The 52,869-nt window shown below is 49.7% G+C and carries 45 protein-coding genes and 1 riboswitch (1 of these 46 running past the window's edge); of the genes, 41 read left to right on the top strand and 4 right to left on the bottom strand.

Going from position 1 to position 52,869, the window contains the following annotated elements:
- The 5 genes from ACTQZS_RS05220 to ACTQZS_RS05200 all read left to right on the top strand — a co-directional run.
- Positions 1 to 387: zinc ribbon domain-containing protein (locus ACTQZS_RS05220; RefSeq protein WP_441474888.1), on the top strand; the 387-nt coding region annotated here is incomplete at its 5' end.
- A 360-nt stretch (positions 388 to 747) separates the two neighbouring features.
- Positions 748 to 945 carry a DUF6465 family protein gene (locus ACTQZS_RS05215; protein ID WP_441474887.1) on the top strand — a complete coding sequence of 66 codons (198 nt, stop codon included), beginning with the start codon at positions 748 to 750 and terminating at the stop codon, positions 943 to 945.
- Between the two features lie 290 nt (positions 946 to 1,235).
- Positions 1,236 to 2,876 carry a C69 family dipeptidase gene (locus ACTQZS_RS05210; RefSeq protein WP_441474886.1) on the top strand — a complete coding sequence of 547 codons (1,641 nt, stop codon included), beginning with the start codon at positions 1,236 to 1,238 and terminating at the stop codon, positions 2,874 to 2,876.
- Between the two features lie 857 nt (positions 2,877 to 3,733).
- Entirely contained in the window at positions 3,734 to 3,973 is a 240-nt protein-coding gene (locus tag ACTQZS_RS05205; protein WP_441474885.1) for a hypothetical protein, read from the top strand.
- A gap of 135 nt (positions 3,974 to 4,108) precedes the next feature.
- A complete protein-coding gene (locus tag ACTQZS_RS05200) occupies positions 4,109 to 5,503 on the top strand; it encodes a replication initiation protein (RefSeq protein ID WP_441474884.1) in 1,395 nt (464 codons plus the stop codon).
- A 47-nt stretch (positions 5,504 to 5,550) separates the two neighbouring features.
- Here ACTQZS_RS05200 and ACTQZS_RS05195 read toward each other — a convergent pair whose 3' ends face one another.
- Both ACTQZS_RS05195 and ACTQZS_RS05190 read right to left on the bottom strand, forming a co-directional pair.
- The gene (locus tag ACTQZS_RS05195) at positions 5,551 to 7,131 is read right to left on the bottom strand and encodes a response regulator (protein ID WP_441474883.1); all 1,581 of its coding nucleotides are present in this window, start codon (positions 7,129 to 7,131) and stop codon (positions 5,551 to 5,553) included.
- Positions 7,132 to 7,175: 44 nt separating this feature from the next.
- A complete protein-coding gene (locus ACTQZS_RS05190) occupies positions 7,176 to 8,990 on the bottom strand; it encodes a cache domain-containing sensor histidine kinase (protein WP_441474882.1) in 1,815 nt (604 codons plus the stop codon).
- A 147-nt stretch (positions 8,991 to 9,137) separates the two neighbouring features.
- Between ACTQZS_RS05190 and ACTQZS_RS05185 the strand changes: the two genes are divergently transcribed.
- The 23 genes from ACTQZS_RS05185 to ACTQZS_RS05075 all read left to right on the top strand — a co-directional run bounded on the left by ACTQZS_RS05185 (position 9,138) and on the right by ACTQZS_RS05075 (position 34,203).
- The gene (locus ACTQZS_RS05185) at positions 9,138 to 10,532 is read left to right on the top strand and encodes an ABC transporter substrate-binding protein (protein ID WP_441474881.1); all 1,395 of its coding nucleotides are present in this window, start codon (positions 9,138 to 9,140) and stop codon (positions 10,530 to 10,532) included.
- Positions 10,533 to 10,645: 113 nt separating this feature from the next.
- Positions 10,646 to 11,557, top strand: coding sequence for a carbohydrate ABC transporter permease (locus ACTQZS_RS05180; protein WP_441474880.1), 912 nt, complete (start codon positions 10,646 to 10,648; stop codon positions 11,555 to 11,557).
- Positions 11,557 to 12,426 (top strand): carbohydrate ABC transporter permease, encoded by an 870-nt coding sequence (locus ACTQZS_RS05175; protein WP_441474879.1) that lies wholly within the window; start codon positions 11,557 to 11,559, stop codon positions 12,424 to 12,426. Before ACTQZS_RS05180 ends, ACTQZS_RS05175 begins: the two co-directional genes overlap by 1 nt.
- A 21-nt stretch (positions 12,427 to 12,447) precedes the next feature.
- Positions 12,448 to 13,080: a hypothetical protein gene (locus ACTQZS_RS05170; protein ID WP_441474878.1), complete on the top strand. Its 633-nt coding sequence runs from the start codon at positions 12,448 to 12,450 to the stop codon at positions 13,078 to 13,080.
- A gap of 49 nt (positions 13,081 to 13,129) precedes the next feature.
- A complete protein-coding gene (locus tag ACTQZS_RS05165; RefSeq protein WP_441474877.1) occupies positions 13,130 to 13,756 on the top strand; it encodes a YesL family protein in 627 nt (208 codons plus the stop codon).
- Positions 13,753 to 15,987, top strand: coding sequence for a glycosyl hydrolase (locus tag ACTQZS_RS05160; protein ID WP_441474876.1), 2,235 nt, complete (start codon positions 13,753 to 13,755; stop codon positions 15,985 to 15,987). Before ACTQZS_RS05165 ends, ACTQZS_RS05160 begins: the two co-directional genes overlap by 4 nt.
- A 104-nt stretch (positions 15,988 to 16,091) precedes the next feature.
- Positions 16,092 to 18,647 (top strand): glycoside hydrolase family 3 protein, encoded by a 2,556-nt coding sequence (locus ACTQZS_RS05155; RefSeq protein ID WP_441474875.1) that lies wholly within the window; start codon positions 16,092 to 16,094, stop codon positions 18,645 to 18,647.
- A 342-nt stretch (positions 18,648 to 18,989) separates the two neighbouring features.
- A complete protein-coding gene (locus ACTQZS_RS05150) occupies positions 18,990 to 20,735 on the top strand; it encodes a MalY/PatB family protein (RefSeq protein ID WP_441474874.1) in 1,746 nt (581 codons plus the stop codon).
- Between the two features lie 50 nt (positions 20,736 to 20,785).
- Positions 20,786 to 22,225, top strand: a complete 1,440-nt coding sequence (locus ACTQZS_RS05145; RefSeq protein ID WP_441474873.1) for an MATE family efflux transporter — start codon at positions 20,786 to 20,788, stop codon at positions 22,223 to 22,225.
- Between the two features lie 219 nt (positions 22,226 to 22,444).
- The gene (locus tag ACTQZS_RS05140) at positions 22,445 to 22,963 is read left to right on the top strand and encodes an AmiS/UreI family transporter (RefSeq protein ID WP_441100927.1); all 519 of its coding nucleotides are present in this window, start codon (positions 22,445 to 22,447) and stop codon (positions 22,961 to 22,963) included.
- A gap of 177 nt (positions 22,964 to 23,140) precedes the next feature.
- Positions 23,141 to 23,443 (top strand): urease subunit gamma, encoded by a 303-nt coding sequence (locus ACTQZS_RS05135; RefSeq protein ID WP_279201379.1) that lies wholly within the window; start codon positions 23,141 to 23,143, stop codon positions 23,441 to 23,443.
- A gap of 117 nt (positions 23,444 to 23,560) precedes the next feature.
- On the top strand, positions 23,561 to 23,917 hold the full coding sequence (locus ACTQZS_RS05130) for an urease subunit beta (protein WP_441100926.1): 357 nt from the start codon (positions 23,561 to 23,563) through the stop codon (positions 23,915 to 23,917).
- Positions 23,914 to 25,635 (top strand): urease subunit alpha, encoded by a 1,722-nt coding sequence (gene ureC, locus ACTQZS_RS05125; RefSeq protein ID WP_441474872.1) that lies wholly within the window; start codon positions 23,914 to 23,916, stop codon positions 25,633 to 25,635. Before ACTQZS_RS05130 ends, ureC begins: the two co-directional genes overlap by 4 nt.
- 255 nt (positions 25,636 to 25,890) lie before the next feature.
- Entirely contained in the window at positions 25,891 to 26,406 is a 516-nt protein-coding gene (locus ACTQZS_RS05120; RefSeq protein ID WP_441474871.1) for an urease accessory protein UreE, read from the top strand.
- Positions 26,407 to 26,516: 110 nt separating this feature from the next.
- The gene (locus ACTQZS_RS05115; RefSeq protein ID WP_441474870.1) at positions 26,517 to 27,209 is read left to right on the top strand and encodes an urease accessory protein UreF; all 693 of its coding nucleotides are present in this window, start codon (positions 26,517 to 26,519) and stop codon (positions 27,207 to 27,209) included.
- A 114-nt stretch (positions 27,210 to 27,323) separates the two neighbouring features.
- Positions 27,324 to 27,941, top strand: coding sequence for an urease accessory protein UreG (gene ureG, locus ACTQZS_RS05110; RefSeq protein ID WP_441100922.1), 618 nt, complete (start codon positions 27,324 to 27,326; stop codon positions 27,939 to 27,941).
- A complete protein-coding gene (locus tag ACTQZS_RS05105; protein ID WP_441474869.1) occupies positions 27,938 to 28,777 on the top strand; it encodes an urease accessory protein UreD in 840 nt (279 codons plus the stop codon). Before ureG ends, ACTQZS_RS05105 begins: the two co-directional genes overlap by 4 nt.
- 52 nt (positions 28,778 to 28,829) lie before the next feature.
- On the top strand, positions 28,830 to 29,042 hold the full coding sequence (locus ACTQZS_RS05100; RefSeq protein WP_441474868.1) for a hypothetical protein: 213 nt from the start codon (positions 28,830 to 28,832) through the stop codon (positions 29,040 to 29,042).
- Positions 29,014 to 29,116, top strand: a riboswitch (TPP riboswitch). Its footprint overlaps the gene before it by 29 nt.
- Positions 29,117 to 29,325: 209 nt before the next feature.
- Complete coding sequence (gene thiC / locus ACTQZS_RS05095; protein WP_441474867.1) at positions 29,326 to 30,636, top strand: phosphomethylpyrimidine synthase ThiC; 1,311 nt, start codon at positions 29,326 to 29,328, stop codon at positions 30,634 to 30,636.
- A 306-nt stretch (positions 30,637 to 30,942) separates the two neighbouring features.
- The gene (locus ACTQZS_RS05090) at positions 30,943 to 31,752 is read left to right on the top strand and encodes a DUF975 family protein (RefSeq protein WP_441474866.1); all 810 of its coding nucleotides are present in this window, start codon (positions 30,943 to 30,945) and stop codon (positions 31,750 to 31,752) included.
- A gap of 93 nt (positions 31,753 to 31,845) precedes the next feature.
- Positions 31,846 to 32,139: a Dabb family protein gene (locus tag ACTQZS_RS05085; RefSeq protein WP_441474865.1), complete on the top strand. Its 294-nt coding sequence runs from the start codon at positions 31,846 to 31,848 to the stop codon at positions 32,137 to 32,139.
- A 263-nt stretch (positions 32,140 to 32,402) separates the two neighbouring features.
- Entirely contained in the window at positions 32,403 to 32,624 is a 222-nt protein-coding gene (locus tag ACTQZS_RS05080) for an HPr family phosphocarrier protein (RefSeq protein ID WP_441474864.1), read from the top strand.
- Positions 32,625 to 33,012: 388 nt separating this feature from the next.
- The gene (locus ACTQZS_RS05075; RefSeq protein WP_441474863.1) at positions 33,013 to 34,203 is read left to right on the top strand and encodes an alanyl-tRNA editing protein; all 1,191 of its coding nucleotides are present in this window, start codon (positions 33,013 to 33,015) and stop codon (positions 34,201 to 34,203) included.
- A 176-nt stretch (positions 34,204 to 34,379) separates the two neighbouring features.
- Here the strand turns inward: ACTQZS_RS05075 and ACTQZS_RS05070 are convergent, their stop codons facing one another.
- On the bottom strand, positions 34,380 to 34,796 hold the full coding sequence (locus tag ACTQZS_RS05070) for a hypothetical protein (protein ID WP_441474862.1): 417 nt from the start codon (positions 34,794 to 34,796) through the stop codon (positions 34,380 to 34,382).
- 412 nt (positions 34,797 to 35,208) lie between these two features.
- On the opposite strand from ACTQZS_RS05070, the gene ACTQZS_RS05065 reads away from it, so the two are divergent.
- The 5 genes from ACTQZS_RS05065 to ACTQZS_RS05045 all read left to right on the top strand — a co-directional run bounded on the left by ACTQZS_RS05065 (position 35,209) and on the right by ACTQZS_RS05045 (position 41,016).
- Positions 35,209 to 36,366: a DNA/RNA non-specific endonuclease gene (locus ACTQZS_RS05065; RefSeq protein ID WP_441474861.1), complete on the top strand. Its 1,158-nt coding sequence runs from the start codon at positions 35,209 to 35,211 to the stop codon at positions 36,364 to 36,366.
- Between the two features lie 56 nt (positions 36,367 to 36,422).
- Positions 36,423 to 37,430, top strand: a complete 1,008-nt coding sequence (locus ACTQZS_RS05060; RefSeq protein WP_441100914.1) for an alpha/beta hydrolase — start codon at positions 36,423 to 36,425, stop codon at positions 37,428 to 37,430.
- Positions 37,427 to 38,350 (top strand): AAA family ATPase, encoded by a 924-nt coding sequence (locus tag ACTQZS_RS05055; RefSeq protein WP_441474860.1) that lies wholly within the window; start codon positions 37,427 to 37,429, stop codon positions 38,348 to 38,350. The genes ACTQZS_RS05060 and ACTQZS_RS05055 overlap by 4 nt, the downstream gene beginning before the upstream one ends.
- The gene (locus tag ACTQZS_RS05050) at positions 38,347 to 40,128 is read left to right on the top strand and encodes a cobaltochelatase CobT-related protein (RefSeq protein ID WP_441474859.1); all 1,782 of its coding nucleotides are present in this window, start codon (positions 38,347 to 38,349) and stop codon (positions 40,126 to 40,128) included. Before ACTQZS_RS05055 ends, ACTQZS_RS05050 begins: the two co-directional genes overlap by 4 nt.
- A gap of 93 nt (positions 40,129 to 40,221) precedes the next feature.
- A complete protein-coding gene (locus tag ACTQZS_RS05045) occupies positions 40,222 to 41,016 on the top strand; it encodes a lysozyme family protein (protein ID WP_441474858.1) in 795 nt (264 codons plus the stop codon).
- 154 nt (positions 41,017 to 41,170) lie between these two features.
- Here the strand turns inward: ACTQZS_RS05045 and ACTQZS_RS05040 are convergent, their stop codons facing one another.
- Positions 41,171 to 41,413, bottom strand: a complete 243-nt coding sequence (locus ACTQZS_RS05040; RefSeq protein WP_441100910.1) for a polya polymerase — start codon at positions 41,411 to 41,413, stop codon at positions 41,171 to 41,173.
- A 430-nt stretch (positions 41,414 to 41,843) separates the two neighbouring features.
- Between ACTQZS_RS05040 and ACTQZS_RS05035 the strand changes: the two genes are divergently transcribed.
- The 8 genes from ACTQZS_RS05035 to ACTQZS_RS05000 form a co-directional block, all read left to right on the top strand.
- Positions 41,844 to 42,743 carry a YitT family protein gene (locus tag ACTQZS_RS05035; protein WP_441474857.1) on the top strand — a complete coding sequence of 300 codons (900 nt, stop codon included), beginning with the start codon at positions 41,844 to 41,846 and terminating at the stop codon, positions 42,741 to 42,743.
- Positions 42,744 to 42,924: 181 nt separating this feature from the next.
- Complete coding sequence (locus ACTQZS_RS05030; protein WP_441474856.1) at positions 42,925 to 44,205, top strand: glutamate-5-semialdehyde dehydrogenase; 1,281 nt, start codon at positions 42,925 to 42,927, stop codon at positions 44,203 to 44,205.
- Positions 44,202 to 44,366, top strand: a complete 165-nt coding sequence (locus ACTQZS_RS05025) for a hypothetical protein (protein ID WP_441474855.1) — start codon at positions 44,202 to 44,204, stop codon at positions 44,364 to 44,366. Before ACTQZS_RS05030 ends, ACTQZS_RS05025 begins: the two co-directional genes overlap by 4 nt.
- A 212-nt stretch (positions 44,367 to 44,578) precedes the next feature.
- On the top strand, positions 44,579 to 45,619 hold the full coding sequence (locus ACTQZS_RS05020) for a helix-turn-helix transcriptional regulator (protein ID WP_441474854.1): 1,041 nt from the start codon (positions 44,579 to 44,581) through the stop codon (positions 45,617 to 45,619).
- Positions 45,616 to 46,767: an exonuclease SbcCD subunit D gene (locus ACTQZS_RS05015; protein WP_441474853.1), complete on the top strand. Its 1,152-nt coding sequence runs from the start codon at positions 45,616 to 45,618 to the stop codon at positions 46,765 to 46,767. The genes ACTQZS_RS05020 and ACTQZS_RS05015 overlap by 4 nt, the downstream gene beginning before the upstream one ends.
- Positions 46,764 to 49,961, top strand: coding sequence for an AAA family ATPase (locus ACTQZS_RS05010; protein WP_441474852.1), 3,198 nt, complete (start codon positions 46,764 to 46,766; stop codon positions 49,959 to 49,961). The genes ACTQZS_RS05015 and ACTQZS_RS05010 overlap by 4 nt, the downstream gene beginning before the upstream one ends.
- Before the next feature lie 153 nt (positions 49,962 to 50,114).
- Complete coding sequence (feoB, locus tag ACTQZS_RS05005; protein WP_441474851.1) at positions 50,115 to 52,523, top strand: ferrous iron transport protein B; 2,409 nt, start codon at positions 50,115 to 50,117, stop codon at positions 52,521 to 52,523.
- 179 nt (positions 52,524 to 52,702) lie between these two features.
- Positions 52,703 to 52,869, top strand: partial view of a hypothetical protein gene (locus ACTQZS_RS05000; RefSeq protein WP_441474850.1) — the 5' end (the start) only. It continues 352 nt past the right edge of the window; only the first 167 of its 519 coding nucleotides appear in the window; it begins with the start codon at positions 52,703 to 52,705; its stop codon lies off the right edge, out of view.

The following is a 52,869-nucleotide window of genomic DNA, read 5'->3' as shown; positions in this document are numbered from 1 at the left end:
AAGGCACTCGTTGAATCCAATCCAAAGCATACTCTTTTCGTACTTGAAGATTTGACAGGTGTTCGTAATGCCACAGAACGTGTGAAAACAAAAAATCGCTATGTTTCTGTAACGTGGGCGTTTTATGACCTCGAACAAAAATTAATTTACAAAGCAAAACAGAATCAATCTTCTGCAATAAAAGTTGACCCTCGTTACACAAGTCAGTGCTGTCCTATCTGTGGACATACTGAAAAGGCTAACCGTAACAAGAAGATACATTTGTTTGCTTGCAAGAACTGCGGCTATCAATCAAATGATGACCGTATTGGAGCTATGAATCTGTATCGTATGGGAATAAACTATCTTGCTGATAGTCAAGTACGTGATACAGTTGCAGCAGAGTAAACTTTGCTGCAAGGGGTGCTGTCAACCACCCCATGATGTAACGCCACTTTAGATAGCAGTATCTATTGAGGTTAAAGGTCGGAGACGTAAGTCGTTAGTACGACTGGGCAGTTACAAGCCCATGACCTTTAGGTCGTGGGTAGTTGACCCACTCATTCCACAAGCTCTCTGACATTTGTTCAGTGTGCACATAGTATCCTGCAAAATTCGGGAAAATAATGTATACATTACGAACATATTTGTGTTACACTTTCCAATGTAATGGTCTACTAAAGTTATATATACCATATCATTTAAGATATTCTGCATATGATATGGCATCAACTGTAAACCGAAAATAAGTGAAAGAGGTAAATGGAAATGGCAGTTAGAAAAAGCACAGTTAAGGCAGATGTAATTCTTCAGTACAGCGGCAGACAGTATACCGAGAAGGATATCATCGACAGAGTAAAGGCAGCCGCTCCCAAGGCAAAGGATCTCACCATCTATGTAAAGCCCGAGGAAAACCGCGCTTACTACGTTGCGGACGGAGATGCCGATAACTTTGTGGAACTTTGATCGGACATATCAACGTCCCGGATTTTTCACAGAAGATCCCGAAGGCAGCCGGATCCCTTACAGGGGTGCGGCTTTCTTTTTTGCCGACGCGCCGCATCAAATTGTGATAAAATACACATCAGATCATAGATAAGAAAGAAGGTTATACAATGAGTAAGCTTGGTGGAAAGAACAAAGACAGCAAGAAGGCAGCAGAGAAGAAGATGAAGCAGCAGCTTGCAGCTCTGGCGCGCAAAAACGCGAAGAAGAAGAAATAATGATCCCTGAAGCAGACAGAAAGGAATAATAAGATGTCCTGTACTACTATACTGGTCGGCCGGAAGGCCACCTATGACGGTTCTACCTTTATTGCACGAAATGATGACTCTCCCTCCGGGAAATACACCCCGAAGAAATTCACGGTCGTCCATCCCGAGGAACAGCCGCGCAAATATCGCTCGGTTCTTTCTCATGTAGAAATTGACCTTCCCGACAATCCGATGCGCTACACCGCGGTGCCGAATGCACTGGAAGGCGAAGGAATCTGGGCTGCCAGCGGGGTGAATGAAGCCAATGTGGCCATGACCGCCACGGAGACCATCACAACCAACGAACGCGTACTCGGCGCAGATCCGCTTGTCGAATTTGTTCCGTCAACGGACGGAAGGCCGGAAGTTCCAGGAGGAATCGGCGAGGAGGACCTCGTGGTTCTCACCCTTCCCTATATCCACACCGCACGCGAGGGAGTAACCCGTATGGGAAGTCTTCTCGAGAAGTACGGTACCTATGAATCCAATGGAATGGCTTTTCAGGACAAGGACGAAATCTGGTGGCTCGAAAGCATCGGCGGTCATCACTGGATTGCCCGAAGAGTACCGGACGACCGGTACGTCATCATGCCGAATCAGCTGGGAATCGATGAGTTCGACATGGATGATGCCTTCGGCGAGCAGAAGAATTACATGTGCTCCGCGGATCTTCGTGAATTTATTACCTGGAATCATCTGGATCTAACCGTGAAGGACGAGGCTCAGGATTTCGAAGTCGGATTCAGCAAATCATCCGGAGATTCTACGTCACAGCCAGACACTGCTTCCAGTTCCGGAACTCACGCGGCAAAGCACTGGACCTTCAATCCCAGAGATGCATTCGGAAGTCACGATGATGCAGATCATGTATACAATACACCGCGCGGATGGTATATGGCCCGTTACCTGAACCCCCATTTTGCTTCCTGGGACGGCCCTCACGCGGACTATCGCCCGGATTCGGATGATATTCCATGGAGCCTGACTCCGGAGCGGAAGGTTACGCCCGAGGACGTGAAATATCTCCTCTCCTCCCATTATCAGGGCACTCCGTACGATCCCTACGCCTCATATGGAGACAGCAGCAGAAGAGGAGCATACCGCTCCATCGGTATTAACCGCAACGATTTCCTCGCTCTGATTCAGATCCGTCCGTACCAGCCGGAGGAGTTCCGGACCATCGAATGGCTCGCATTCGCTTCGAATGCGTTCAATACCTGGGCTCCGATGTACGCCAATGTCACCAGAACCCCGGCGTATCTTTCCAACACCGGAAAGCACGCCTCCACAGATAACTTCTACTGGACAAGCCGTATGATCGCCGCGATGACAGATGCCTCCTATGGAAAGAGCCTCTTCCACATTGAGCGATATCAGCTTGCGGTCGGAGCAAAAGGCCATGAGCTTATCCGTAAATATGACGCTAAGATGATGGACGCACTCGGTGATCCAGTAACTACAATCACCGCTACGGATTCCTCCTCAGACAGATCTGAAAGGGATGATCGTATTCATGCGCTTGCCGAGCAGGCAAACCAGGAAATGGCAGACGCATTGAAGGAGGCAGCTGCGGATACACTCGATAAAGTTCTTTATGAACTGAGCAATCAGATGAAGAATTCCTATTCCAGATCTGACACCTGATCCAAACAGCAGATAACGAAAAAAGTACCTGATAGATCAGGTACTTTTTTCGTTATCTGAAACTTATCCGAAACAATTCCTGCGATGATTCTCTGCTGAAGTGGGCTTTTGTAACCGGCTATCCGGAAGTTCTGCTTTTTTATTCATCAAAAATCATTGTTCTTGCATAATCCTTTCAGATGTCTTGCTAAAGGTTATCATTTTGCTGCTGATTTTTCTCGTCGATCATCAGATCTAAATGGAAAACAGATTGCCGAACATAGAAAAATACAGCACCCAGTCTTCCCTTTCGTTTTCTATTCAGTTGTTGTAAGTATATTTTTCGCTATCTATCTTAAGTCAGATAAGCGATCCGGCCGTTTTATATTATATATAACAACATTTATATTTCTTTTATTTTAGAGAGCCGGAAAGCCCTGCAAATAAAGGATTCTGCGGGTTCAGAAAACGAAAAAGCTACTGCTGTCGAACATCAAATTGACTGACAGATAACATTCCGAATAAGTCAGAAGGCGAAAAAACGGAGAGTGGAGGCAACGATTGGGGGAATGCAGATACAGACGGCCGGATTCAGCCGCTAAGTCAGATGACGAAAAGAATACTTCAGAAAGCGATGCCGGTACAGATGACGAAAAAAATACCGGACGGTCCCGATAAGTATCTGAGTCGTTATGATCAGGAGTGATGATGTCAGACAACGAAAAAAATACCTCATCCAGAAAGCGAAAAAATTACTTTTCAGACCGGATTCAGAAGGCAGACCGGGTGAAAGAAAACGAAAAAATTACTGACTGATGACGAATAAAGTACTGAAATCAGGAAGCAAAGGCAGATCGACAGGAAAGGCAATTATTCAGATGACGACATTTGTACTGAATCATCATAGAGCGCGAAGGCTTCCTGATGACGAAAAATATACTGAATTCAGCGGCTGTTTCCTTCGTAAGGGCTGTTTTTCCAGGGAAAACAGGCATTGCATGGAACCAGAAGACGAAAAAAATACTGTTAACGAGAGGAGATCAGAAGACGAAGAATCGACTTATGTAAATTTGGCAAGTAGTTTTTTCGTCATGCAGGAGAGATTGAAAAAGAGATGACGAAAAAACTACTGAAATTTAATGAAAAGTTAATCAGTATCTTTTTCGTTATCTGAGAGACAAATGGGAAAGAATAGGTTATTATCCTGTTAAAGTATTTTTGTCGCTTTCTGACAAAACAAAGGGGATATTGAAATGACAAGTACCAGTGTACGGAACGACCTGATCGAGGGCGTTGTCGTCCGGAAGAGTAATTCGCTGATCAATGCGAAATATAAAACCTCGATTCTCGGGAACAAAATCATCGCTGTTTCTCTCACAAAGCTGCAGCAGGAGCCGGGATCGAAGCAGGTAATGGCAACGCTTTATCCGAGTGAGATCAAACGTATCCTTGGTAATGAGACAGATACCAATATTTATAAGAAGCTGAAGAGCGTCAGCAAGCAGCTTGCCGGGAATATCATCACGATTGAAGACGGTCTCGGAAATTTCCATACCTTTACGATGATTACCAACGTATCCTATAAAGACCAGAAGCTGGAGATCATCTATAACCGGGAAATGACACCGCATATCACGAGTCTTCAGAAGAGTTATACTTCCATGGAGCTTGCGACGCTTGTCTCCTTCGAGAAGAACAGTTCCTTCCGTCTCTATGAGCTTCTGAAGAAGGAAGCATACAAGATTGATACGACGAAATCAAAGTTTGTCACGAAGGTTTACAGTGTGGATGAACTACGTTGTACGCTCGGACTCGTGAATCTGGATGCCTCCTATCTTCAGAGAGCGGTTTCCGATGGCGCGACGTGGTCGGAGCTGGTTCGTCTGGCAAAGAAGGAGGACAAGCAATATGAGCGGTTTACGGATTTCCGCACAAAGGTGCTTGACGAAGCAAAGATCGAGATGGACGAGAAGGCAGACATCACGTTCGAGTACACCGTGGAGAGAGGAAACAGAGGCAGAGCGACTGACATCATGTTTATGATTTCCTGGAATATTCCGGAGGCAAATCTCGAGACGATTCACAAGAACAAGGTGAAGATCGAGCAGCTGAGTCCTGAGTATGTGAAGGTTGCTGAACCGGATCCGTTTGAAAAGGTCGCCGCTGAGGACAAGAAGAGCGGAGCGAAGAAGCTGCGGGAATATTCGGATATACTGACGTATCTGAAGAAGAGCGGAATCCGCGCTACGAGCGGATTTACGATGGAGTATTACGATCGACTGCTTCAGGATGCCAATGGAGATACTGACGAGATCAAGAGAGAGATCGACTACGCGAAGACCGGAGGAATGACGATTCGGAATTATTTCGGATGGCTGAGAGAGGCCGTGCGGAACCGTTATGCGGACAATGTTGTGGAAGCCGTGGAGGGAAGCACTGAGGAGGCGGAGACCGCCAGGGAACTCCACAGAGAATCTCATTCGAACAGAACCAAGGAGCTTGTATGGGAGAGATACAAGCAGAAGGACAATTTCCAGGATTTTGTGGAAAGCACGGGCGTACCGCTCGAGGCTATGGAGCTTGCCTTTGACATCGATGAGCGAATCAAGATGTATATGGATTTTACAGTCGAGAATATGCACGCATGAGCGTTAGAACGAGAAGCCGGTCATCGGAAAAGGATGCCGGCTTCTCGTTAATTCTTTCCGGATAATTGTTTCCGGTATTGATCAGGAGTCATCCCTGTCCGCTTTCGGAAAATACGAAAAAAATATTTTTCATTATCATAGCCCACAGCTTTTGCGACCTGATACATTTTCTGTCCTGGTTTCTGAAGAAGTTCCTCTGCGTGCTCCAGACGAACATCATTCAGATAATCTACGAATTTTTCACCGGTTTTTTTGCGAAACTGGGAGCTGAGATAGCTGCGATTCATGTAAAAAAGAGATGCGATATAATCCTGAGTCAGGTCCTTCTGGTAATTTCTCTGCATGTAGGTTTTTACATTTTCAATGACGTCATCACTGTTATATACGGAATATGGTTTGAGCATGAAAGCCACATTCATAAAAAACTGACGGTAATATGCCTCAAGGTCAGTAATGTGGAAAAAATGGCTCGATACACGTTCCATAGAACCTGATCCTTCTGCAGTATCAGAGGCAGGCGAGTTGATATACTCAGTGATCAGCTGTTGACAGCTCCCGGCCAGTTTTCTACAATGTGCCTTTACATCTATCAGACGGCATCCGGGAATAGATTCATAATACTGAAAAAGGTCATTAGATAATTCAGAGACGGCGTCTGTCATCCCGGCTTCTATTCGGAAAAGAAACTCGCCGGTGTGTTCCCAGTTGATCGTAATGGGATGCAGTTCCGACTGATAGAAACAAACGCTGTTTTTTGGGGCGGCGAGTGGCCGCTGATCCAGAGCAAGGGCGCACTCTCTGTATGCAGTATTCAAATCAGATAAGGAATGATGAATGCTGCTGAAGCCGACAACCGGTTTCAGTTCCAGTGAAAGAAGGTATGTTCGGAAGGAACGAAAAATCTGTTTTGCCAGGTCCTTCTGAAGTTTCGGATCCTGCTGGGGAAGGAAGAGAATGAGAAATCCCTGTGGCTGCTGCACATCACGCCCGGAAATATACAGAGCCATATCCCCGAATCCGTTTTCTTCCAGCCACAGTGAAAATTTTGAGTCGTCGGCATTTTCGTAATACCCGAAGGTGAGCAGGATCAGATTGTGAGTCGTGTTGATATAGTTCAGACGATGAGACGTCAGAATCGGATCCAGGGTACGGTAACCAAAGATCAGATTATGTATGAGGGAAATATCATAATCATAGCGGACCTGTTCGGTCTGTTCTTCGGTGAGTTTTAGCTGCTGACGAATTTCTGATCTTTGCTGAAGCTGATTAAGAACTTTTTTTACACAGTCTTGAATCATGTCGGCACTGAAGGGTTTCAGCAGATATTCCACTGCCCGTGCGGAGATTGCCTGTTTGATATAATCAAAGTTTTTGTAACCACTGATTACAATGAGCGGCATGGATTCATAATGTGAGGCCAGGTATGGAAGGAGTTCCATGCCGTTCATGACAGGCATCTGCATATCAAGAATAACAAAGTCAGGTTTTGTTTCTGCGATCAGCTTGATTCCATCCTGTCCGTTATCGGCCTCGCCGATGCAGGTGATTTCTTCGTGCATTGGCTCCAGTTTTTTCAGGGTTCCCTTTCTTATCAAGATTTCATCATCGATAATAATATAAGTAAACATATCGCGCATCCTTTCTTACTCTGACCCGTCAGGTGCTGCCGCTTTCAGTACATCTGATGATTCTGACTTTCGGGCTGCTCTCCGCGATTTTTGCGGACTTCTTCGGACTGTATTTTAGGGGAATTCCCTGTGATCGGGATGGTTATCGTTATCCGTGTGCCAATGTTCTCGGTACTTGCGATGGAAAGACCATATTGTTTTCCGTAGTAGAGCTGAATCCGTGCATGGATATTTCCAAGTCCGATGCTTTGCCCGGAGTGATGTCCGATTTCTGAGAAGGAATTCTGATTCATCAGGGTGCTTCGGAGCATCGCAAGGGTTTCGGGGTTCATTCCCACACCGTTGTCAGAGACAGAAATATGAAGAAGAAGATTTTCCTGGACGGCGGAAATCGTGATGAGATCACCGGTTGTACAATAGTTCAGCCCGTGAAACAGAGCATTTTCAACCAGTGGCTGCAGAATCAGCTTCAGGACAGGGCAGGATAGGAGGGCAGGCGGAATATTCTTCTCCAGGCGAAACTTTCCGTTGAATCGGATCAGCTGAATGGAAGCATAATCATCCACATGCTTCAGTTCATCTGTCAGGGTTACGATCTCTCCGGGCGTTTTAATCGCATAGCGAAACATGTCTCCGAGAGCCAGACTCATCGTCGCAATTTCTTTATTGTCTGCCAGTTCAGCCATGCTGTTGATGGATTCCAGTGTGTTGAACAGAAAATGGGAATTAATCCGTGCTTCCAGAGCTTTCATCTGAGCATCAAGGACGATCAGACGATTCTGATAATCTCTTTGTATGCCTTCATTTATCTCATCGAGCATGTGAGAATATTCATTGTATAAAGTGCCTATTTCATCTGTGCGCCCCATATAAGGACTTACAAATTTCAGTCCGTTTTTCCTCTGATGCTTCATAACCCGGCTCAGACGCTCGAGCGGGAAGGTGATCTTTCCGGTAATCAGGTACAAAGAAATAAGAACGCCGGCAGCAAATACAAAGATCATCAGCAGAATTACCATCCGCATTGGATTGTACTGTGCATACAGGGTATCGTAATGAAAGCTTATGGACAGTTCAAGCGGTTCAAGGTTCAATTCAATTTTTTGCATGTCATCGGTATACTGGGTATCGTTTGTTTTCAGAGAATCTACATTTGAATAAAGAGTTTCACCTGTCTTTGTATTTTCAATAAAAAGAAGCGCAAGGTTTGGAATGGCAGTCAAACTGTCCAGGTTCAGGATTTCGGGGTTCAAATCCAGCAGTATAACACCTAAAAATTTATGGGAGTAAACATCATAAATGCTTCGGGAAAGATAGATCGAGGGATTTTCATCCGTGAACAGATCGTCGCTGGTGATTGTGCTGATGTAATGCTGTCCGTTCAGGGACAGTGTTTCCTGATACCAGTAATCACTGCGACAGTCATGATTCGGATTTATTGAGCTGGTCTGATCATTGGAGGTGCCGAGTATCAGACTGTCAGGCGTAATGAGATAAATGCCACGAATACTGCTGTTTGCGTACATCAGGTTGCCGAAGATCGAATTGGTTCTTTTTCCCGCCTGAAGGATGTCGTAACTGGAATAGTTGACTGGACCGTCGGCGAATTCTGAGAGAATCTCAATGATGGATGATTCGCTGTCATCTGAGTAGTAGGTCATAAAATCCAGTGTACGGTTAATACGATCCAGAGTATTATTGCTCTGTTCTACGGCATTATGGATAACCGTTGATGAATAGGTACGAATCTGCTCGGAGACAGAAGTCTGCCAGCGAGAATAGGAATAATAACCGATGGCAAGGATCGGTATGATTGCGACGACAGAATATACCAGAAACATTTTCGTGCGAAGTTTCAACTTGATCAGGTCTCCTTATTTCTTATTGGTCAGAAATCCAACAAAAGTATACCATTATCGCCAACAAAAGTACACTCATCCCTGTGCTATTATAAATCCAACGGAAAAATAAAAACTTTTCATGAATAAGAAAGGAAGGACTTATCAATGAAGGGAAAGAAAGTAACTGCGATACTTTGTGCCGGTATGATGGCTGCCGGTATGCTCGCCGGCTGCGGAGGAGCATCTGGAACAGACGCGGCAGCTTCATCTGGAGATGCTGTTACAGGAGGGAGCGTTCAGACAGGAAGTCAGGCTTCCGGAGACAAGTATGATCACCAGGCAATCGAGAACACCAAGGATAACATCACAATCACAATGATGGTATCTGGTGTTGCACAGGGCACAGACTTTGAGACACAGACGCTTCCGGAACTGGTACATAAGAAATGGCCGAACGTGACACTGGAGGTCACCAAACTTCCGGATGATAATTATTACACCTCATTAAAGACAAAACTGGCATCCGGTGAGTGCCCGGATATGATTCTCACGCAGCCGATGTACGCAGGGTCTAACTCCTGCTATGCTTTAGCGGATGCCGGATATCTTGCGTCTCTGAATGATCTGGACTATCTGTCCAACATGCCTGACTTGTCTGCTGTCACATATGATGGAAATGTGGTCACGGCGACCACGGGCGTATCAATTCTGGGAACCTATTACAATAAGGATCTGTTTCAAAAGGCGGGAATCTCGGAAGAGCCCAAGACATGGGATGAATTCCTGGAGGACTGTAAAAAACTGAAGGACGCCGGGATTCAGCCGATTGTCATGGGAGACAAGGACCAGTATGTAATGCAGTTCGGACTTTATCAGATTGCGGCAAATGAAATTTATTCAAAGAATCCGAAATACGATGATGAGCTGAGAACCGGGGACACTTCTTTCACAGACAAGGATACCTGGGATAAGGTTCTTACGATGTACAAGCAGCTGTATGATGAGGGATATATTGATGCAAGCCAGTCTCTCGGCTATGGCGCATCCCAGGCTATTCAGGACTTCATCGATGGAAAGGCTGCAATGACGTTTGATGGTTCCTTCAACGCTGCGGCGCTTACTGCTACCGGAGCAGCAGGTGATTTTGAGAGAGGATATTTCCCGATTCCTTCCGAGTCAGGCGAGCAGTATACCGCGACCTGTCTGTCTGCCGGGTATTCAATTTATGCGAAATCAAAGTATATAGACCAGTGCAAGGAAATCTTAGATTACTGGATGAATGGAGATAACGAAATCTGGGACGCATATCTTGCAACCGGCCGCATTATCCCGCTGTATGGAAAGGGCGCGGATTCAATCCCGAACTATGATCTGTTCAAACCATTTATTGAGCTGACAAATGAAGGAAAGGGATTCCATTGGTGCAATCAGGCGTGGCCGGCAGGTACTGAGACGACAATGGAGGAGATGTTCTCAGAGATGATCGGAGGGCAGGGAACTACTGTGGATGACATCACGCAGGGAATGCAGGATAAGTTTGAAGACCTTCTGGATGACTAATCATCGCTGCAGGGTTCTGACGTGAAATAAAAATGACAAATGGCTGTTCAGAGGCTGTGCCGGGGGTGACAGCTTTTGGACAGCCTCTTTTATGGCATGGAGGATTAATGATGATGGCAAGAAGGAAAAAAAGATCTGGAGCCAATACATCGCTGACATTTAACAACAAAATGTTCGCCTTTATGATTCCGGCACTTGCGATGTTTCTGATTTTCTGGATATATCCGTTATTGCAGTTGTTTTATTACAGCGTGACGAATTTTAACGGGATCAATTATAATTACGAATATGTTGGACTGAAAAATTTCATTAAAATCTTCGATAATGGTACTATCCTTAACTCGATTGGCATTACCCTGGTTTATGCGGCAGTTACGGTGGTTTTAAGCAATATTCTCGGACTCGCGCTTGCGATTATTTTGAATACAAAGATAAGATTCAAGGGCTTTTTCCGGACGGCCAGTTATTTTCCGGCGCTGTTCAGCGCTATCGTAGTAGGATTCATATGGTCGTATGTATATATGCCTTCAAATGGAATGATTGCCAGCATCATCAATCTGTTAGGCGGGAATGGAGCCTCCTTTAATCCACTTGGAAATTTCCACACTGCGTTGTTTGCCATTGCTTTAGTGGAAGTCTGGAAGGGCTTCGGTACAACCATGATTATCTACCTGGCCGGTTTGCAGACAGTAGACGAGAGCGTGCTGGAGGCGGGAAGAATAGATGGATGCAATGAATGGCAGCTTACACGGCTGGTGAAGCTTCCGATGATTTCCTCAACTATCACGATTAATGTTGTTCTGTCGGTCATCAACGGACTGAAAGCCTTCGACTATTCGTTTATTATGACAAATGGAGGACCGGGAAAATCGACGAAAACGTTGATGTTTCAGATTTATGAGATTGCATTTACGGATCAGAAAATGGGAAGGGCAAGTGCCTTTTCAGTTGTGTCCTTTGCGGTAATCATCGCTATAACCATTGTGATGCTGATCTTTATGAATAAAAGGGAGGTCGAAGTGTAATGGCACGGAAGAAAAAAGCAGACCGGGAAAAAGAACAATACATGAAGATGTCTCCAAAAGTACTGGCTCTCTATATCGTAATAATTGCATTCTGTATTCTTGTAATAGCGCCTCTGGTCATTGTGTTTTCAAGCTCGCTTCGGAGTCCTGATAATCAGGCATCTCCTCTCCGCCTGTTCATTGAATTTTCAGGAGCAAGCTATATACGAGCGTGGACGCAGATGAATTTCCCGGTAGAGCTGCTTAATTCCTTTATGACTACAGGTATTGCGGTTCTGGTTATTGTATTCTTTTCCACCATGGCAGCCTGGCCGATCGGGAGAATAAAGACAAAGACTGCGAGATTCTTTTATTACTTCTTTATTTCGGGACTTATTATTCCTTCACAAATGGTCATTGTTCCGATTGCGCAGACCTTTAACCGTTTTAATATTCCAAATACCCGATTTACTCCGGTCATTATGTTTATTACATGCTCGCTTCCATTTTCGGTATTCCTTTTCTCCGGGTTCATGAAAAGCGTACCGGCAGAAATCGAGGAGTCGGCTTACATGGACGGGGCCTCTCTATGGAAAAGATTTTCGACTGTTGTTTTTCCGCTTCTTAAGCCGGCAACGGTTTCAGTGGTGATCACACAGGGAATGTGGATTTGGAACGATTATTTCTATCCGATGGTGTTCATTTCAAAGCAGGGGCAGTACTCCCTGCCGGTTGGAATGCTGCAGTTCCTTGGAGACAAGGAAAATCCTGCGCAGTGGAATGTTTTATTTGCAGCCTGTGTTCTCTGCGCGCTTCCGCTCATCGTTATTTTCATGCTGCTTCAGAAGCAGTTTATCAACGGAATTGCCGCAGGTGCAGTGAAAGGTTAATGTCAGATAAGGAGTAAGCTGATGGCAGCAGCAGAGGATCAAAAAAAGAAGACAAGGAAGGACAGGTTGGAGTATTTCTGGATGTTCTATAAGATTCCGGCGATTCTTGTTGTGATTAGTATTATTGCTGCCGTCAGTTTTATTCACGCCTGGATTACGAATAAACCTTCCGTTCTGGATGCTATGCTACTGGATATCCATTCGGATGTCACGGAAGAAAATATGGAGCAGGATTTTGTAGAAGCAGCCGGAATCAATCCAGACCGGAACTGTGTTACAATATCTACATCGCAGCTTCTCGGCGATGGGAGCAGGGATTACCAGATGGCATCCCTGGCGAAGTTGTATTCGCAGATCGGAACCGGGACTCTGGATGTTGTTTCGATGAGAGAGTCTGATTTTGTGAAGTATGTTGACGCGGGAACATTTCTGGATCTGCGGGATCTGTTTACAGACAAGGAGTTATCCGCCTTCGGGCATGTCTACAGGGATGAGGATGGAAAAATTCTTGGAATATACTGTGAAGGTATGGCGAAAATGAAGGAGATCGGCGGATATTCAAGTGGAGAGAATGGGATAATCGGAATTCTGTATAATTCCGAACATGTTGAAATGGCCGGAAAATTTCTTCAATATCTGAATGAATCTGAATGACATGTAATCTTGACAGACAGATTTTAATTATTACTATCAGGAGGGAATCATGAGCGGAATATTGTCGCCGGAAGGCAGAGTGAGCAGCGTTTTAAATACAATCGGGGATCTGATTATCCTCAATCTTCTCACGCTCGTATGTAGTATTCCTGTTTTTACAATTGGTGCGGCATTTAGCTCGATGTATCAGATTTTGATCAAAATAGCAAGAAAAGAAGAAGGGCATATTGTCGGCCCTTATTTTAAGGCATTTCGGGAGAATTTCAGAAAATCGACGATCATCTGGTTTATCGGAGGAGGAATTTCTCTTTTCCTTGCTTTTGATATTTTTCTCCTTTCAAAATTTCCATTTTTTTATTCCCGGATTTATCAGATTATCCTCTGTATTTTTTTCTTTCTGACGGTTATGTTCACGCTCTTTGCTCTTGTTACAGAAGCTCACTTCGAGAACACAATTAAAAATACCATCGTCAATGGAATGAAATTCAGCGTAATTCATATTTTTTTATCTGTACTTGTGACGGCACTTACAATCGCGCCCTTTCTAATGCTTCATCTGACTCTTCGTCTGATTCCGCTGTTCCTTCTTCTGGGTTACTCGGGCCCGGGATATGTATGCGGATTGTATTTTTCAGACCTGTTTTCGAGATACGAAAAGGAGAATGCTGAACAATGAACAAAGAAATTTGGAAACACCCGAAACAGGAGAGCAGCCTTGATGAGGCGGAAGTGCCTCTGTGGTTCTGGAATGCGAAACTTGAGAAGGGGGAGCTGTTCCGGCAGCTGGAACTTCAGACGGAGGTCGGTGTGAAGGCGACAAATCCGCATGCACGCACGGAGAATGGCGCTGGCTACAGTGGCGGGTATCTGGATGAAGAATGGTTTTCGCATATGAAGACAGTGCTTGATTACAAAAAAAAGCATGGCGAAAAAATGTGGCTGTATGATGAGATCGACTGGCCGGCCGGGACGTGCAACAAAACGATCACAGAAAACGAAAAGTACCGGGAGCAGTACATTACGATCGATAAAATTCCGGTACCGGCTGGTGTGCCGTTCCGGTTGCAGCTGCGTACCTTCGAAGGAGCCGGAATGTTTGGCATGACTCCGGAGACCGATTACTCCGCAATTCCGCTGAATATTCATATTCTTGACAAGGAGACAGGAAAGCCTTTTCCGCTCTCGGATTCTTTTTTATATGGCATTTTCGGTCCGGAACTGGAATTCAAATCGAATCGGGATGCGGAAGCATATGTAACTCATATCCATGTCGATGCCTATGAGTATGGGGGAGATGAGTCGGTTAATTATCTGGACAAAAATGCAACTGATGCTTTTCTGAGATCCACTTACGAAAAATATTATGAGCAAATGGGTCAGGATTTCGGAAGTACAGTGACGACGGTGTTTAATGATGAAACACGTATGTGCAATGCCATTCCATGGTGTCGCGAATTTCCGGAAGTATTCCGGAAAAGACATGGTTATGATATCCGTCAGGAGCTGTATCGGATTATTCTTCCGGGCACAGAGAACGGAAGAATTCGTGTGGATTATTACGATACTGTGGCGTACCTTTATCAGACCCGATATTTCAAGCGAATTCATTCGTGGTGCGAAAAACATAACCTTAAGTTTTTTGCTCATCTTCTGGCGGAGGAAACGTTATTTGGGCATGTGAGATACAGCGGTGACTATATGCGACAGAACCGGTACCAGGACATCGTCGGTGCTGACTACCTGGGGAAGGGAATTGGAAGTCTTAATCTGAAATTTACTTCAGCGGCTGCACATTCGTATGGAAAGAAAATGACGGCGGTTGAGATCTTTGCCGGATGTGGTTGGGATCTTACATTCGATGAATACACGCGAATGATCACATTTGCGTTTCAGCAGGGCATGCAGACGATTATAAATCACGGATTTTTTTACTCGACGGAAGGTGAACGCGCGAATGATTGGCCGCCGTCTGAGTTCTTTCAGTGGAAATACTGGAACCGTCAGAGCGATGGAAATAATATGATCCGCCGCCTTCAGTATGCGATGTCGGGAGGAATCAATGAAGCTGATGTGATCGCCTATCTTCCGACTGAGACCTTGCAGATGCATTGTATTCCGGATCAGAACTTTACGCATGCATTTTCTCATGGACCATTTTTGAGAGATGACCGGGCAGTTCATGTCGATCGGGAGATTCAATTGTTGTTTCAGTCCATGCTTTCCGCAAATATAGATTTCGAACTTCTTCACAGGGATGCTATCGGAAATTTTGCCGTCAGAGACGGGAAGATTACAAATATCACGAACGGACAGCGATTCTCTGTTCTGCTGCTCCCCATGTGCGAAGTACTTCCTCTCGGTATGGCTAAGCTTGCGGAAGCGTTTGCGGCTGAAGGAGGAAGGATCGTGCTGGTGGACGATATCCCGTCTCTGGGAACAGATAAGAGTGAAGACAAAGAAATCTGCCGGATAATGGGTGATCTGTCGGATACTGGAAGTATTTTTGTCTGTTCCTCAGAGGATAAGAATCAAATTCTGAAGATTCTGAATGATTCGATTCCCCATCCGGTTGTAATTACCCGGGGAGTCTCGGGGACGGTGAATCAGCACCCGTCATACCCCGCGTATCTGATCGATCCTTATATGCACACTGGTGAGGATTTGACAGGCGTTCAGTTCGTGAGATATCTTAAAGATGGCATGAGGAATACTTTATTTATGAATTATGGAAGCAATCCGGAAACCATCGAGGTTAGGGTGCAGACGAAGGGGGAAATACCGGAGATCTGGGACACACTGACCGGAGAGGCCAGGAAGGCGGAGGTTGTGACAAGAGAAGAATATGCATATGTAATCCGGATGCAGCTTCCATGCAATCATGGAGTGTTTATTGTCAGCAGCTGCTGATGCAGAATCTTGTCTGCACATTTTTTCCGACCGAAGAGCAGATAAACCGCATCTATGGTGACAGAATGATTCATGCTGTGATACAAAAACAGGAGGACGTCGAAATGGAGAGAAAAATGATACAGCGCGGATTTTCCGGGACACGCGAACCCGAAGAGACCGCAGAGGAGCGCATCGGACGCGCGGTGGCCAGGAAGGCTGCCGCGGCCGGCATGGTTCTTTTGAAAAATGAAAATCACATACTCCCGCTTCGAAAGGGCAGCGGTGTCGCGCTGTACGGTGTCGGGGCATCCCATACCATCAAGGGTGGAACGGGTTCAGGTGATGTGAATGAGCGTTCCAGTGTCAGCATCTGTGAAGGAATGAGAAACGCCGGATTTGTGATCACGAATGAAGCGTGGATCCGTGATTTTGAAAAAACCTATACGGAGGCAAGGCTTCACTGGAGAGATGATCTGCTCGGCAGGAAGAATGCAAACGGGGGAGAATATGATTTCTTCAGCGATTATTCGGAGAATCCGTTCCACATGCCTGCGGGACGGCCGATTGATCCTTCGAGGGATATTGCAGAAGACAGGAATACGGCGTTCTATATTCTCAGCCGGGTGTGCGGAGAGGGAGCGGATCGTTTCTGTGAAAAGGGCGACTATTATCTGACGGATGAGGAGCATCGTATGCTGCAGGATATCTGCGGGATTTATAAGGATGTGATTGTGGTGCTCAACGCGGGAGGACAGGTGGATCTGTCATTCCTGGACGAATTTGCGAACATCCGGGGGCTGATCCAGATGGCGCAGCCGGGAATGGAGGGAGGAAACGCCTTCGCGGATCTGGTCTCCGGAAGAATCAATCCATCGGGAAAGCTGGCGGACAGCTATGCTTTTCGCTATGAAGACTACCCGAATGAACAGAATTATTCCCACAACAACGGTAATACCGACACAGAGGAGTATAACGAGGGCATCTATGTCGGATATCGCTATTTTGACAGCTATGAAATTCCGGTTCGCTACGGGTTTGGCTGCGGGCTTTCATACACCTCCTTTTCCATCCGTGCCGGAGAGATCTGTAAGGCGGAAGGCGGGGACACACAGGAAATCAGTGTGACGGCGACGGTCAGAAATACGGGAGAAACTGCGGGTCGCGAGGTCGTTCAGGTGTATGCGTCACTTCCGTATGGAAAACTGGAGAAGGAGTATCGACGCCTGGTTGGTTTTATTAAAACCGATGAGCTGAAGCCGGGGGAAGAGCAGGAGGTTATGGTTGAAATTCCGCTGAAGGCTCTGGCATCCTACGACGAGGAATGTGCTGCGTGGATTATGGAGGAGGGCGATTACGGAATCTGGGTCGGAAACAGCCTGGAAGGATCCCGGCTCGTCGGAGCCGTCCGGCTGGATGAGACCGCTGTACTTGAGAAGGTCAGAAACATCTGTCCGCTGAAGACAGATCTGGAGGAATTTCACAGAGATCCGGAGCTGATGAAGAGACAGTATCAGGGATGGAGGAATGAGGCGGCCGAGAAGAGGCTTCCTGTTGTTCTTCTGCATGCGTCTGAAATCCGGAGAAAGACCGTTACATACCGCAGCAACGCGGAGCTTGTCGAAACGGAGGCGCGCTCCTTTACGGATACGCTGACAAGAGAGCAGCTGATTCGTCTGTCGGCGGGAGATCCCGGTCAGGCGCAGGGAAGCAGCAGCCTTGGTTCCGCCGGTTTTACGGTTCCGGGATCTGCGGCGCAGACAAGCCGTGCCGCAGAGGATCGGAATCTTGCGAGCATCGTGCTTGCTGACGGACCTGCAGGACTGCGTTTGATGCGCTATTACTTTGTCCGGGACGGAAAGGTCGTTCCCATGCCCTTTGAATTCAGTCTGGAGGGCGGATTCTTCGCGCCGGAAACGGAGGAGATGAAGGGCGATAAATATTATCAGTACTGCACGGCAATCCCGACGGGGACTGTACTGGCGCAGACCTGGGATACGGATCTGGTTTCCGAGGTGGGTGAGATCATCGGAAAAGAGCTGCTCAGGTTCGGGGTGACGCTCTGGCTGGCTCCCGGTATGTGCATTCACAGAAATCCGCTTTGCGGCAGGAATTTTGAATATTATTCGGAAGATCCGGTGCTGACCGGAGAAATTGCCGCGGCGATGACGAACGGGGTGCAGAGGAATCCGGGCGTCGGAACAACCATCAAGCATTTTGCGTGCAATAATCAGGAAGATAACCGAATGAGATCGGATTCGGTCCTTTCGGAAAGAACGCTTCGGGAGATCTATCTTCGAGGATTCGAGATCGCGGTGAAAAAATCACAGCCGATGTCGCTCATGACCAGCTATAATCTGGTGAACGGTGTGCATGCTGCCAACTGCCGTGATCTGATCACAGATGTTCTGCGGAATGAATGGGGATTCCGGGGAGCGGTCATGACAGACTGGACAACGACGATGCAGCTCCAGGATCCGAAGGGAGCGACTGCGGACGGATGCATGCGTGCCGGCAATGATATGATCATGCCGGGAGCAGCGTCGGATTATGAGGAGATCGGGAAAGCACTGGATAACGGGACGCTTTCACCGGAAGATCTGAAGGCTTGCGTGAGCAGAACGGTGTCGATAATCTGGCAGTCCGCCATGTATGAGGGAGCGGTGCCGTACAGAAAATAGCATTTTAGAAATAATGTTAATAATGTTAAAAGCAAAAAACAGGCCTGATTCAATGCAAGAATCCAGCCTGTTTTTTTATCTCGTTTTATTCAGAAATATTGGTATCTCATCTGTTTCATAAAAGAAATAAGTGAGTTTTTATGCGAAGATATCATAAGAGTGCATGTAGCTGACATGGATGAAAATGACCATATTTCAGAATCTTTCCGGATATGATACAATGGCAAAGGTAATGTCCCGCATTGTGGGAGAAACATCATTTTATGAATGATATATGGAAAAAAGTGCTGCTGCGGTGTGCAGCGGAGGAAGAACCGGATTCTGTATGGAGATGGAGAAAGAATGAAGTACGATTTTACGTCGATTATTGACAGGCGGGGACAGGACGCCACTGCGGTAGACGCCGCCGGAAAGCGGGTCTGGGGATTTGAGCCAGGAGTGCCGATGAAGGGATTCGATTTTATCCCGATGTGGGTGGCAGATATGAATTTCAAAACCTGCCCGGCGATTACAGACGCGATCATCAGGCGTGCGCAGCATCCGTTGTTTGGATATTTTGTGCCAAAGGACAGTTACTATGACTCGATTATCCGCTGGCAGGAAGAACGCAATCATGTGACAGGGCTCTCGCGGGAGCATATCGGATATGAAAATGGTGTGCACGGATTTATCTCGAGTGTGATTGATGTGCTGACACAGCCCGGAGACCGGATTTTTCTTCATCGGCCATATTATGTAGGTTTTATCGGAGATATTATCGACAAGGGACGGCGTCCGGTGTTCAGCGATCTCAAGAAGGATGAGAGTGGGATCTGGCGGATGGACTATGAGGACATGGAGCGTCAGATCCGTAAGAATCAGGTCCGGCTTGCAATTTTCTGTTCTCCGCATAATCCGTGCGGGAGAGTCTGGACAGCTGAGGAAATCGAAAAGGCAATGGAGGTCTTCCGCAGAAATGACTGCCTTGTGATCAGTGATGAGATCTGGTCGGATCTTACCTATACCGGGCATTCCCATGTGCCGGCTCAGATGGTCAGTGAATGGGCCCGTGAGCATGTCCTGGCGGCGTATGCGCCGAGCAAGACCTTCAATCTGGCGGGGCTTGTCGGAAGCTACCATATCATATATAATCAGAATCTTAATCAGAGAATTACTGACTTTTCGGCAAATACCCATTACAATGAAATGAATGTTTTCAGTGAGCATGCACTGATCGCGGCATACAGCCGCGAGGGAGCGGAGTGGACCGATGAGCTCAGAAGTGTTCTCGAGGATAACTGCCGCACGGCGGTTGATTTCATTCAGGAAAATTTCGAGGGCGTGGATGTTTCAATGCCGGAGGGCACGTATATGCTGTTTCTGGACTGCACCGGATTCTGCAGAAGAACCGGAAGAACGATTGATGAGGTTCTCAGAGCGGGCTGGAATGCAGGCATCGGCTGGCAGACGGGCCATGCATTTGGCGGTAACTGTCATATACGCGTCAATCTGGCACTGCCGAAGACAAAACTTATGGAAGCGCTTGGCCGGATGCGGGATTATGTTTTCACCGATACGGATACGGAGGCTTATTTGTGGATCAATAAGTCTGATAAAGATCAGACAGACGTTGAGGGAGCGGGCCCCGGTGACAGCGGCATGCAGGAAGCAGATAAATCTGAAGTCTGTCGGGATACGGACAGATTAAATCGGCAAGACGAAATGCACCGGAGAGAAGAGAAGGTAGCACGTTGTGCCACAAAGAGAAGGAGCATGGAGAAGGATGACGGTGGAGAAAGCGGGGATCCTGAAGAAAGCGGCGATTCGGAGGATTTTTCTGCCGGGTGGATATACAATGATGACGGCCTTCTGACCGTTTCCGATGACAGAAACCGGGATATGACGGTGCGTGCCGTGAAGAGGCTTCTGGGAAATTATCCTGTAGAGGAGTGTCATCTGGCGGGATTTGTAAATGGAAATATCGTTGGGAACAAGGATATGGAGGAAGCGCAGAATTATTGCCGGATCCTGCAAAACGGAGGGTTGAAGATTGCGGAGCTCTTCACGGAGGAGGAATGTGTGAAGCTGAGGCAGATCGGTATTTTTTGACAGAGGCTTCGCGGCAGGCGCCCTGTCTGTGTTCCCGAAGGACTTATACTATGAGAAATTTAAGTAAATCAAAAACAATTGAAAGAGAAAATGAGGAGAAACAGTATCGGAGGATGACGGAGACACCGGTCTCGAAGCTGATTCTGCAGCTGGCGGTTCCGACGATCATCAGTATGCTGATCACGAACATCTATAACACCGGTGACACATATTTCGTCAGCCGGATCGGAACATCGGCGTCCGGGGCGGTCGGAATTGTATTTGCGCTGATGGCGATTTTTCAGGCGCTTGGGTTCATGTTCGGTCATGGTGCCGGAAGCATCATATCCAGACATCTGGGCGCAGAGGATCCGGATGCCGCAGTAAAGTTCGCGTCTACGTCCTTTTTCGTCAGCTTCGGCGTCGGTATTCTTGCCGCGCTGTTCTGTATGATTTTCATGAATCCGATTCTCCGTCTTCTGGGAGCGACGGATACGATTCTTCCGTTCGCGAGAGAATACGCGTTCTGGATTTTTCTGTCCGGGCCATTTCTGGCGACAAGCTGCGTACTGAACAACATCCTCCGCTATGAGGGACGGGCATTTTATGCGATGATAGGTCTTACGACGGGAGGCATCCTGAATCTGATCGGCGACCCGATTCTGATGTTCGGCTTCCATCTGGGGGTCAGCGGCGCAGGAATATCGACGGCTGTATCTCAGATTATCAGTTTCCTGATTCTTCTTCATATGTTCTACAGCGGAAAAACCGTGACCTATTTCTCACTCCGAACGGTCGGGAGGGCGGCTTCCGGACTGTTCCGATGGAGAGTTCTCGGAAGAGACACTTCGGATATTGTGAAGACAGGATTTGCAAGCTTTGTGCGCCAGACGCTGAATAGCGTATCGACGGGATTTCTGACGTCTCAGTCATCTGCCTACGGAGATGCGGCGATCGCCGGGATGAGCATCGTGGGAAGAGTGGTCTTTCTGATGGCATCCGTTGCAATCGGCATCGGACAGGGACTTCAGCCGGTAGCAGCGTTTAATTACGGCGCGGGGAAGTATCGGAGAGTGAAACGCGGCTACGGATTTACCGTGGCGGCGGGGACGGTTGTTCTGGGAGTCATCGCCCTTGTCATGGCCGTTTTTGCTGCGCCTGTGATTGCCTGGTTCCGGCCTGATGCGGATGTGGTGAAGATCGGAGCGCCGGCACTTCGCTGGCAGTGTGCGACCTGTCTGCTGCAGGCATGGATCATCAGCTCCAACATGCTTTTTCAGAGCATTGGAAAGAGTTTCCGGGCGTCATTTCTTGCGGGTCTGAAAAGCGGCTTCTGCTTTATTCCGCTGGTATGTATTCTTCCGAGGCTCTGGGGAATTAACGGAATTATTCTGGCACAGCCGCTCGCGGATGTAATTACGGCAGCGGTCACGGTACCGTTCATTGTTCCGTTCATGCATGAGCTAAGTAAATCAGAGCGCAAGACCGTAAGCGAATCCGGAAAGGTTTAGGTCTGGTGCTCATGCTGAAAAATAAGTATTTACGATATTGGATCCGGCAGGGTATAGTACTCATTGAAAAGTAAATGGATCAGTCATTTCGAGGGGGAAATAGGTGAGCGTCAGAAGGCTCCTGTTTCTCCCTTATGTATTTTCAGACGGTGTTCACAGCACTGCCTATACGCAGAAATGACATCCGGCATATGTACAGCAGAAAGGAAGGAACGAATCATGCTAGGTACCATTTTACTTTATGTGGGAATTGTTCTGATCAGCAATGGCCTGGCCGGGGTTCTTGAGGTGAAGGATAAGTCCATGGTTGTCATGAACATTTTCACCGGCGGGCTCAGTCTGGTACTGAACATCATTGCACTTGGATACGGTGTAGTAAGCAATCAGGGCATGCTCTGGTTTTACGGAAGCGCAACGGGTCTTCTGTTCGCATTCACCTATCTTTACTCCGCAATCAATACGATCTTCGGATTTGATCAGCGTCTGTATGGATGGTTCAGTCTGTTTGTAGCCATCAACGCGATTCCGGCTGGAGCGCTCTGCTTTGTCGGATACGGCGGGAACTGGATCTACGGACTGATCTGGTGGGCATGGGGACTTCTGTGGTTCACAGGATTCCTGACCTGCGGTTTGAAGAAGAATCTTGGAAAATTCCCGGCATGGCTGGGCGTGATTGAGGGCGTGGTTACAGCCTGGATTCCCGGCTTCCTGATGCTTGTGAATATGTGGCCGTCATAAGCGGTTTCAGCAGATTCCGGCGCAGATTTTATGAATTGCCTGTTCTGATCGGCGGCAGATATCCCGCCGCCGGTTTTCAACAGAGGTATCCGGTAACGGATATAGAGATAGAGCAGCAGAGTTTTCATCCTGAGAAGCCGGTGAATCGACAGCCGGCTGTGAGAAAAGGAGGTATTTATGCAACTGACAGAGCGTGAGCGCGAAAAAATGATGATCAGTCTGGCAGCAATGATCGCGCAGAAGCGGAAGGACAGAGGAGTAAAGCTGAATCATCCGGAAAGCGTTGCAATTATTACCAGTTATATTCTGGAGGGTGCCAGAGACGGAAAGACCGTGGCGGAACTCATGGATGAGGGAGCACGGATTCTGACCAGAGATGATGTGATGGAAGGCGTGCCGGAGATGATCCCGATGATTCAGGTTGAGGCGACCTTTGTGGACGGCACAAAGCTTGTCACGATACATGACCCGATCCGCTGACCGGAGAATTCTCCTTTGGGAAAGCGGCACGCAGACAGTGACGCGGGGACATATACATTTCGATGTCCCGGATACGGGGCTAGCAGAATTACAGAGCACAGCAGAAAGGAGCAGTCTATGATTCCAGGAGAGGTTCATTTTGCGACAGATAAACCGGTTCCCTACAATGAAGGCTATGATGCCATCGAGCTGGAAGTAAAGAATGTAGGAGACAGAGCGGTTCAGGTCGGATCGGAGTATCATTTTTATGAGGCAAACGAGCAGGGACTGAAGTTTGACCGCGCGAAGGCATATGGAAAGCGTCTTGATATCGCTGCGGGAACGGCAATACGCTTCGAGCCCGGCGAGACGAGAACGGTCCGTCTGATTGATTTCGGCGGAAAACGGAGAGTTTTTGGCTTCAATAACCGTGTGAACGGGTATCTGGACAAGAACAAGAAAGCCCACAGCACAGATCTGGAGGTGACGGTATGAGCTTTGAAATGGACCGGAAGCAGTATACACAGATGTTCGGACCGGCGGAGGGAGACAGCGTCCGGCTGGGAGATACCAATCTGTTCGCAAAGATAGAGAAGGATTATACCGTACACGGACAGGAGAGCAAATTCGGCGGCGGGAAGGTTCTTCGTGACGGAATGGGTGTCAGCGCGACGCAGACCAGAAAGGATAATCCGAAGGTCGCGGATACGATTATCACGGGAATTACAGTCATCGATTATACAGGGATCTACAAGGCGGATATCGGTATCCGTGACGGGAAGATCCTCGCCATTGGCAAGGGCGGAAACCCGGATATCATGGACAGCATCGACTTCATCGTGGGAGCAAGCACGGAGGCAATCTCAGGTGAAGGGCTGATTCTTACCGCCGGAGGTATTGATCTGCATGTTCATTATCTTTCGACAGGTCTGGCTCATGCCGCTCTCGACAACGGTATCACGACGCTCTTCGGAGGCGGAACAGGACCGGCAGACGGTTCGAACTCTGCCACAACCACACCGGGCGCATGGCACATTCAGCGTATGATAGAAGCTGTTGAGAACGATCCTCTGAACTATGGATTTATGGCAAAGGGCGCCGGCGCCACACCGGAAACCATTGCTGAGCAGGTCGAGGCAGGTGCCGCGGCAATCAAGACTCATGAGGACTGGGGCGCTACGGCGGCGGGAATTGACAATTCCATCAAGGCAGCGGACAAGTACGATGTTCAGTACGCGGTGCACACAGATTCCCTGAATGAAGGCGGATTCGTTGAGAATACAATTAATGCCTTTGCAGGACGTACGGTTCATACCTTCCATACAGAGGGCGCAGGCGGCGGACATGCACCGGATATCATGATTGTAGCCGGTGATGAGAACATTCTTCCGTCCTCTACAAACCCGACAAACCCCTATACGCAGAACGTTATCGATGAGCTCTTTGATATGACCATGGTCTGCCACAATCTGGATCCGAAGGTTCCGGAGGATGTCGCTTTTGCGGAGTCCCGTGTCAGAAAGCAGACGGTGGCGGCAGAGGATGTTCTTCATGATATGGGCGCTCTCAGCGTCATGACCTCTGATGCCATGGCAATGGGCCGTGTCGGTGAGGTGGCAATGCGCTGCTGGCAGCTGGCAGACAAGATGAAACAGCAGAGAGGACCGCTTGAGGGTGATTCCGAATATGACGATAATAACCGGATCAAGCGTTATGTGGCAAAATATACCATCAACCCGGCCATTGTCAACGGTATTTCCGATTATGTGGGATCCGTCGAGGTCGGCAAGTACGCAGACCTGGTCATCTGGGATCCGAAGTTTTTCGGCGCAAAACCGAAGCTGGTTCTGAAATCGGGCATGATCGTATACGGCGTTGTCGGAGACGCTTCCTCCAGTCTTCCGACACCTGAACCGAGAATGATGAGAGATCTCTACGGCGCTTTCGGCAAGGCAGTTCAGAGCACAAGCATCACTTTTGTATCCACCTATGCGTACACACACGGAATTAAGGAAAAACTCGGCCTGAACAAGATTGTTCTCCCGGTTCATAACACGCGCAATCTCACAAAGAGAGATATGAAGCTGAACAATTATGCGCCGAAGACGATCAGGATTGATCCGCAGACCTTCAATGTAACAATTGATGACGAGCTGATCAGCTGTGAGCCGGTAGATACCATTTCACTGGCACAGCGGTACTACTTCTTCTGAGAAGTACAGAAACAGGTATGATATTCCGGCGTAATATGTGCCGGCATGGGGCGGTCCGGACTGTCTGTAATGACAGCCGGACCGATCTCCATATATGGAGGACACTGTGACGATGATGATCAGACGGATATGGGGGCATCGCTGGAACTGATTTCCCTATATGGGCGGACACTGTGACAGGGAGAGATAGCCCGCAATATGCGTTCTGCCTCGTTCACAGCAAGACAGTCTGACAGAGAGGAGCTGTATAGAATCATGATTTTGACGGAAGTATACGGGAATATCCAGGATATTCCGGATCTGGCATCCTGGCATGTGGAGACCGCTATGGTAAAAAGTGATGATCTTCTGAAAGCGATCCTGCGGGTAACCTCTGATCACGGGCGTGACTATGGAATCAGGCTTGAGGATGAATCGCAGAAGCTGGAGAACGGATCCGCGTTTATGCTGGGGCCGGGAAAACTTCTTGTACTGAGTGTCATTCCGGATGAGGTGATCGTGATTACTCCCTCAGATATGGATGAAATGGGAAAAACAGCGCATATGCTCGGCAACCTGCATAAGCCGGTGCAGATCAGAGACGGCAGGATTACGCTTCTGATGGATCCGGTGGTGCTGAAGACGCTGAAGGAAAATGGAACCGGGTTTACGGTGGAGAAGGTGCAGCTGGAGAAGCCCATGCAGTACGCAAACCTGACGCCGGGCGCACATACACACACGCACCATACGCCGGGCGCGCATACACATGCGCACCACGCGGAAGAGCATTAAAGGTTTCTGCCCGGGCTTGCTTGAAAGGCAGGGCTTTACAGTATCTCTGCCTTTTGCAGACCGGATGCAGCAGAGTTTTTATTAGATATTGCAGAGAGGAAAATAACAGAATGAGAAAAGAGTTGCTGGAGGCATTTCAGATCTGCGATTCGACCTTTCCGATCGGCACCTTTAATCACTCCTTCGGAATGGAAAATTATCTGTCGAGGCGGATCATCCGTAAGGCGCCGCAGTTTCGGGAGTGGCTGGAGAACTATTTCCGCTCTCAGTACCGCTATGGAGAGGGACTGCTGGTCATTTTATGCAGCCGCGCTCTGGATGAGGGACGTGAGGAGGAGCTTCTGAGATACGATGACATCATCAACCGGTCCGTGGCAGCAAGAGAGACGCGTGAGGGAAGCCGGATGATCGCTGTACAGATGGCGGCACTGATCCGGAAAATTTACGGGGACAGATATGCATTTTTGAACCGGTATGCGGAGAGGATGGATGAGGACGAATACTTCGGCAGTCCCGCGATCGTTTTTTCTGTTTTTGCCCATGAAAAGGGAATTGACTGCCGGGATGCCTTTGAGCTGTACGGCTACAGTGTGGCGTCCACGCTGGTGCAGAACGCGGTCCGCTCCGTCCCACTCGGACAGAGAGAAGGGCAGGTGATCCTGCATGATGTCATGCTTCTGATCACGGATCTTTATGACCGGACATCGGATCTGGATGAGGAATATCTGGGGGCGAACATTCCCGGCCTCGAACTGGCGCAGATCTGTCACGAGACACAGGAAGCGAGATTGTTCATGTCGTAGTATATGCGAGAAGCAGGAATTCGAGGAGCAGTGAATCAGAGAATAATCAGGATACCGGAATCATCTGACAGGAACATGATCCGGCAGCTTATCACAGAGAAAGGATAATGAATCATGAAACGGGCAGTAAGAATCGGAGTCGGAGGTCCGGTAGGATCCGGAAAAACGCAGCTGATCGAGAGGCTTACCAGAAGGCTTAAGGATGAATACAGTATGGCGGTTATCACCAATGATATCTATACGAAGTGGGACGCAGAGTATATGGTATCCCATTCCGTACTGGATGCGGACAGAATCATCGGGGTGGAAACCGGCGGATGCCCGCACACGGCGATCCGTGAGGATGCGTCCATGAATTTTGCGGCGGTGGAGAAGCTGGAGAAGCGTTTCAACCACACCCTCGATCTGATGTTCATTGAAAGCGGAGGCGATAACCTCGCGGCAACATTCAGCCCCGAGCTGGTAGATTTTTCCATTTACATCATTGACTGCGCGGAAGGAGAGAAAATCCCGGCAAAGGCAGGACAGGGAATGATCAAGTCGGATTTGTTCATCATCAACAAGATTGATCTCGCGCCCTATGTCGGAGCAAATCTGGAGAACATGCGGGAGACGTCCCGGAAGTTTCGCGGAGACGGGACCTTTGTGTTTACGAATCTGAAGACAGACGAAGGTCTCGAGGATGTTGTGCGATGGCTGAAGAAGGATTGTCTTCTGGAGGACCTTGAATGAAAAGTCAATTTGACGGAGAGATCCGTCTTGGATTTACAAACCGAAGCGGGCGAACTGTGGCGCAGACGACCTACCGCAGGGGAAATTCCAGGATTTCCGGGAACATTCCGGCTGCCGGAGACGTTCCCTATTATTTTCTGATCAGCACCGGCGGCGGTTTTACCGAGGGGGAGACGTATCTTCAGGAGGTTTCGCTCGAGGAACAGTGTCATGCGATTGTGACAACACAGACCCCGAACTATATCTACAAGTGCGACGGGGGAAGACTGACGAGTCAGAACAATCGGGTGGAGATCGGAAAGGATTCCTTCCTGGAGTATTATATTGATGAGACGATTCCATACGCCAGGGCAAGATTTCGTCAGAACACAGAGATCGAGATGGCTCCGGGATCCAGACTGATTATGACCGACGGGCTGACTGCCGGGTGGTCGGAGGACGAGGAACCCTTCCAGTACCGGGATATCGGGCTGAAGACGGATATCCGGATGGATGGTCGGCTTCTGTTCCATGACTTTCTGCTCGTCAACCCGGAAGAAGATCATATGCATGAAATCGGATGCTTTGAGGGATCCATGAACTACAATTCCGCTGTCATCATTGATGAAGGTGTCGACGAGGCTATGCTGGAGGAACTGAGAAATTTTCTGAATCAGAAATTCACCGGTTCCGACGAGGTCCGGTTCGGATTGTCTCTGCTTGATCGTTATGGTCTTGTACTTCGTGTTCTGGGGAAGAGCATCGGGGAGACGCGCGAAGTCGTGTATTCAATGACCGGTTATTACCGGGAGAAAATTCTCGGTTATCCCCACTTTGCGTTGAGGAAAAATGCCTGAATGAAGTGCGCCTTTAGCGATTTTGAGTGTTGTCAATAGAGATAACAGGCATATGTATGACAAAGTGTCAGAAGTCGTTAATTCAGATCGGCAATCAAAAAGAATTTTGAAAATGGTTGATTTTTCGCGCAAAAGCACGCTTGATGAAAATAAGGGAATGTGTTATCATGAACCCGTTGTGAGGCTCAATTCGCCTGGCTTCCGGGAAACATCCGGGCAGGCACAGAACAATAGAATAGAAAAACATGGGGAGCCGGAAGGCTGAGAGGTATCACATGAGATACGACCCGAGAACCTGATTTGGATAATGCCAACGTAGGGAAGTGCGAGCACTGGTGTTTTTTATGTAGTCTTTTAGGCGGTATCCATTTGGGTATCGTCTTTTTTGTGTATAAGCTCTTCGAAACCACAAAGCACGGAGCAATCCGCAGTTTATACAGTATTATACCAGAACAGCTCTTCGAAATCGCAGACAGGAGCGTCACACGCGAAAAGCGCTAGTGACTTTATTTTATTTAAAGAATTCGAAAGGAAGGACAAGGTTACAGATGAGAGAGTATCATACGCAGATGGAGGCGGCGAGAAAAGGGATCGTCACTCCGGAGATGAAGGCTGTGGCAGGAAAAGAGAGAAGAACGGAGGAGGAAATCCGGAACTGGGTAGCGGAAGGAAAGGTGGTTATCCCAGCGAATCCGGCGCACAAGGGGCTTGATCCGAACGGCATCGGCAGTATGCTGAAGACGAAAATTAATGTAAATCTCGGTATCAGCCGTGATGTGAAGGATTATGACGTGGAGATGAAGAAGGTTCTCAGCGCCGTCGATCTCGGCGCTGAGGCAATCATGGATCTTTCCAGTCATGGCAACACCCAGCCGTTCCGCAGAAAGCTGACCAGTGAATGTCCGGCGATGATCGGCACGGTTCCGATCTATGATTCCGTGATCCATTATCAGAGGGATCTTGCGACCCTCAGTGCAAAGGATTTTGTGGATGTCGTGCGTCTGCACGCGGAGGACGGTGTGGACTTCGTGACGCTGCACTGTGGGATCACCAGAAAGACGATTGAGGAAATCAAGGCCGGCAGGAGAAAAATGAATATTGTCAGCCGGGGAGGAAGCCTGGTTTTTGCATGGATGGCGATGACGGGGAACGAAAATCCCTTCTACGAATATTATGATGAGATTCTGGAGATCTGCCGGGAGCATGATGTGACTATCAGCCTCGGTGATGCCTGCCGGCCGGGATGCCTTGCGGACGCGACGGACAGCTGTCAGATCGGCGAGCTGCTCAGGCTTGGTGAGTTGACGCAGAGGGCGTGGGACCGGGATGTCCAGGTCATGGTGGAAGGGCCAGGCCATGTGCCGATGGATCAGATCGCCGCAAACATGAAGGTTCAGCAGACCATCTGCAAGGGAGCACCCTTTTATGTACTCGGACCTCTGGTAACAGATATCGCACCAGGCTACGACCACATTACAGCTGCGATCGGCGGGGCGATTGCGGCGATGAGCGGTGCTGCGTTTCTCTGTTATGTGACACCGGCGGAGCATCTTGCGCTTCCGAACATAGACGATGTACGTCAGGGAATAATAGCAAGCCGGATCGCGGCTCACGCGGCAGATATCGCCAAGGGCATTCCGGGTGCGCGGGAACAGGACGACCGGATGGCGGATGCAAGACGGAAGCTTGACTGGGAAGCCCAGTTCAAGGAGGCGCTTGATCCGAAGACTGCGAAGTCCATTCGGGACAGCCGGGCGCCGGAGGATGATCACAGTGACACCTGCTCCATGTGCGGAAAGTTCTGCGCGGTGCGGAGCATGAATAAAGCACTGGCGGGAGAATATATCGATATTCTCTAATGTATCGATATCATTTGATCAAAGTATATTTTGCAGGGATTTCACAAGCCTGCCGTTATCCTGGGGCTGACTGGAGGTCAGCATCCGGCAGCACCGGACAGAGGTTCTGTGAAATCCCTGTTTTCTGTTGCATGAATAAAAAATGAATAAAAAAGAAAATGCTTTCCTACCGGCACTGGATTCTGTATACTTAAGGATGAAAATCATGGTTACAGATTTCGCCGCGAGGCGGAAGCTGCCACAGGGCTGCCGCGGATGTTGGAATATACTGCAATATTTGCCGCAGCACAGAAAAGGAGGAGCAGTATGTGGACTAGGATCGGATTAAAAAACCGGTCAAAAGAGGTATTCAGGGGCAATTACTGGAAAGCTGTTCTTGCCGGACTTCTTCTTTCGCTGGTGATCGGAGGATCTTACAGCAGCTCAGGCGGAGGAGCGTTATCCGGATTTTGCAACGTAATTTTGAATTATGATGTCGTTTCCGGCAGAGACACTGATATTTTCGGATTTCATGCGGGACCGGGCGGTATTCCCGGAGGGATGTTAGGCGCGTGGCTGATGGCTGCGGGGATCATTTTTATGGTGGTGGTGGTGATCGCCGTCATCGCGATTGTGACCGATGTATTTCTGCTGAATCCGCTGGAAGTCGGGGTGCGGAGGTTCTTTTATACGAATCTTCACCAGAAAGCGGAGCTTCGCGAAATCATGTACGGATTTGATCACTCCTACAAGAACGTGGTAAAGGTGATGTTCTTCCGTGATCTCTATACCTTCCTCTGGTCATTGCTTTTCGTGATTCCGGGAATCGTGAAAGGGTATGAATACCGGATGATCCCGTATCTTCTGGCTGAATATCCGGACATGCCGATGGAGGAAGCGTTCCAGATCAGCAGAAACATGATGTATGGAAATAAATGGAAGGCATTTGTGCTGGACCTTTCGTTTCTTCTGTGGGTGATTTTTTCGAGCATTACCTTCGGGTTGGTCGGTATCTTCTATGTAGATCCCTATATGGCGCAGACGAGCGCCGCGCTGTACGATGCCATCAAGATCGAGAAAAATCCGTTCGCGGGACAGAATCCGGGCGGTAATGGCAGCTTCGCAGGCATGTGGTAAACGGTCATACGATGATCTTGCCACAAAATGTATAAGCTGCGGTTTGTCTGCGTTTTCGAAGCACATATAGTTTTCGATTTTGGAGGTAATAGAATGTATCATTGCATACTGGCAAAATATAATGCGGAAATATCGAAAAAGAAGAAGGAGGATCTTCTGCCGGAGATCCGGGAACTGTTCGCGGGTCTCACCGGAATTGAAGGAATTGAATCGGTTGAGGTATTTCCAAATGTGATTGACCGGGCAAACCGGTACGATGTTCTGATCCGGATCCGGATGACACCGGAGGCGTTGCCTGTCTATGACGACAGTGAAATCCACAAAACCTGGAAAAGAGACTACGGAAAATACCTTGAGAAGAAGGCGATATTTGATTATGAAGGATGAGAATGCGTAGCAGATATGCACAAAAATTCCCGGTATTTTCACAAAAATTATAGAAGTAAGTCCTGAATTTCATGCAGAAACTCCCGAAAGATTTGCATTTCAATGGCAAGAGGATAAAATATCTATGTAAGGTCTCCTGAGAACCGCGGGTCATGGAAGGATAGCATACCGCATTAGTTTTCACGGAGCCTGTGACAATACTTATTGAGAGGTCGGCCGTAGATATCGAAGACCGAAAATGAATTTGAGGAGAGGCATGAGAGATGAAAAAGGCAAAGGTGAAATTCAATCGGGTCGAGGATATCGTAGCATTTGTTAAACTGGCCGGAGAATGCACAGACGACGTCACGGTCCGGAAGGGCAGAAGTGAGACGGACGGAAAATCAATCATGGGAGTATTTGCTCTGGGATTTGAACCGATAGAGATTGAGTTCACGGAAGGCAATTCACAGATGGAAGAGTACCTGAGCGCGTACGCCTTATAATCAGCGTTCAGAGAGCGTGTTAAACAGACTTAAAAGATCGGCAGATATTTGTTCGGTAAAGGATAAATATCTGCCGATTTACTGTATAAAGCCGTCGTCAAGCGGGCAGTTTTTGGGCATGCGAAGCATGCACAGAAAACTGCATGCTTGAACGACGCTAACATGTATGAGCATTCTCGCGGTGTGAAACACCGCGAGAATGCTCATACATGTGGCAGCTGCGAGAGTTGCGAAGCAACGGAGCAGCTGGCTTTATACAGTATGCGGCACGATATAATAATAAGCGGCACGGAAGCTGCGAAGCAGCGAAGTGACGCGGGGACTTATACAGTATGCGGCACGATAACAGGCAGTGATCCACACCTGTCAGGAAAGGAAAAGGAAAACGATGGAAAATTTCGATGAATTATACTATCAGAGACCATATCTGAAAGAGTTTGACGCGGAGGTGATCTCCTGCGAACCGTGCGGGAAGGGCTATCACGTGGAGCTAAACCGGACGGCGTTTTATCCGGAAGGCGGCGGTCAGCCTTCAGACCGCGGTATCCTCCGGACTGACGCACAGACGGTTATTCCGGTGCGGGATGTTCAGAAGCATGGGGATCACATCGTTCATACGACGGATCGGGAAATCGCCGTCGGAACTCAGGTACACGGGGTCATTGACTGGCAGCGCCGAATGGATTATACTACGGCACATTCGGGTGAGCATATCCTATCTGGTCTGATTCACAGACGTTTCAGATACGAGAATGTCGGATTCCATATGAGTGAAGAATGCGTCACCATTGATATCAGCGGAGTCATGACCTGGGAAGAACTGATGGAGGTGGAGCGTGACACAAATGCAGTGATCCGCAGCGATATTCCTGTAGAAGAAAGCTTTCCGGAGGGACAGGAACTGGAGACGCTGGATTACCGGAGCAAGAAGGAGCTGACCGGGAAGGTGAGGATCATCACGATTCCGGGAGCGGATATCTGCGCCTGCTGCGGAACCCATGTGATGAGAACCGGCGAGATCGGCATAGTGAAATGTCTCAGCATGATTCATTATAAGAAAGGCGTGCGGATCGAGCTGGTCTGCGGCAGAAAGGCCCTTCTCGATTATGAACGGAAGGTGGATCAGAACACGGAGATCTCCCATATGCTCTCCGCGAAGCCCCATGAGACAGCAGAGGCTGTCGCGAGAGTACAGCAGGAGCTGGCGGAGGCAAATCAGAAGCTGAATGCCTGGGTCAGCAGGTACTTTGACGGGAAGATCAAAGAACTGAAAAAGCAAGAATCATTTTTGATTGATTTTGAGCAGAACATTGACCGGAACAGCTGCCGGAAGTTCTGTGACAGGCTGGTGAAGGAATCCATGGCACCCACCTGTGCCGTTCTTACAACGCAGGAGAGGGAAGAAGGTGTCTATGCGTACTGCATCTGCAGCTCAGCCGTCAATCTCAGGAACCTCACGAAAAGCATCAATGCCAGTCTTGAAGGTCGCGGCGGCGGAAGCCCGGAGATGATCCAGGGCTCTTTCAAGGCAGAAAAGGAGAAGATACAGGAGGTATTGACTGGAATCTTTACTGTATAAGCTCTTCGAAAACGCAGACGGGATCGACACATGCGAAGCGTGTGAAAGAGTGAGGATGCGATTTCGAAGGCAACAGGTATGAGGATGAAGCGCGAAGGCGCGGAATCCGAATGCCTGTAGGATTGCGGGAGTGCGAAGCGCGGAGCAATCCGTAGCTTATACAGTATGAAAGAGAGTCACGCCGATTCATTCGTTTTGCCCATTCGTTTCTTTTTTCCAGAAATGATCAGTGTAACTATACCAAAACCGATCATAACAAAAATGAGCGGATGTCTAAAAAATTCTAATTTAAAGGTATAAAAGGCCACCGCAAGGATTACGATATTTGTACAGATTGTAAAGATGCCACTTAGAAACTTACATCTTATCGGCGCCTTTTGATAATACTGTGCAGACAGAAATAGGAACACACCGGTCAGCAGTCCTGGAAAAACATCATACGTTATTAAAAGAAACGGAAGAATTGTAATTGGATTATTTTTTATCAATAAATTGATAGGCGAACGACATAACAAGTCAATGAAGACCATTCCTTGTGCTAATGCAACAAACCAGAAACAGCAATTAGTCTGAGTCTTTTTATCTTCATCCAATTGGTTTTCCTCCTATTCTTATAATAGATATAGTCGTTAAAATAGCCATGGGAACTCTTTTCTCTGGTATTAATCTTTCACCTATAATCGTCGTTTCACGACGAATGATTCGGCGGTTATTATATATATTAATATCTGACTACTTCTTATGTGATGATAATACCGTGGATTATTTTGTTTATATATAGGAAATATTCACACAATACATAAGCCCTTATTAGTAAAATTATTAGAAGGGAGGAAGCAATCCCGTAGCTTATGCAGTATCAAAGAGAGCTCTAGGAAAACGCAGACAGGCACGTCACACGTGAGGCGTGTGTAAGGGCCAGGATGCGAATTTTCACAAAACGTGTGTTCTGTGTTATAATCGGAGGCGGAACGGTTTTTGAGTTTCCTGCTGAGGGGATTTGATATGCTTGTGATAGAACTGCTGCTTCTGGCAGCGCTTGTGATATTTCCGGTGTCGCTGATCGCGGGTATTGTGAAAAAGAGACGCAGCGGCGACGACCGGCGAGGGCCCCGGATATGGATGATCGGATCGATGACGGTGATTGTCATCGGAACGATTCTTGTCGGCGTTCTCCCGGGAGGCGTTCAGACCGGTACTGGAGAGAACCGGACGGGAGCTGTTGGGACCGTCATCGACCGGATTCGGAACGGGACAACCGCCTCTGTTGGAGGGGCGCTGCCTTCTGAAGAGAAAAGAGCGGCGGCGGAGCTTACGGCCTTTCATCCGGAGGATCTTCCACCTTACAGCGGTTCTCCCTCGGTTGAGGTGAACGGGAATGTTCCCTTTTTCACGGACGAGGATCTCAAGACACGGGAATTCGAATTCTACAGTAGCCAGGACAGTCTCGGACGCTGCGGAACCGCCTATGCGGATATCTGTGTCGATACAATGCCGGTGGAGGAGAGGGGAAAGATCGGATCGGTGAAGCCGACCGGATGGCACACGGTAAAGTATAACGGGATCGACGGCAATTATCTGTACAATCGCTGTCATCTGATCGGATATCAACTGGCGGGCGAAAACGCGAACAAAAAAAATCTGATCACAGGTACCCGCTATATGAATGTAGAGGGAATGCTTCCCTATGAAAACGAGGTGAGCTACGCGGTCACCGACTTTAATTTTCATGTACTTTACCGGGTTACACCGGTTTTTGAGGGCAATAATCTGCTGGCCTCCGGTGTTCTGATGGAGGCGGAATCCGTAGAAGACAGGGGAGAGCGAATCCGGTTCTGCGTCTACTGCTACAATGTACAGCCGGGGATCACGATTGACTATGCGACCGGTGACAGCAGCGGTCCGGCATTTACCGGCTCTGATTCTGCATCCGGAGGGAAAGAGACCGCGAAGCAGACGGAAGTGTCAGAGACACCTGCTTCGGAGCCATCCGTTTCGGGTGGGACAGTCAGCTATGTCGTCAATACGAATACAGGCAGATTTCATTATCCGACCTGTTCGTCAGTGAAAGACATTGCTCCGGGAAATCAAATGGAATGGACCGGATCCAGGGATGAACTAATCGGCAGGGGCTACACACCCTGTAAGCGATGCAATCCGTAGAATATAAACAACAGCAGGTGTGCGCAGTACCGGTTCCGGTTTAAAATGGAGATCATATGTTTCGTATCATCGCAGGAATTCTTGTGGCTTTTATTCTCAGTATAGCGGTTCTTATATATTTTGGGCTTTACGCAGTATTTCGCGCCGTTCTCTACAATACGAATGAACGGAAGTCTGGTCATGTGCCGCTCCCGACCGGAGAGGGATATGATCAGCATCAGGAGAGCATGCAGGAGCTGGTGGACCTGATGAAGGAGATTCCGTATGAAGAGGTAAGCGTTCGGAGCTTCGACAACCTGACCCTGTATGGCAGGTATTATGAGGTGAAAAAAGGAGCACCGCTTCAGATTCAGTTCCACGGATACCGGGGAGAGGCGATCCGCGATATGGCAGGCGGAAATCGTGTCGCCAGGGAACATGGGCAGAACACTCTGGTTGTGGATCAGAGGGCGCACGGGAAAAGCGGCGGGAATGTTACAACCTTCGGGGTGAAGGAACGGCAGGACTGTCTGACGTGGGCCAGATACGCGGCGAAGAGGTTCGGCCTGCAGACACCGGTCATTCTGTCCGGTGTGTCAATGGGCGCCGCAACGGTTCTGATGGCGGCGGATCTGAAGCTCCCGGATAACGTTGTCGGGATTATCGCGGACTGCGGGTATACCTCACCGGAGGCAATTGTCCGGGATGTTGGAAGGGCAAGGAGGTATCCGGAGGGAGCGGTCTGGTGGCTGGTGAAGACCGGGGCAAAGCTTTTCGGCCATGTGGATCTCGCAAGCTGCGGTGCCATAAGCTCAATCCGGAAATCGAGGGTTCCGGTACTTTTGATTCACGGCGACGCGGACCGGTATGTGCCGGTGCGGATGAGCCGGGAGCTGTATAAGGCGGCAGAGGAAGCGGGAGTTCCCGTCCGACTGGAGATATTCCGGGGCGGCGCCCACGGAATCAGCTATCTGACGAATGTCCAAAGATATACAGATCTCGAGATGGAGTTTACATCAGGGCTGATGAAACGGTATATCCGGGAGTATTCCGGAGAGAAAGAACCGGAGAGAGGAAAGATATGACACTGGAACAGAAAAGGATTCTGGAGGAGCAGGATGTGAGCCCGGAGCTGATCCGCGGCGTGGAGAGATTCCGGGAGACTTATACCGTAGATGACGCTGTCCGCAGCCGTGTGGTAAAACCTGCACTTCCGTTCTACGGGAAAGAGGTGCTGGAAATGGCGATCGCCGCTCTTCTGGAGGGGCAGAATCTGTTGCTTACGGGCGCAAAGGCAACGGGCAAGAATGTTCTGGCGGAGAATCTTGCTTTTTTATTCGGCAGACCGGTGTACAATGTGTCATTTCATGTGAACACGAGCAGCGCAGAGCTGGTCGGTACTGATACCTTCCGGAATAATCAGGTGGAGCTTCGGGAGGGGAGTATCAGCCTCTGTGCCCGGTATGGAGGTTTCGGCATTCTCGATGAGATCAACATGGCAAAAAATGACGCGGTTTCTGTCCTGCATTCGACGCTCGATTACCGGCGGAGCATCGATATCCCCGGCTACGAGAAGATTGACCTTCACCCTGCGGCAAGGTTTATCGGAACGATGAACTACGGGTACGCCGGAACAAAGGAGCTGAACGAGGCGCTGGTATCCCGGTTCCTTGTCATCGACATGCCTCCGCAGACAGAGAATTCGCTGGAATATATTCTCAGCCGCATCTTTCCGGATATGACGGAGAGGGCAAGAGAGCAGCTGTCGGGGCTGTTTCTCGATCTGCAGACAAAAGCGGAGCACGGAGAAATTTCAGCCAGGAGTCTGGATCTGCGCGGAATTGTCGCGGCGGCACAGACAGTCCGCCAGGGCATCCCGCCTTTTCTCGCGCTGCAGATGGGGGTTGTCAATAAATGCTTTGACACCTTTGAAAAGGAAATCGTTCGCGACGTTCTGAGTACGCGGATTCCTGCGGAATGGACAAGGAAGGATGTTTTTGCTTGAATACTGGCAAGGATGTATGGGAATCCTATCCCTATGAGCTGGAAAACAGAATACGGAACCTGATCTGGACAGTCAGCGGGGATTATAGTCTTGAGGTGAAGCCGGATCTTGCGGAGTTTTCCCGATCACCGGAGATTGCCATCTATAACGGGATCAAGCAGGGGGCTCTGGCGAAATATTTTGATCAGGATGCCATTGCGATGTATCTGCTGAAAAAAATCTACTGTCATGCGGATCAGAGAGCACTGATGGATACCGCTAGGCTGTGTATTGAGGAAGCGGTGGGATGGAGACTTGACCGGGAGCGCGAGGGAGTGCGGTCTATCCGGAAAAAAGCTTTGGAGAAATGGCTGTACCAGGATTTCGGAAGAATGTCTGCGTATCCGCTGGGACGGCTGATGGCGGCGAGCTGGAGAGAAAAGCTGGATGGCGGCTATCATGGCCCGGAGCAGATCATGCGTCAGCTGGACCGGATTCACCGCCTCCGTCACGTGGAAACTTCGGAAGAAATTATCGGGACGATCGACAGTCTGTATAACGATGTTGTAGATCCTTCCTTTCCCATGACGCTGACGGAGGTGCTTCAGGTAACACCGGAAGAGCTTACCGAGTTTTCCTGGAGCGATTATCTGAAGGAGGAGCTGGAGGATGATTCCATCCGCTATGTTATTGAGAGAGTTACCGCGGAAATGCTGAGTTCGGATGAGCCTTCCCGGGAGGGAAAAACGGATGAGCAGGCCCCGGCGGAAGGCGGAGACAAGATCCGTAAGCTTCTACTGATCGATGACAGCGTTCTGGAAAAATCGAGAGAGTATGTGCAGCGGAATTTCGGGAAATCCTATCTTTCGCTTTCGGAGGAGAAAAGGATCACCAGCCGCATGTGCAGGGGAATACATTCCGACTGCGGACTTTTTTTCACTGACGGGATCCTGAAGAATCCCGTGGTCCGGAACAATCAGTATGTGCTCGCGAAGGGAAATAAAGAGAAAACGCTGGAATACTTCCGGACGAATTACCGGACAATCCGACACAATATTCAGATTCTCACGGATATGCTGAAGCGGGCATTTGCGCTTCGAAATGAGGAGGACAGCATCCTGTCTGATTCCGGTCAGATCGATCCGCGGCAGCTGTGGAAGGCAGGAAGATCGGAGGACGCGAGGCTGTTTCGGAGAGTTCTGCGAAGGGACAGCATGGATTTTGTGGTTGATTTTCTGATCGACGCGAGCGGGTCACAGAGAAAGCGGCAGAGAGAAGTGGCAATGCAGGCGTATATTATCTGCGAGGCGATGTCGAATCTTGGAATTCCCATGCGGGTGATGAGTTTCTGTACGTTCTGGGATTACACGGTGCTTCGCAGATTCCGGGAGTATGGGGATGACCGGAGCGCGAATGAAAACATCTTTGAGTTCACCACAAGCTCCAACAACCGGGACGGTCTGGCGATACGGACTGTGGGGCAGGGGCTCCTGGAGAGAGAGGAGAGCAATAAGGTCCTGATTGTGCTGAGTGACGGGAAACCGTATGATGTAATGATCAACCGGCCGAACGCGAGAAATCCGGAGCCTTACGCGGGTCACAGGGCAGCCCTTGACGCGGGCACCGAGGTCCGCCGGCTGAGACAGAACAATGTGGCGGTGCTTGGCGTTTTTGTAGGGGAGGAGAGCGAGCTTGCCGCAGAGCGGAAAATCTTCGGGAAGGATTTTGCGTATATCCGGTCAATCGACCATTTTTCGAACACCGTGGGGAGATATCTGCTCAGGCAGATTGAAAATTAGTCGCCTGTATAAGATGTGCGCCGGACCGCAATTTGTGCTCTTGCGTCGCTGCAGGTGAGAAACCGGGGAGAAATATACCCGGGGAGAGATGTTATGAGTGAGAAATCCGGATACAGAAAATCAAATACCAGGCGCAGACGGCGCAGCAGGAAGAGACGTTTCTGGAGAAAGTTTGTTCGTTTCTGGAGAATGTTCGGGCGGGCTGTCGTCTATCTCTATCGGGCAGGCGGCAGGGTGGTGATCCCGGTGGCTGCCCTGATTGTGGTGTTTATAGCCGTGGGGACGATGGAACAGAACGAACAAATGGCCAATGTCCGGAAAGTAACGAAAAAAGATACCACAATTACGATCCGCAAGGATCTGGTGAGCGACGAGGTGGAAGATTATTCAGATGTAATCCGGAAATACGCAGACGAATATTCCATTGGCGAGTATACCGGGCTGATCAAGGCAATCATGATGCAGGAATCAAGGGGTGACGGAACAGATCCCATGCAGGCGTCCGCCTCCTTCTATAATGAGCGCTATGCCGGACAGACAATTACAGATCCGGATTATTCGATCCGGGCCGGTGTCCGGGAACTTGCGGCGGCTCTCGATGCTGCCGATGTCCGTGGACCGGACGATATTAAAGGTATTTCGCTGGCTGTGCAGGGATACAACTTTGGTACCGGCTACATCGAATGGGCCAGGAAGAATTACGGCGGTTACTCTGCGGAGAATGCCTCCACATTCTCAAATATGAAGGCATATGAAAATGGCTGGAGCTCATACGGCGATCCGGATTATGTAGAACATGTACTGCGCTATTATTCGTATTCCTATTCGATTTCCGGAGACAGTTCCGGGAAGGGCAGAGATACTGCCGGGACATCTGCGCTGTCCTGAATAATACTATGCGGCAGCGGTGAGAGCTGCGAAGCAGCAGAGCGGATGGCTTTATCCGCTATGGGGGCACACGCAGAAAAACGGCAGGATCGCCTTTTCGGAGATCCTGCCGTTTTTGGATAGATAGCCGCATAGGGCTTCCTGCGCGCGTTTTTTACGCATTTCCGTCGATCATGAAGTTCATGAGCTTGCGGATATCCTCCGGATCAGAAGCGATGATCTCGAGCTCCGGAATGGCAGCCTCATTGGAAAAAATATTTGCCAGAGATACATACTGGCTGAGCTTTGATTTCAGGTTCAGCGTGTCACCCTCGGCAGTAACCAGTTCAACTCTTCCCTTGCAGCTGTCCACGATTTCAAAAAACTTCTCAACATTCGTGATGTTATTGATTTTCATCTCTTATCCTCTCTTTGCCGTGCGTTTTACAACGGCCTTCTATAGACCTTTTGTTCTGCCTAACGAATATATATGACGAATATATGAATGTCTTGTCAAAAACGTCCTGATATCAGTCATTTTTTGCTGCTGCACGCTGAGCCAAGGCTTGTCTGAAAGGCGGGGAATACACGATTTGATGGTGCTGTCCATCCGGAGACTTCTGAAAGCGGGCACTGTTCGGATAAAGGAGGGATAATATTCACCGTATCCGATAATCGTTAACAGAAACAACCGGGGGCGGGAGGCAGGTGTATGCGCAGGTTTTGGTATGGAAGTTTATTCTGGTTTATGGTAGACTGATTTCAAATTTGCAATGCTGTAACAGCCGGGGCAGGCAGGGATTTCGAGACGCGGGACGGAACTGATTAATGAGAGGAGAGATGCCGGAATGTACAGGATTCATCTATCACAGAGCGGGAAGGGATATGAGGCTCAGCGGATTATGGTGCTTCTTCTTGGTACATTTATTTACGCGGTGGGCATCAATTTTTTCATTGTACCTGCGGGTCTTTATACCGGTGGAGTTCTGGGACTGTGTCAGCTGCTGCGTTCCTTTCTGACATCGGTTGTCGGACTCAGATTCGGGAGCGTCGACGTCGCGGGTATCCTCTATTATCTGGTCAATATTCCGTTCCTGGTCCTGGCGCACAAGCTGATGGGAAAGCTCTATTTTGCGAAGACCATTCTCGGTATTACAGCGGAATCTGTGTTTCTTGTGCTGCTTCCGATTCCCAAACAGGCGCTGGTGGACAACCGTCTGGCTGCCGCCCTGATCGGAGGTGTAATCTGCGGCGCGATGATGGGACTGATGCTGAGGATGGGAGCCTGCGACGGAGGAATGGATCTGATCGGTGTACTGATTGTGCACCAGAGGAACGGGGCCAGCGTGGGACATGCCAACCTGTATGTCAATATTGTCGTATTTGCCATCATGGCCTTCAATTATCCGATTGACATTCTGATCTATTCGCTTTTTTCCGCGTTTGTCACATCCTATGCGCTTGACCGGTTTTATTCGCAGAACATCAAGGTGGAATTTCATATCATCACACAGCAGGATGTGGAAGCTCTGGAAAAAAGCATCATCCGGGAGCTTCGCAGATCGGTGACGAGATGGGAGGGAAAAGGCGGATTCAGCGGAAATGATGTAAATATTCTCTATGTAATTGTAGACAAGTACGAGGCACCGAGACTGAGACGGCTGGTCCGTGAATTTGATCCGGATGCCTTTGTCGTTGAAAATTCCGGTGTCAATATCTCGGGTAATTTCGAGAAGCATCTGGAGTGAGAGATTATCGTAAAGATCAGGACCGGGAGGGAGCGCTTTGCCTTATCGCGGGCTTGCCGGTCTTGTCAGCCGCGCGGGGACGGTCATTCCGGCGTTTGAAAATGATGTATGATTGGATGGCTGCACGTATGAACCGGAAGCCTGCGGGAGCGGTCAGTTTGACAGAAAAGAGGTCAGATAAATGGAGATCAGAGAAGAAGTTCGCAAAATGAAGCGGGTCGCGCCGCAAGTCGCTTCGTCTACCCTGGAACAGAGAAATCATGTTCTGAAATTGATCGGGGAGAGTCTGGAACGCCATAAGGAAGAGATTTTCGCGGCGAACCGGAAGGATCTTGAGAGAGCCGATGCGGAACAGGTCGCGCCGGCGATTCGGAAGAGACTGAAGTTCAGTGAAGAAAAGCTTGCGGATGTGGAAAAGGGAATCCGGCTCCTGATAAGCCTTCCGGATCCGATCCATCGGGAAACGCTGGTACGGGAACTGGATGAGGGACTTCTGCTGAAGCGGGTCACCTGTCCGATTGGTGTCATCGGTGTTATCTTCGAAGCCCGTCCCGACGCGCTGGTTCAGATTTCATCGCTCTGTATCAAGAGCGGAAACTGTGCGGTCCTGAAGGGCGGACGTGAGACCGCGGAGACTAACCGTGTCCTCTTCCGGGTGATTCACGAAGCCGCGGTCGCCGGAGGACTCCCGGAATACTGCATGATACAGGCGGAACAGCACAATGAGATCGATGAGCTTCTGGATTGTGATGACTGCGTGGATCTTCTGATTCCGAGAGGATCAAACCGCTTCGTACGTTATATCATGGACCACACAAAGATTCCGGTTATGGGACACGCCGACGGTATCTGTCATATCTATGTGGACAAGGACGCGGATTTTGAGAAGGCAATTCCGATTATCATCGATGCGAAGACGCAGTACACTGCCGCCTGCAATGCGGTGGAGACGCTGCTTGTGAACCGGTCGATTGCTCCGGCATTTCTTCCGAAGCTTGCGAAGGCACTGAGGAGGGAGGGCGTGGAGATCCGCGGGACCAAAGAGGTCACCTCGATGATCGGGGGCGAGACCATCGGCGAGGATCAGTTCCGGGAGTACCTGGATCTCATCGTTTCCGTGAAACTGGTGAATAATCTGGAAGAAGCGGTCGATCACATCAACCGCTTCGGATCTCATCACACCGACTGCATCATTACGGAGAATGATGAGACGGCGGAGCGATTCATGGAACTGGTGGACTCTGCGGGTGTATATCAGAACTGTTCTACGAGATTTGCGGACGGGTTCCGCTATGGGTTCGGGGCAGAGGTCGGGATCAGCACCGGGAAAATTCACGCGAGAGGGCCGGTTGGACTCGATGGGCTGGTGACCTACAAATACAAGCTGTACGGTCACGGCCAGATCGTCGGGGACTATGCGTCCGGTAAGAAGGAGTTCCATTTTCGGGATATTGTATCATGATGCCGGTTTCAGACCGGACAGGCATATCAGAGGATGTGCATGATATCTGGTACAGAATCCGGTACAGATGGCAGGTAAATACGGATGATCAGACATGGCAGGAGGCTGTTTCCCTGAAGGAGACAGCCTCCTGCCTTCTGCAATCCGGATATTCATATTGAGGCTCCTGCGGGCGCTTGATGCGTGAAGCTCCTTTCTTTGGAGACGGCAGGAACAGCGGGTCAGGAAGGGGTCCTGTACGTTTCTTGCGTGCGCCGCCTCTGCCTGTGTATTCGAAGAATATACAAGTTACATTGTACAAAAATATGCAGACAGAAGGGAAAGTGGGATGATATAATTTAGAAGAATACATGTTCGATTTTATGGAGGTGCTATGGCTGTACAGAGACAGAAGCTCAGAATGCTCTATATTTATTCGATTCTGCGGGAGATGACAGATGAGGACCACATCCTGTCCGCTTCGGAACTGGGGAATATTCTGAAGGGGCGGTACAATATAGAGACCGACAGGAGGAGTATATACAGCGACATCGATACGCTGAGAGAATGGGGTGCGGACATTGTCATACGGAAGGGCAGAGATCACGGGTATTTTATTGGTGAGCGTGAATTTGAGATCCCGGAACTGCGGATGCTGGTCGATGCGGTACAGGTGTCGAAGTCGATCACCGAGAAGAAATCCGGGGAGCTGATTGAGAAGCTGATCGGCTTCGTCGGAGAGCCTCAGCGAAAGCTGCTTGAGAAACAGATTATTCTGTACAACCGTCCGAAAGCAAAGAATGAGACAGTTTTCTACGTGACGGATGCCATTCACAGCGCGATCTATGAAAACCGGAAGATTACCTTTCAGTACGTGGAATGGACGGTGCGGAAGGAATATCGCTTCAGAAGAAACGGCGCCCGCTACCGCGTCAGCCCGTGGGCATTGATCTGGGATGATGAGAACTATTATCTGATCGCGTATGAAAAGGAAAGTGACATGATGCGTCATTACCGGGTGGACAAGATGATGAATCTTGAGATCGAACCTGAGCCGAGAGAGGGGAAGAATCTGGCGAAGGATTTTGATCCTGCAGTCTTTGAGAAGAAGACCTTCGGGATGTTCTCCGGGGAGGATGTCAGGGTGACACTGATCTGCGACAACCGGTTTGCGGGTGTGATCATCGACCGGTTCGGCATCGATTCAATACTGATCCCGGCGGGTGCGGACCGATTCACGGTGATGGTTCCGGTTACAGTAAGCCCTCAGTTTTTCGGGTGGCTGACAGCGCTTGGGAGCGGCATTCAGATTCTGCGTCCCGAGAGGACCAGACGTGCGTATCTGGAGTATTTGGGGCAGGTCGCGGAGCGGTATGATGCCGTGCTGGAAATTTCAGGGGAAAGGACAAGAAAGAAGGAAGGAGCGGAATCTTGAAATTTTTTCATTTATCGGATCTTCATATCGGTCTGAAGCTGATCAATCGGGATCTCGGTGAAGATCAGCGGTTTATTCTCCGGGAGATTGTTGAAAAGGCGGAGGCCGAGAAGCCGGATGCCGTTCTGATCGCCGGAGATATCTATGACAAGTCTGTGCCATCGGCAGAAGCAGTGGAGATTTTTGATGACTTCATCTCCGGGCTCCGGAAGGCGGTTCCGGATGCTGAGATTATGATGATCAGCGGGAACCACGACAGCGCGCCCCGCGTGAATCTGTTCCGGAGAATCCTGAACAGAGAGAGAATCCACATGATCGGAATTCCTCCACAGAGGGAAGAGGATCATGTGGAGCAGGTGACCCTCCGGGATGAATACGGTGCGGTCCATTTTTACCTGCTTCCTTTTGTGCGGCCCTCCATGGTGCGGAACGTAATCGGGATGAAGGAGGATGGAAGCGGATTCAGTTACGACGAGACGATACACCGGCTGCTGGACAGAGAGGAGATTGACACACGGGAACGGAATGTTCTCGTGAGTCATCAGTTCTACCTTCCGAAGGGAGCGGATGCAGCGGATGTTGAGCGCATGGATTCCGAGATCCTGACGATCGGAAATATCGACCGTGTAACGGCGGATGTTCTTCAGAGATTTGATTATGCGGCGCTTGGACATATCCACAAGCCGATGCGGGTCGGCAGTGAGTATGCGCGGTACTGCGGGACGCCGATGGCCTGCTCAGTCAGTGAGGCCGGTCAGCAGAAGGGAATTGTCGAGGTGAATCTGGGGAGGAAGGGAGAGAGGTCTGTCTCCGTTCTTCCGCTTACGCCGCTGAGGCAGATCCGCATTGTGCGGGGAGATCTGGAGGAGGTTCTCCGGCAGGGATGCGAGGATTACGCGGTTGTGACGCTCACGGATATACGGGAGGCGGATGCGCTGGATCTGCAGGACCGTATACGAAGCGCATTTCCGAATCTTCTGGAAATCAGGAGAGAGGGGCTTCCGGGTGCTGACTACCAGGTGGAATATGCAGGAGAGGCTGTCATGGACACCTATGAGCTCTGCTGTTCTTTCCTGGGCAACCCGGATGAGGGGGAGAGAAGCCTTCTGGAGGATGTCATCAATACAGTGGGGGAGGAACTGCCATGAGACCGATCAGACTTGTCATGCAATCGTTCGGGTCGTACGGACAGAGAACGGAGATAGATTTCACAAAGCCGGACCAGAATCTCTTTCTGATTACCGGAGACACCGGGTCCGGAAAGACGACCATATTTGACGCGATTGTCTTCGCTTTGTACGGAGAGGCAAGCTCAAACCGGAACCGTAAGGACGGTGAGGAACTGCAAAGCCAGTATTCTGATATCCGGACAGAGCCCTATGTGGAGCTGACCTTTTCAGAAAAGGCGGGGACCGTTTCTGAGGAGTACCGGGTGCGCCGGGTTCCCCGTCACCTCCGAGCGCTGAAGCGCGGTAAGGGAAGCCGCATGGAATCGGAATCCGTATCGCTGGAGATGCCGGACGGATCCGTATATCCGCAGAAGGAAACCGACGCGAAGCTTGTCGATATTATCGGCCTTACAAAGACGCAGTTCACGCAGGTTGCCATGATCGCGCAGGGAGAATTCATGGAGGTTCTGCGGGCGGACTCGAATAAGAAAAAAGAAATCTTCCGGAAGCTTTTCCGGACCGAAAAATATCAGAACATCGTCGATGAGCTGGCAAGGAGAAGGAAGGAGAAGCTCGCCGATATCGCAGAGGTCCGGACGGCCTGCCGTCTGGAGGCCGGACACATCGAGGTGCCGGAAGAATACGTGCGCGCCGGAGTGATACAGGCGGAAAAACAGCAGGTGATCGACGGCGACAGACTGAATGTCGCGGAAGCGGAGAGCCTTCTGGAGGAACTTTCTCTTCTGAACGAATATATGAACTCGAGGAAGGAAGAGCTGGAAAAGGATTACAGGGACTCATGTACCTCGAGAGATCTGACACGGGAAGCCTATGCGAAGGCCGAGGGAATTCTGCGATCATTCCGGCAGATGGAGGATGCGGAGAAGGTGCTGGCCGGATGCCGGGCGCATGAGGAGGAGATCCGCGCGGAAGGAGAGCTGATCCGGTCGATTCAGAATGCCATCGAGGTCAGACAGGCCTTCAGGAGCCTTCAGGAAGCTGCTCAGACGGCGGAAGAAACCGGGAAGGAGCTGAACCGGCTTGAGGCGGCGCTGCCGGATCAAAGAACGGCATATGAGAAGAAGATGGATCTGGAGAAGACGGCGGATGATAACCGCCGGCAGGAGGCGGACCGGTTTACAAAGACAAGGGAACGTGTGTCAAAAGCGAGGGATCTTTTCCGTCAGATTACGGAGGCAGGAGAAGCCGCAGCAGATCGGGAGAAGAAGGCAGCCGCATCAAATAAGGCAGCAGTCGCGGCGGAAGAAGAACGGAAGAGACTTGAAACGCAGAAGGAGAAGTGGACCGGGGAGAAATCACGTCTTGCGGATGCGGATGTGCGGTGGAATCTCTTCCGGGAGAATACTCTGACCGGATATAACCGGCTCCTCGAGGAGAAAACCAGGGTATCAGAGGCAGCGGGTGAGTATTCAGAGCAGAAGAAAACAGCGGAAAAAGCCGCGGAGGAATACAGAGATGCCTGGAAGGAGTATCAGAAAAAGAACAGTGAATACAACCAGCGGCAGACAGAGTTCCTGAACGATCAGGCAGGTTTTCTTGCCGCCAGGCTTGTCGAGGGCGAACCCTGTCCCGTCTGCGGGTCAAGAATTCATCCAGATCCTTGCCGGCTGCCGGAACGGCATACGAATCTAACGAAGGAGGATATTGACACTCTCGCGGAGGAGGTCGGGAATAGCAGCCGGATCATGACGGAGAAAGCAGCGGCTTCGAAGGCGGCTGCGGATCTTCTGGAAGAAAAAAGAAAGCAGGCGCGCGCCGGGCTAGAAGAATTCCGTAAGCATCTGATCGAGGTGATCCCGGAGGTGTCACTATCAGAGAAGCCGTCATTTATGGAGATGTCAGAAGCGATGAAGCGGTGGCGGAGGGAACTGGAAACGAAGAAGGAAGAGCTGGAGCGGTCGTATCGGAGACTTGCGGAGCTGAATCAGTCTCTGGAAGCCTGGGAGGAGCAGAGCAAAGCCCTCCTTCAGATCAAGGATGAGGCTGTTCGAAGGGCATCCGACGACAGGGCGGCTCTCGCCGCGGCGAAGGCTCAGTATCTGCAGCTGGTGGAACGCAGGGATTTCGAAACGGAGGAGCAAGCCGCACGTGTTCTTCGAGAGGCAGAGGAGAAGAGACAGAAGGCGGAGGAACGCTATCAGCTGGCAAGAGCCGGGGCTCTGAGAGCCAGAGCAGAAAAAGAAAAGACAGAGACGCTGATCGCGCAGCTTGAAAAATCTCTCCCCCTGCAGAAGAAAACAGCGGAGGAACGGGAAGAGAGTTACCGGTCGATGCTAAAGGAGAAGAAGCTGACGGAAAAGGAATGGATGACCGTTCTGGAAGAGCATACGCGTGAGGAAGCCTCCCGTCTTCAGGAGAAGATCGACCGTTTCCAGCGCGAGAGGGCAGCTGCACAGGGTGCGTTCGATACTGCCCGCAAGGCGGTCGGAGGTCAGACGAAACCGGATCTGGAGGCGCTGGGCAGGAAGAGAGATCAGGAAGAAGAGAGGTATCGCAGGATTCAGGCAGAGAGAGAAAGTGTCAGGGAGATCTTCCGGGCGGATTCTGCCGCATACCGGAAGCTTGCGTCCGTTCTGCGGGAACGAGGAAGAATCGCGGAGGAATTTTCGCGGATTGACAGCCTGTACAATCGCCTTGCGGGGAAGGTGACCGGTGCGAGAATGGATATCGAAACCTTTGTTCAGAGATATTATCTTCGCAGGATTCTGCACGCGGCGAACATCCGGTTCTCGGAAATGTCAGCGGGACAGTACGAGCTGCGGATGGTAGATGATTCGATGGCGGGAGAGGGGAGAAACCGTGGGCTGGACCTCATGGTCTACTCCTTTATCAACGGTCAGGAACGGGAGGTGCGGACACTCTCCGGAGGGGAATCCTTCATGGCAGCTCTTTCACTGGCACTCGGCCTCGCGGATCAGATTCAGGAAAGCTCCGCCTCGATCCATCCGGACATCATGTTCATTGACGAGGGGTTCGGATCGCTGGATGATCATGCCAGGGACCAGGCTGTGCGTGTTCTCAAGGAGATGGACGGCGGAACGAAGCTGATCGGCATCATTTCGCATGTGACAGAACTGAGACAGGAGATCGAGGATCAGCTGCAGGTGGTGAAGGATGACAATGGAAGTCATGTGAGGTGGAGAATCAGCTGAGCGCATGGATCCGTGGCTTATTCAGTGTGCAGTGCGATATATCGCATGGCTGTTTCCTGTATTCGTGGCTTGACTTATATAGAATCTTGTTGTAGGATTTTTACAAAAGTAAGCTTAAACTAACATTTTTACAGGAGATGAGCAGGAATTCGTATGGCAGCAAAAACTGAAAAGGCAAGCATAGAAAAAGAAAAGAGAAAGACACTGAGAGATCTGGAGATCGGTGAAACCGGGCGGATCACCCGAGTTGGAGGTGAAGGTGCGCTTCGGCAGCATTTTCTGGATATGGGACTGATTCCGGATGCAGAGGTCACGCTGGTGAAGTACGCGCCGATGGGCGATCCTATGGAGGTGAAGATTCACGGGTATGAGCTGACAATCCGGCTTTCGGATGCAGAGCAGATCGATCTGGTACCGGTGAATCGCGCGGTATCCGCGGATGACGAGGCGAAGAGAAGACGGGAAGAGCAGCGCAGATATGAGCACCCGGGACTCGGAGAGGGAGGCAAGTACCATGTGAAGGCAGGAGAGCACCCGCTCCCGGCTGACAGAACCCTGACCTTTGCGCTGGCCGGAAATCAGAACTGCGGCAAGACAACATTGTTCAATCAGCTGACCGGGGCGAACCAGCACGTGGGGAATTTTCCAGGGGTTACGGTGGACCAGAAGAGCGGGCCGATCCGGAATCATCCGAACACAAGTGTGACAGATCTTCCCGGGATCTATTCCCTTTCGCCTTATACAAGTGAAGAGATCGTTTCCCGGCAGTTTATTCTGAATGAGCATCCCACGGGCATCATCAACATCGTGGACGCGACGAATATCGAGCGGAATCTGTATCTCACGATGCAGCTGATGGAGCTCGATGTTCCGATGGTCCTTGCCCTGAATATGATGGATGAGGTACAGGGAAACGGCGGCTCCATCCACATCAACAAGATGGAGGAGATGCTTGGAATTCCGGTTGTGCCGATCTCCGCCGCGAAGAATGAGGGTATCGAGGAGCTGATCGAGCATGCACTGCATGTGGCAAAATATCAGGAGCGGCCCGGAAGGCAGGACTTCTGCAGTGAGGATGAGGACGGCGGAGCGGTACACAGATGCATCCATGGAATCATGCATCTGATCGAGGACCATGCGGAGGCAGCCGGTATACCGATGCGGTTCGCGGCAACAAAGCTGGTGGAAGGAGATCAGAGAATTGAGAATGCCCTGAAGCTGGAGCAGAATGAAAAGGAGACGATCGAGCACATCATCATTCAGATGGAAAAGGAAAGGGGTCTGGACCGCAAGGCAGCGATTGCCGATATGCGGTTTGATTTCATCCGGCATCTGGTAGATGAGACAGTAGTTAAGCCGAGAGAGAGCAAAGAGCGGCTCAGAAGTCAGAAGATTGACCGGATCCTGACGGGAAAGTACACAGCGATACCGGCATTTGTCGGTATAATGGCATTGATTTTCTGGCTTACGTTCAATGTGATCGGAGCGTTTCTTCAGGATGCCATGGCAAGGGGAATAGACGCTCTGACTGTAGTGGTTGATCATGCGATGACTGCAGCCCATGTCAACGAGGTCGTGCATTCCCTTGTCATTGATGGTATTTTCACGGGTGTCGGAAGTGTGCTGAGCTTTCTTCCTATTATTGTGACATTATTCTTTTTCCTGTCTCTTTTGGAGGATACGGGATATATGGCACGGATTGCCTTTGTCATGGATAAGCTGCTGCGGAAGCTGGGACTTTCAGGCCGAAGCATTGTTCCGATGCTGATCGGATTCGGCTGTACGGTGCCTGGTGTCATGGCGAGCCGTACGCTTCCGTCAGACCGTGACCGGAAGATGACCATCATGCTCACACCGTTTATGAGCTGTACGGCAAAGCTCCCGATCTACGGATTCTTCACCGCGGCATTTTTCCCGGGAAAAGGCGGTCTGATCATGGTCGGACTGTATTTTCTGGGAGTCCTTACCGGTATTCTTGTCGCACTGCTTTCAAAGGGCACGCTGTTCCGGGGAGAACCGGTTCCTTTTGTCATGGAACTTCCGAATTACCGGATGCCCGGCGCAAAGAGCGTTCTGCAGCTTCTCTGGGAGAAGGCAAAGGATTTCCTGCAGAGAGCATTTTCCATTATCTTTATTGCGAGCATTGTGATCTGGTTCCTTCAGACCTTTACCCCGCAGTTTCAGGTTGCGGCGGATTCATCGAGAAGTATCCTCGCGATTATTGCCGGAGGAATTGCACCGATTTTTGCACCGCTCGGATTCGGCGACTGGAGAATTTCTACAGCGCTTATTTCCGGTTTCCTCGCAAAGGAGAGTGTGGTTTCGACGTTGAATGTGCTGTTTGGAAGCACAGCTGCTCTGCTGAAGACGCTTACACCGCTGGCGGCTGCGTCGCTTTTGGTGTTCTGCCTTCTGTACACACCCTGTGTTGCAGCTATCACATCGGTTCGCAGGGAACTCGGAGGGAAATGGGCTGTTGGAATGGTGATTTTCCAGTGCGTCATTGCCTGGCTGATGTCGCTCCTGATTCACGGAATTGGTGTGCTGGCCGGGATTGGCTGAATTTAACGCGCCGTTCTTTTGACCTTGCCGGAACAGCGGCTTCTGAACAAATTGTGAAATGGAACCGGTCGGCTTGACTTTTTTTCGCAGGATGCTATATTATTATTTAACACGAATAGATAGCGTACAATTTATTCCGCGTTTAATACGAGGAATTTCCAGAAGAAGAGGAGCAGACTTTGGATAATAAGCAGAAGAGATTAGAAAGGTTAAGAGTTCTCGGAGGAATAGCGGGAGCGGTCGGTATAGGCCTGATTGTTCTTGGATTTCGTGAGGCGGGTGTCAGTACTGTAAGATACATCGGATTTCAGATGGTCGGTGCGATTCTCCTGCTTCTTGGAATTAC

This window comes from Bilifractor sp. LCP19S3_H10 (assembly GCF_052119185.1).
Classification (GTDB): domain Bacteria; phylum Bacillota; class Clostridia; order Lachnospirales; family Lachnospiraceae; genus Bilifractor.
Note: the sequence above shows the minus strand (reverse complement) of the source record. Positions and strands in the feature narration are given on the sequence as shown.

Coding starts and splice junctions, on each gene's coding strand:
- ACTQZS_RS05215 (WP_441474887.1), top strand. CDS start 748: ATGGCAGTTAGAAAAAGCACAGTTAAGGCAGATGTAATTCTTCAGTAC.
- ACTQZS_RS05210 (WP_441474886.1), top strand. CDS start 1,236: ATGTCCTGTACTACTATACTGGTCGGCCGGAAGGCCACCTATGACGGT.
- ACTQZS_RS05205 (WP_441474885.1), top strand. CDS start 3,734: ATGACGACATTTGTACTGAATCATCATAGAGCGCGAAGGCTTCCTGAT.
- ACTQZS_RS05200 (WP_441474884.1), top strand. CDS start 4,109: ATGACAAGTACCAGTGTACGGAACGACCTGATCGAGGGCGTTGTCGTC.
- ACTQZS_RS05195 (WP_441474883.1), bottom strand. CDS start 7,131: ATGTTTACTTATATTATTATCGATGATGAAATCTTGATAAGAAAGGGA.
- ACTQZS_RS05185 (WP_441474881.1), top strand. CDS start 9,138: ATGAAGGGAAAGAAAGTAACTGCGATACTTTGTGCCGGTATGATGGCT.
- ACTQZS_RS05180 (WP_441474880.1), top strand. CDS start 10,646: ATGGCAAGAAGGAAAAAAAGATCTGGAGCCAATACATCGCTGACATTT.
- ACTQZS_RS05175 (WP_441474879.1), top strand. CDS start 11,557: ATGGCACGGAAGAAAAAAGCAGACCGGGAAAAAGAACAATACATGAAG.
- ACTQZS_RS05170 (WP_441474878.1), top strand. CDS start 12,448: ATGGCAGCAGCAGAGGATCAAAAAAAGAAGACAAGGAAGGACAGGTTG.
- ACTQZS_RS05165 (WP_441474877.1), top strand. CDS start 13,130: ATGAGCGGAATATTGTCGCCGGAAGGCAGAGTGAGCAGCGTTTTAAAT.
- ACTQZS_RS05160 (WP_441474876.1), top strand. CDS start 13,753: ATGAACAAAGAAATTTGGAAACACCCGAAACAGGAGAGCAGCCTTGAT.
- ACTQZS_RS05155 (WP_441474875.1), top strand. CDS start 16,092: ATGGAGAGAAAAATGATACAGCGCGGATTTTCCGGGACACGCGAACCC.
- ACTQZS_RS05150 (WP_441474874.1), top strand. CDS start 18,990: ATGAAGTACGATTTTACGTCGATTATTGACAGGCGGGGACAGGACGCC.
- ACTQZS_RS05145 (WP_441474873.1), top strand. CDS start 20,786: ATGAGAAATTTAAGTAAATCAAAAACAATTGAAAGAGAAAATGAGGAG.
- ACTQZS_RS05140 (WP_441100927.1), top strand. CDS start 22,445: ATGCTAGGTACCATTTTACTTTATGTGGGAATTGTTCTGATCAGCAAT.
- ACTQZS_RS05135 (WP_279201379.1), top strand. CDS start 23,141: ATGCAACTGACAGAGCGTGAGCGCGAAAAAATGATGATCAGTCTGGCA.
- ACTQZS_RS05130 (WP_441100926.1), top strand. CDS start 23,561: ATGATTCCAGGAGAGGTTCATTTTGCGACAGATAAACCGGTTCCCTAC.
- ureC (WP_441474872.1), top strand. CDS start 23,914: ATGAGCTTTGAAATGGACCGGAAGCAGTATACACAGATGTTCGGACCG.
- ACTQZS_RS05120 (WP_441474871.1), top strand. CDS start 25,891: ATGATTTTGACGGAAGTATACGGGAATATCCAGGATATTCCGGATCTG.
- ACTQZS_RS05115 (WP_441474870.1), top strand. CDS start 26,517: ATGAGAAAAGAGTTGCTGGAGGCATTTCAGATCTGCGATTCGACCTTT.
- ureG (WP_441100922.1), top strand. CDS start 27,324: ATGAAACGGGCAGTAAGAATCGGAGTCGGAGGTCCGGTAGGATCCGGA.
- ACTQZS_RS05105 (WP_441474869.1), top strand. CDS start 27,938: ATGAAAAGTCAATTTGACGGAGAGATCCGTCTTGGATTTACAAACCGA.
- ACTQZS_RS05100 (WP_441474868.1), top strand. CDS start 28,830: ATGTATGACAAAGTGTCAGAAGTCGTTAATTCAGATCGGCAATCAAAA.
- thiC (WP_441474867.1), top strand. CDS start 29,326: ATGAGAGAGTATCATACGCAGATGGAGGCGGCGAGAAAAGGGATCGTC.
- ACTQZS_RS05090 (WP_441474866.1), top strand. CDS start 30,943: ATGTGGACTAGGATCGGATTAAAAAACCGGTCAAAAGAGGTATTCAGG.
- ACTQZS_RS05085 (WP_441474865.1), top strand. CDS start 31,846: ATGTATCATTGCATACTGGCAAAATATAATGCGGAAATATCGAAAAAG.
- ACTQZS_RS05080 (WP_441474864.1), top strand. CDS start 32,403: ATGAAAAAGGCAAAGGTGAAATTCAATCGGGTCGAGGATATCGTAGCA.
- ACTQZS_RS05075 (WP_441474863.1), top strand. CDS start 33,013: ATGGAAAATTTCGATGAATTATACTATCAGAGACCATATCTGAAAGAG.
- ACTQZS_RS05065 (WP_441474861.1), top strand. CDS start 35,209: ATGCTTGTGATAGAACTGCTGCTTCTGGCAGCGCTTGTGATATTTCCG.
- ACTQZS_RS05060 (WP_441100914.1), top strand. CDS start 36,423: ATGTTTCGTATCATCGCAGGAATTCTTGTGGCTTTTATTCTCAGTATA.
- ACTQZS_RS05055 (WP_441474860.1), top strand. CDS start 37,427: ATGACACTGGAACAGAAAAGGATTCTGGAGGAGCAGGATGTGAGCCCG.
- ACTQZS_RS05045 (WP_441474858.1), top strand. CDS start 40,222: ATGAGTGAGAAATCCGGATACAGAAAATCAAATACCAGGCGCAGACGG.
- ACTQZS_RS05040 (WP_441100910.1), bottom strand. CDS start 41,413: ATGAAAATCAATAACATCACGAATGTTGAGAAGTTTTTTGAAATCGTG.
- ACTQZS_RS05035 (WP_441474857.1), top strand. CDS start 41,844: ATGTACAGGATTCATCTATCACAGAGCGGGAAGGGATATGAGGCTCAG.
- ACTQZS_RS05030 (WP_441474856.1), top strand. CDS start 42,925: ATGGAGATCAGAGAAGAAGTTCGCAAAATGAAGCGGGTCGCGCCGCAA.
- ACTQZS_RS05025 (WP_441474855.1), top strand. CDS start 44,202: ATGATGCCGGTTTCAGACCGGACAGGCATATCAGAGGATGTGCATGAT.
- ACTQZS_RS05020 (WP_441474854.1), top strand. CDS start 44,579: ATGGCTGTACAGAGACAGAAGCTCAGAATGCTCTATATTTATTCGATT.
- ACTQZS_RS05010 (WP_441474852.1), top strand. CDS start 46,764: ATGAGACCGATCAGACTTGTCATGCAATCGTTCGGGTCGTACGGACAG.
- feoB (WP_441474851.1), top strand. CDS start 50,115: ATGGCAGCAAAAACTGAAAAGGCAAGCATAGAAAAAGAAAAGAGAAAG.